Origin of the sequence: Leekyejoonella antrihumi, assembly GCF_007845645.1 — a bacterium.
GTDB lineage: Bacteria > Actinomycetota > Actinomycetes > Actinomycetales > Dermatophilaceae > Leekyejoonella > Leekyejoonella antrihumi.
This window is the reverse complement of the sequence record NZ_VCQV01000012.1, coordinates 1-57,671: the sequence shown is the minus strand read 5'-3', so window position 1 is coordinate 57,671 and position 57,671 is coordinate 1. Positions and strand designations below refer to the sequence as shown.

At 67.9% G+C, this 57,671-nt stretch carries 49 protein-coding genes, 1 tRNA gene, 1 other RNA gene, 1 pseudogene and 2 riboswitches (1 of these 54 running past the window's edge); of the genes and pseudogenes, 29 read left to right on the top strand and 23 right to left on the bottom strand.

The genetic code is table 11. The features are described from left to right. Both FGL98_RS10410 and FGL98_RS10405 read left to right on the top strand, forming a co-directional pair. Positions 1 to 812: the 3' portion of a restriction endonuclease subunit S gene (locus tag FGL98_RS10410; RefSeq protein WP_146316700.1), read on the top strand. It extends 331 nt beyond the left edge of the window; the window shows 812 of its 1,143 coding nt (coding positions 332-1,143); its start codon lies beyond the left edge, outside the window; it ends in the stop codon at positions 810 to 812. A 168-nt stretch (positions 813 to 980) separates the two neighbouring features. After that, positions 981 to 4,199 carry a type I restriction endonuclease subunit R gene (locus FGL98_RS10405; protein WP_146316699.1) on the top strand — a complete coding sequence of 1,073 codons (3,219 nt, stop codon included), beginning with the start codon at positions 981 to 983 and terminating at the stop codon, positions 4,197 to 4,199. 181 nt (positions 4,200 to 4,380) lie between these two features. Here FGL98_RS10405 and FGL98_RS10400 read toward each other — a convergent pair whose 3' ends face one another. Then, complete coding sequence (locus FGL98_RS10400) at positions 4,381 to 5,307, bottom strand: nitrilase-related carbon-nitrogen hydrolase (protein WP_146316698.1); 927 nt, start codon at positions 5,305 to 5,307, stop codon at positions 4,381 to 4,383. 193 nt (positions 5,308 to 5,500) lie between these two features. On the opposite strand from FGL98_RS10400, the gene FGL98_RS10395 reads away from it, so the two are divergent. The 3 genes from FGL98_RS10395 to FGL98_RS10385 all read left to right on the top strand — a co-directional run bounded on the left by FGL98_RS10395 (position 5,501) and on the right by FGL98_RS10385 (position 9,072). Continuing rightward, positions 5,501 to 6,937 carry an HNH endonuclease signature motif containing protein gene (locus tag FGL98_RS10395; protein WP_146316697.1) on the top strand — a complete coding sequence of 479 codons (1,437 nt, stop codon included), beginning with the start codon at positions 5,501 to 5,503 and terminating at the stop codon, positions 6,935 to 6,937. A 142-nt stretch (positions 6,938 to 7,079) separates the two neighbouring features. Continuing rightward, positions 7,080 to 7,778, top strand: coding sequence for a metal-dependent transcriptional regulator (locus FGL98_RS10390; protein ID WP_222432110.1), 699 nt, complete (start codon positions 7,080 to 7,082; stop codon positions 7,776 to 7,778). Between the two features lie 34 nt (positions 7,779 to 7,812). Further along, the gene (locus FGL98_RS10385) at positions 7,813 to 9,072 is read left to right on the top strand and encodes an Nramp family divalent metal transporter (protein ID WP_146316696.1); all 1,260 of its coding nucleotides are present in this window, start codon (positions 7,813 to 7,815) and stop codon (positions 9,070 to 9,072) included. 49 nt (positions 9,073 to 9,121) lie between these two features. Here FGL98_RS10385 and FGL98_RS10380 read toward each other — a convergent pair whose 3' ends face one another. After that, a complete protein-coding gene (locus FGL98_RS10380; protein WP_246136490.1) occupies positions 9,122 to 11,089 on the bottom strand; it encodes a potassium transporter Kup in 1,968 nt (655 codons plus the stop codon). Between the two features lie 422 nt (positions 11,090 to 11,511). Here FGL98_RS10380 and FGL98_RS10375 point away from each other — a divergent pair, with 422 nt between their 5' ends. Continuing rightward, the gene (locus tag FGL98_RS10375) at positions 11,512 to 12,222 is read left to right on the top strand and encodes a sulfite exporter TauE/SafE family protein (RefSeq protein ID WP_246136489.1); all 711 of its coding nucleotides are present in this window, start codon (positions 11,512 to 11,514) and stop codon (positions 12,220 to 12,222) included. Between the two features lie 144 nt (positions 12,223 to 12,366). Here FGL98_RS10375 and FGL98_RS10370 read toward each other — a convergent pair whose 3' ends face one another. Further along, positions 12,367 to 13,017 carry a fasciclin domain-containing protein gene (locus FGL98_RS10370; RefSeq protein ID WP_146316694.1) on the bottom strand — a complete coding sequence of 217 codons (651 nt, stop codon included), beginning with the start codon at positions 13,015 to 13,017 and terminating at the stop codon, positions 12,367 to 12,369. A gap of 98 nt (positions 13,018 to 13,115) precedes the next feature. After that, positions 13,116 to 14,660 carry a molybdopterin-dependent oxidoreductase gene (locus FGL98_RS10365; RefSeq protein ID WP_246136488.1) on the bottom strand — a complete coding sequence of 515 codons (1,545 nt, stop codon included), beginning with the start codon at positions 14,658 to 14,660 and terminating at the stop codon, positions 13,116 to 13,118. A gap of 73 nt (positions 14,661 to 14,733) precedes the next feature. Here FGL98_RS10365 and FGL98_RS10360 point away from each other — a divergent pair, with 73 nt between their 5' ends. Then, a complete protein-coding gene (locus FGL98_RS10360) occupies positions 14,734 to 15,819 on the top strand; it encodes a serine hydrolase domain-containing protein (protein WP_186526093.1) in 1,086 nt (361 codons plus the stop codon). A gap of 141 nt (positions 15,820 to 15,960) precedes the next feature. Here the strand turns inward: FGL98_RS10360 and murQ are convergent, their stop codons facing one another. Next, complete coding sequence (gene murQ, locus FGL98_RS10355; protein ID WP_146316692.1) at positions 15,961 to 16,854, bottom strand: N-acetylmuramic acid 6-phosphate etherase; 894 nt, start codon at positions 16,852 to 16,854, stop codon at positions 15,961 to 15,963. Continuing rightward, positions 16,851 to 17,777, bottom strand: coding sequence for a MurR/RpiR family transcriptional regulator (locus tag FGL98_RS10350; protein ID WP_146316691.1), 927 nt, complete (start codon positions 17,775 to 17,777; stop codon positions 16,851 to 16,853). The genes murQ and FGL98_RS10350 overlap by 4 nt, the downstream gene beginning before the upstream one ends. A gap of 107 nt (positions 17,778 to 17,884) precedes the next feature. Between FGL98_RS10350 and FGL98_RS10345 the strand changes: the two genes are divergently transcribed. From FGL98_RS10345 to FGL98_RS10320, 6 genes are all read left to right on the top strand, one after another. Then, the gene (locus tag FGL98_RS10345; protein WP_146316690.1) at positions 17,885 to 18,805 is read left to right on the top strand and encodes an ATPase; all 921 of its coding nucleotides are present in this window, start codon (positions 17,885 to 17,887) and stop codon (positions 18,803 to 18,805) included. Positions 18,806 to 18,820: 15 nt separating this feature from the next. After that, entirely contained in the window at positions 18,821 to 19,051 is a 231-nt protein-coding gene (locus FGL98_RS10340) for a hypothetical protein (RefSeq protein WP_146316689.1), read from the top strand. Beyond that, positions 19,048 to 20,559, top strand: coding sequence for a glycoside hydrolase family 3 N-terminal domain-containing protein (locus tag FGL98_RS10335; protein ID WP_222432109.1), 1,512 nt, complete (start codon positions 19,048 to 19,050; stop codon positions 20,557 to 20,559). The genes FGL98_RS10340 and FGL98_RS10335 overlap by 4 nt, the downstream gene beginning before the upstream one ends. Before the next feature lie 148 nt (positions 20,560 to 20,707). Further along, complete coding sequence (locus FGL98_RS10330) at positions 20,708 to 22,306, top strand: FMN-binding glutamate synthase family protein (protein WP_146316688.1); 1,599 nt, start codon at positions 20,708 to 20,710, stop codon at positions 22,304 to 22,306. Positions 22,307 to 22,317: 11 nt separating this feature from the next. After that, a complete protein-coding gene (locus tag FGL98_RS10325; RefSeq protein ID WP_146316687.1) occupies positions 22,318 to 24,039 on the top strand; it encodes a thiamine pyrophosphate-dependent enzyme in 1,722 nt (573 codons plus the stop codon). A 44-nt stretch (positions 24,040 to 24,083) separates the two neighbouring features. Next, positions 24,084 to 25,268 (top strand): AGE family epimerase/isomerase, encoded by a 1,185-nt coding sequence (locus FGL98_RS10320; protein ID WP_146316686.1) that lies wholly within the window; start codon positions 24,084 to 24,086, stop codon positions 25,266 to 25,268. Between the two features lie 48 nt (positions 25,269 to 25,316). Here FGL98_RS10320 and FGL98_RS10315 read toward each other — a convergent pair whose 3' ends face one another. From FGL98_RS10315 to thiO, 6 genes are all read right to left on the bottom strand, one after another. Beyond that, positions 25,317 to 25,796, bottom strand: coding sequence for a hypothetical protein (locus tag FGL98_RS10315; RefSeq protein ID WP_146316685.1), 480 nt, complete (start codon positions 25,794 to 25,796; stop codon positions 25,317 to 25,319). A 9-nt stretch (positions 25,797 to 25,805) separates the two neighbouring features. Next, a complete protein-coding gene (gene thiC, locus FGL98_RS10310; RefSeq protein WP_146316684.1) occupies positions 25,806 to 27,536 on the bottom strand; it encodes a phosphomethylpyrimidine synthase ThiC in 1,731 nt (576 codons plus the stop codon). Between the two features lie 37 nt (positions 27,537 to 27,573). Further along, on the bottom strand, positions 27,574 to 28,209 hold the full coding sequence (locus FGL98_RS10305) for a thiamine phosphate synthase (protein WP_146316683.1): 636 nt from the start codon (positions 28,207 to 28,209) through the stop codon (positions 27,574 to 27,576). Then, the gene (locus FGL98_RS10300) at positions 28,206 to 28,988 is read right to left on the bottom strand and encodes a thiazole synthase (RefSeq protein ID WP_146316682.1); all 783 of its coding nucleotides are present in this window, start codon (positions 28,986 to 28,988) and stop codon (positions 28,206 to 28,208) included. The genes FGL98_RS10305 and FGL98_RS10300 overlap by 4 nt, the downstream gene beginning before the upstream one ends. 2 nt (positions 28,989 to 28,990) lie before the next feature. Beyond that, complete coding sequence (gene thiS, locus FGL98_RS10295; RefSeq protein ID WP_146316681.1) at positions 28,991 to 29,197, bottom strand: sulfur carrier protein ThiS; 207 nt, start codon at positions 29,195 to 29,197, stop codon at positions 28,991 to 28,993. Further along, the gene (gene thiO, locus FGL98_RS10290; protein WP_342779962.1) at positions 29,194 to 30,405 is read right to left on the bottom strand and encodes a glycine oxidase ThiO; all 1,212 of its coding nucleotides are present in this window, start codon (positions 30,403 to 30,405) and stop codon (positions 29,194 to 29,196) included. The genes thiS and thiO overlap by 4 nt, the downstream gene beginning before the upstream one ends. Next, positions 30,374 to 30,481, bottom strand: a riboswitch (TPP riboswitch). (Overlaps the previous gene by 32 nt.) Before the next feature lie 230 nt (positions 30,482 to 30,711). On the opposite strand from thiO, the gene FGL98_RS10285 reads away from it, so the two are divergent. Continuing rightward, positions 30,712 to 31,227 carry a DUF3145 domain-containing protein gene (locus tag FGL98_RS10285; RefSeq protein WP_146316679.1) on the top strand — a complete coding sequence of 172 codons (516 nt, stop codon included), beginning with the start codon at positions 30,712 to 30,714 and terminating at the stop codon, positions 31,225 to 31,227. Between the two features lie 30 nt (positions 31,228 to 31,257). On the opposite strand, the gene FGL98_RS10280 is transcribed toward FGL98_RS10285, so the two are convergent. From FGL98_RS10280 to aceE, 7 genes are all read right to left on the bottom strand, one after another. After that, the gene (locus tag FGL98_RS10280; RefSeq protein ID WP_246136487.1) at positions 31,258 to 32,583 is read right to left on the bottom strand and encodes an acyl-CoA carboxylase subunit beta; all 1,326 of its coding nucleotides are present in this window, start codon (positions 32,581 to 32,583) and stop codon (positions 31,258 to 31,260) included. An 80-nt stretch (positions 32,584 to 32,663) separates the two neighbouring features. After that, positions 32,664 to 33,908 (bottom strand): beta-ketoacyl-ACP synthase II, encoded by a 1,245-nt coding sequence (gene fabF / locus FGL98_RS10275; protein ID WP_146316677.1) that lies wholly within the window; start codon positions 33,906 to 33,908, stop codon positions 32,664 to 32,666. Positions 33,909 to 33,980: 72 nt separating this feature from the next. Further along, on the bottom strand, positions 33,981 to 34,229 hold the full coding sequence (locus FGL98_RS10270) for an acyl carrier protein (RefSeq protein WP_146316676.1): 249 nt from the start codon (positions 34,227 to 34,229) through the stop codon (positions 33,981 to 33,983). 144 nt (positions 34,230 to 34,373) lie between these two features. Continuing rightward, positions 34,374 to 35,423, bottom strand: coding sequence for a beta-ketoacyl-ACP synthase III (locus FGL98_RS10265; protein WP_146316675.1), 1,050 nt, complete (start codon positions 35,421 to 35,423; stop codon positions 34,374 to 34,376). Position 35,424: 1 nt separating this feature from the next. Next, on the bottom strand, positions 35,425 to 36,600 hold the full coding sequence (locus FGL98_RS10260; RefSeq protein ID WP_146316674.1) for an acyltransferase domain-containing protein: 1,176 nt from the start codon (positions 36,598 to 36,600) through the stop codon (positions 35,425 to 35,427). Between the two features lie 81 nt (positions 36,601 to 36,681). After that, positions 36,682 to 37,821: a PucR family transcriptional regulator gene (locus tag FGL98_RS10255; RefSeq protein WP_281289169.1), complete on the bottom strand. Its 1,140-nt coding sequence runs from the start codon at positions 37,819 to 37,821 to the stop codon at positions 36,682 to 36,684. Positions 37,822 to 37,966: 145 nt separating this feature from the next. Beyond that, positions 37,967 to 40,732 (bottom strand): pyruvate dehydrogenase (acetyl-transferring), homodimeric type, encoded by a 2,766-nt coding sequence (aceE, locus tag FGL98_RS10250; protein WP_146316673.1) that lies wholly within the window; start codon positions 40,730 to 40,732, stop codon positions 37,967 to 37,969. Between the two features lie 190 nt (positions 40,733 to 40,922). On the opposite strand from aceE, the gene FGL98_RS10245 reads away from it, so the two are divergent. From FGL98_RS10245 to FGL98_RS10190, 12 genes are all read left to right on the top strand, one after another. Then, positions 40,923 to 41,345, top strand: coding sequence for a DUF3052 domain-containing protein (locus FGL98_RS10245; RefSeq protein WP_146316672.1), 423 nt, complete (start codon positions 40,923 to 40,925; stop codon positions 41,343 to 41,345). Between the two features lie 73 nt (positions 41,346 to 41,418). Then, positions 41,419 to 41,892 (top strand): peroxiredoxin, encoded by a 474-nt coding sequence (locus tag FGL98_RS10240; protein WP_186526098.1) that lies wholly within the window; start codon positions 41,419 to 41,421, stop codon positions 41,890 to 41,892. A 155-nt stretch (positions 41,893 to 42,047) separates the two neighbouring features. Beyond that, positions 42,048 to 42,120 (top strand) — tRNA-Val (locus FGL98_RS10235). A gap of 1 nt (position 42,121) precedes the next feature. After that, positions 42,122 to 42,985: a Nif3-like dinuclear metal center hexameric protein gene (locus FGL98_RS10230; RefSeq protein ID WP_146316670.1), complete on the top strand. Its 864-nt coding sequence runs from the start codon at positions 42,122 to 42,124 to the stop codon at positions 42,983 to 42,985. Further along, positions 42,982 to 43,722, top strand: a complete 741-nt coding sequence (locus tag FGL98_RS10225; RefSeq protein ID WP_146316669.1) for a zinc ribbon domain-containing protein — start codon at positions 42,982 to 42,984, stop codon at positions 43,720 to 43,722. The genes FGL98_RS10230 and FGL98_RS10225 overlap by 4 nt, the downstream gene beginning before the upstream one ends. Positions 43,723 to 43,725: 3 nt before the next feature. Continuing rightward, a complete protein-coding gene (locus FGL98_RS10220) occupies positions 43,726 to 44,889 on the top strand; it encodes a bifunctional RNase H/acid phosphatase (RefSeq protein ID WP_146316668.1) in 1,164 nt (387 codons plus the stop codon). Positions 44,890 to 44,902: 13 nt separating this feature from the next. Next, positions 44,903 to 46,087 (top strand): O-succinylhomoserine sulfhydrylase, encoded by a 1,185-nt coding sequence (locus FGL98_RS10215; protein WP_146316667.1) that lies wholly within the window; start codon positions 44,903 to 44,905, stop codon positions 46,085 to 46,087. A gap of 4 nt (positions 46,088 to 46,091) precedes the next feature. After that, a riboswitch (TPP riboswitch) is annotated at positions 46,092 to 46,202 on the top strand. Continuing rightward, positions 46,195 to 47,559 (top strand): purine-cytosine permease family protein, encoded by a 1,365-nt coding sequence (locus tag FGL98_RS10210; RefSeq protein ID WP_222432108.1) that lies wholly within the window; start codon positions 46,195 to 46,197, stop codon positions 47,557 to 47,559. (Overlaps the previous riboswitch by 8 nt.) Next, a complete protein-coding gene (gene thiM, locus FGL98_RS10205; protein ID WP_146316666.1) occupies positions 47,556 to 48,347 on the top strand; it encodes a hydroxyethylthiazole kinase in 792 nt (263 codons plus the stop codon). The genes FGL98_RS10210 and thiM overlap by 4 nt, the downstream gene beginning before the upstream one ends. Continuing rightward, positions 48,344 to 48,985 (top strand): thiamine phosphate synthase, encoded by a 642-nt coding sequence (gene thiE / locus FGL98_RS10200; RefSeq protein ID WP_146316665.1) that lies wholly within the window; start codon positions 48,344 to 48,346, stop codon positions 48,983 to 48,985. The genes thiM and thiE overlap by 4 nt, the downstream gene beginning before the upstream one ends. Further along, positions 48,982 to 49,809, top strand: a complete 828-nt coding sequence (gene thiD / locus FGL98_RS10195; RefSeq protein WP_146316664.1) for a bifunctional hydroxymethylpyrimidine kinase/phosphomethylpyrimidine kinase — start codon at positions 48,982 to 48,984, stop codon at positions 49,807 to 49,809. The genes thiE and thiD overlap by 4 nt, the downstream gene beginning before the upstream one ends. A 34-nt stretch (positions 49,810 to 49,843) precedes the next feature. Further along, on the top strand, positions 49,844 to 51,583 hold the full coding sequence (locus FGL98_RS10190) for an AMP-binding protein (protein ID WP_146316663.1): 1,740 nt from the start codon (positions 49,844 to 49,846) through the stop codon (positions 51,581 to 51,583). A gap of 5 nt (positions 51,584 to 51,588) precedes the next feature. Here FGL98_RS10190 and FGL98_RS10185 read toward each other — a convergent pair whose 3' ends face one another. Continuing rightward, positions 51,589 to 52,590 carry an NADPH:quinone oxidoreductase family protein gene (locus tag FGL98_RS10185; RefSeq protein ID WP_146316662.1) on the bottom strand — a complete coding sequence of 334 codons (1,002 nt, stop codon included), beginning with the start codon at positions 52,588 to 52,590 and terminating at the stop codon, positions 51,589 to 51,591. Positions 52,591 to 52,622: 32 nt separating this feature from the next. Between FGL98_RS10185 and FGL98_RS10180 the strand changes: the two genes are divergently transcribed. Beyond that, on the top strand, positions 52,623 to 53,591 hold the full coding sequence (locus FGL98_RS10180) for a 3-oxoacyl-ACP synthase III family protein (RefSeq protein WP_146316661.1): 969 nt from the start codon (positions 52,623 to 52,625) through the stop codon (positions 53,589 to 53,591). Positions 53,592 to 53,603: 12 nt separating this feature from the next. Here FGL98_RS10180 and FGL98_RS10175 read toward each other — a convergent pair whose 3' ends face one another. Both FGL98_RS10175 and FGL98_RS10170 read right to left on the bottom strand, forming a co-directional pair. Beyond that, positions 53,604 to 54,689: an SLC13 family permease gene (locus tag FGL98_RS10175; protein ID WP_146316660.1), complete on the bottom strand. Its 1,086-nt coding sequence runs from the start codon at positions 54,687 to 54,689 to the stop codon at positions 53,604 to 53,606. After that, positions 54,686 to 55,432 carry a YaaA family protein gene (locus FGL98_RS10170; RefSeq protein ID WP_146316659.1) on the bottom strand — a complete coding sequence of 249 codons (747 nt, stop codon included), beginning with the start codon at positions 55,430 to 55,432 and terminating at the stop codon, positions 54,686 to 54,688. Before FGL98_RS10170 ends, FGL98_RS10175 begins: the two co-directional genes overlap by 4 nt. Positions 55,433 to 55,498: 66 nt before the next feature. Between FGL98_RS10170 and FGL98_RS10165 the strand changes: the two genes are divergently transcribed. Together FGL98_RS10165 and rnpB are read left to right on the top strand one after the other, a co-directional pair. Continuing rightward, a complete protein-coding gene (locus tag FGL98_RS10165; RefSeq protein ID WP_146316658.1) occupies positions 55,499 to 56,938 on the top strand; it encodes an RNB domain-containing ribonuclease in 1,440 nt (479 codons plus the stop codon). Positions 56,939 to 56,973: 35 nt separating this feature from the next. Continuing rightward, positions 56,974 to 57,351, top strand: an RNA gene (gene rnpB / locus FGL98_RS10160) — RNase P RNA component class A. Positions 57,352 to 57,568: 217 nt separating this feature from the next. Here rnpB and FGL98_RS10155 read toward each other — a convergent pair. After that, positions 57,569 to 57,671 (bottom strand): annotated as a pseudogene (locus tag FGL98_RS10155) (IS5/IS1182 family transposase); the annotation flags it as partial.

Here is a 57,671-nt window from a genome sequence, read left to right as displayed (position 1 = left end):
GCTACATCACAGGGTCGGCACAACCCAAGCTGAGTCGGACGGCGCTGGATTCGATCGCAGTTTGCGTTCCGTGTCCTGCGGAGCAGCGGGGGATTGCGGAGGTGCTGGGGGCGCTCGACGACAAGATCGCCGCCAACCGCACCGTCATCGATGCGGCAGATCGCGTGGTCGCCGCCATGTTCCTCGGTACGCCGCACACAGTGAGTGAATCCACCTTCGCAGATCTCGCTGAGATCGGTGGTGGAGGCACGCCGAAGACCAAAGTCGAAGAGTACTGGTGCGGCGGCGTTCAGTGGGCAACACCGACAGACGTGACAGGGTTGCAGGGTCTCTGGCTGAGCCAGACGAGTCGCATGATCACGGACGCCGGACTTGAGTCGTGCTCCTCCCGCTTGTATCCGATGCGGTCGATCCTGATGACGTCCCGAGCAACGATTGGAGCGTTCGCTATCGCGGGTTGTGACATCGCAGTCAACCAGGGCTTCATCGTGGTGAACGCACGCGACGACCGGCTGCACTGGTGGCTCTATGCACAGATGCGCTCACGGGTGCCCGAGTTCCTCAGTTATGCAAACGGTGCAACCTTCATGGAGCTCAGTCGGGGTCGGTTCAAGTCGCTGCCAGTGTGGACTGCCGACGAGGCCACGATGGTTGAATTCGGACATCGCGTGGACCCGTTGCTTCGGCGGGTGCAGGCGACGCAAGCCGAGAATGAGCGATTGGCGGGTACTCGGGATGCTTTGTTGCCTTTGCTGATGTCGGGCAGGGTGCGGGTCAAGGATGTTGCGCGCGAAGTCGAGGAGCTGGTGTGAGATGGGTGCGTCTGTCACCGGGCTTCGACACGGGCTCGCGCTTCGCGCTCGCCCGGCTCAACCAGCTGAGCGGGGCACGCGCTTCGCGCTCGCCCGGCTCAACCAGCTGAGCGGGGCACGCGCTTCGCGCTCGCCCGGCTCAACCAGCCGAGTGGGAGATGACGTGAGATGAGCGAACTGGTCGGGCTGACTGCGGGGTTCAATGAGGCGCAGTGGGAGGAGATGGTGCTCGACACGCTGGGCGAGCTCGGGTGGAGCACGATGCGTGGTCCGTCACTGGCGCCGGGCAGTGGCGAGCGGGAGTCGTGGAGTGACATCGTGCTGCGCGGGCGTGCGCTGCAGGCCATGCGCAATCTCAACCCGCAGGTGCCGGACGAGTATCTGCAGCAGACCCTGGCCGACATCCTGTCACCCAAGTCGAACGACGCGATCGCCGAGAACCAGCGGCTGCACGACTACCTGGTGCGCGGATACCGCGGCACGACCTACATCGATCACGACGGGCGGGAGGTCACCCCGACGATCTGGCTGATGAGCGCGGACCCGGACGCCAACGAGTGGATCGCCGCCAACCAGATCACGATCCGCAACCGCGATGTCGAGCGGCGCTTCGACGTCGTGCTCTATTGCAACGGCCTGCCGGTCAGCATCATCGAGCTCAAGCGCGCCGGGTCGGCGCACGCCACGGTCGAGTCGGCATACCACCAGCTGCAGACCTATCTGCACGAGTTCCCGATGGCGTTCCGCTTCACCGTGATGACCGTGGCCAGTGACGGCATCGGGGCGCGCTATGGCACGCCGTTCACACCGCTGAACCACTTCGCGACCTGGAACGTCGACGACGACGGGCACTCGATGCAGCTGGACGAGCAGGACGCCGAGGGCAACACGATCACCGCGCTCGACCTCGCGCTGCACGGGCTCTTCAACCTCGACCGGTTCGGTCAGCTGCAGCGCGACTTCGTTGCCTTCGCCAAGAGCGAGGACGGGCTGCGCAAGCGGATTGCCAAGCCGCACCAATACTTCGCAGTCAGCAAGGCGATCGCCACGACGATCCGTGCTGTCGAGTCCGACGGGCGGGCCGGAGTCGTCTGGCACACACAAGGATCCGGCAAGTCGATGGAGATGGAGCTCTACGTCGCCAAGGCCGCCCGCACGCCTGCGCTGCTCAACCCGACCTTCGTCGTGGTCACCGACCGCACCGAGCTCGACGGGCAGCTCTTCGACACCTTCGCGGGGAGCATGCTGCTGGCCGAGGATCCGCATCGGGTGGGCAGCCGTGACGAGCTGCGCACCGAGCTCGCCGAGCGGGGGACCGGTGGCATCTACTTCACCACGCTGCAGAAGTTCGGTCGCACCGACGCCGAGCGCAAGTCCGGCGCGGAGCATCCGCGACTGTCCGACCGGCACAACATCATCGTGATCGTCGACGAGGCACACCGCAGCCACTACGCCAAGGACGGCTTCGCCCGCTCCCTGCGCGATGCGCTGCCGCACGCGACCCACATCGCCTTCACCGGCACGCCGATCGCCCAGGGAGACAGGGACACTCGCCGCGTCTTCGGCGACGACATCGACGTCTACGACCTCAACCGCGCCGTCGAGGACGGCGCGACGGTGCCGGTCATCTTCGAGCCGCGGCTGATCGAGGTCGTCCGCGTCGACGGCGTCGACGACGACAGCCTCGACGATGCCGCGGACGAGGTGACCGCCGGCCTCGACGAGGCCGAACGCATCCGCATCGAGCAGAGCGTCACCGTGCTCAACCAGGTGTATGGCGCTCCCTCCCGTCTCGAGGCCCTGGCCGGCGACCTGGTGCAGCACTGGGAGGCACGCCGGGAGCGGATGCTCCCCTTCATCGACGCGCACGGGAAGGCGCTGCTGGTGTGCGCGACCCGGGAGATCTGTGCGCGCGTCTATGAGCAGATCATCGCGCTGCGGCCCGACTGGCACTCCGACGAGCTCGACAAGGGAGCCATCAAAGTCGTCTACTCCGGCACCGCGTCCGACACCGGCATCATCGCGAAGCACGTGCGTCGTCCGTCCGAGAACGCCGCCGTCAAAAAGCGGCTCAAGGACGTGGACGACGAGCTGGAGATCGTGATCGTCAAGGATATGATGCTCACCGGCTACGACTCGCCGCCACTGCACACGCTCTATCTCGACCGGCCGCTGAAGGGTGCGCTGCTGATGCAGACGCTGGCCCGGGTCAACCGCACCTTCCGCGGCAAGGAGGATGGCCTGCTCGTGGCCTACGCGCCGCTGGCCGACAACCTGTCGAAGGCACTGGCCGAGTTCACCGTCAGCAGTGGACGCCCGCAGGACAAGGCGGTTGGTCGCTCCATCGACGAGGCCGTCGAGATCGTGCTGGACCAGGTGCACGCGCTGCGCGAGCTGCTCGCCCCCGTCGACTGGCGGGTGACCTGGAGCAAGGACCCGAAGTCCGGCTTCGTCAAGGCTGCGAAGCAGATGTGCGACTATCTGCGGTCGCCGACGAGCCCGGGGAACCAGGGTGAGGAGGGGGACCGGCCGCTGGCCCGGGAGTTCCGGCGGATGGCGGGTCACCTGTCCCGTGCCTGGGCGCTGTGTGTGCAGGCGAGCGAGATCGAGGCGCTGCGCCCCGAGCTGAAGTTCTACGAAGAGGTCCGCGTCTACATGGCGAAGTTCGACGCGGAGGAGCGTCTGGCGCGCGGCGAGCCGGTGCCCGAGGACATCGCCCGGCTGCTGAGCAAGCTGGTCGTCGAGTCGACCGCGACCGGAGGCCTGCTCGACATCTATGCCGCCGCAGGCCTACCCAAGCCGTCGCTGGGCGACCTGACACCCGAGTTCCTCCATCAGGCACAGACCAGCAGCACGCCGCACCTGGCGATCGAGGCCCTGCGTGCGAGCATCCTGAAGGAGGCCGGGGCGGTCACCCAGGGCAACGTCGTTCGGCAGCAGCTGTTTTCGCAGCGGTTGAGTGAGCTGATGACCAAATACACCAACCAGCAGCTCACTTCCGCCGAGGTGATTGCGGAGCTGGTGGAGCTCGCAAAGGAGATCCACCACGAACCGGACCGGCGGCAGGCGTTCTCGCCGGCGCTGACCCAGGACGAGCTGACCTACTACGACACGATCGCCACCAACGAGTCGGCCGTCAACGTCCTGGGCGATGACGTGCTCGCCCAGATCGCAAGGGATCTCGTGGCGACGATGCGGCGTGACACTCGCACCGACTGGACCGTGCGCGAGGATGTGCGCGCCAAGCTGCGCACGTCGATCAAGCGGCTGCTGAAGAAGAACGGCTATCCGCCGGACCAGCAGCCCGGTGCGATCAGGCTGGTGATGCAGCAGATGGAGGCCATGGCCCCGCGCATTGCCGAGGAGCGCCGCGCCAGCCACCCCTGACCCACCGGAGAGGTGACTTCTCGACACCCGAGACGCGACTTATCGCCCCTTGAGAAGTGAGTTCTGTACACCGAGAAGCGTCTGCCGTGGGCGGGCCTCCTGCGAATGCATCGGGAGGCTTCTGCCGGCTGACGGTAGCTTCGGCCGTGGTGCCCTGCTCGGGCCCACTCGGGCGTGTCGATCAGGGGTCAAACTCGACTGAGACCGAGGACTGCTCGTGGGTATCGACGCTCAGGTGGAAGATGTCCGGTCGCGCGTAATGACCGACCACGTCGAAGTCGTACTTGCCGCGAACGATGTCGTCGAGGTCGATTTCGGCGACCAGCACGGCCTCCTCATCGTAGGCCGGTCCGGCGAGGATCTCGCCGAGCGGTGAGACGATGACCGACCCGCCTCTTGAGCCGGCAGCGTCATTCGCAGGGTCCTCGCCGGCGCGGGCCGGGAACGCTCCCGGTGTGAACTGGTTGGCGCCGAAGACGAAACAGCGGCCCTCGCATGCGATGTGTTGCATGGTCGAAGTCCAGGTCTCGCGGCAGTCGGCGGTCGGCGCGCAATACAGTTGCACGCATTGGGCATACATGGCCGCACGCAGCAGCGGCATGTAGTTCTCCCAGCAGATGACCGCGCCGATCCGCCCGATGTCCGTGTCGAACACGCTCAGCGTCGAGCCGTCACCGAAGCCCCACACGAGACGTTCGGAACCGGTGGGCATCAGTTTGCGATGCTTGCCGAGATATCGACCGTCGCCGTCGAATACGAGCACCGTGCAGTAGAGCGTGCCGCCGTCGCGCTCGATGACTCCGATGACCAGGTGCGTGCGGAACTCTGCCGCCATCTCACCAAGCCGGGTGACGACCGGACCAGGGACATCGATGGCCGACTGCCAGTACTCCCGGAACTGCTCTCGTCCCTCCGGCGTGCGGTTGCCGACCGTGGCGCCGAACGTCAGGCCCCGCGGATAGCCGGTGAGGAAGGCCTCGGGGAAGACAACCAACTGGGCTCCCTTGCCAGCGGCCCGGGAGAGCAATTCATGGGCCTTGACGAGAGTCGCCTCAACGTCATACGGCACCGGCGCCGCTTGGACCACGGCTGCCATTAGCGCCTTCATCACCGCCTCCTTCGAGGTCGACCAAGCCACCTCCTACGAACGCTAGCACCTTGGTCACGCCGTGCCAGATCCGAAGCGGCTCACGGTAAGCGGAGCGCCTGTGCGGTGGAGAGTCATTGCTACCTCGATGCATTCGACGGAATTGACGGGCCCATGTCCTTGCATTTGAGTTCGAACAAAGTTACGATAGAGTATGAACTTCAACCAGGACGATCAGCGGATCTCGGGTCACGCGCCCGGGTCGGATGGTCCGGGTTTTGGGGGTCTGCCGGAGCCGGTGGACCTATTGGGGTACGTCGTGCCGGAGGGTTCGGGAGGTCTCGCCGGAGTGCCGGCGGGGGCCGGGTCAGATGTCTCGCCGGGTGCGGGTGTGGCGGCGCTGTCTGTTGTGCGAGAGGCGCCGGTCGCGATGCGCGGGGTGGGGGATGCGTGTGGACAGTTGTGCGACACGGACCTGGATAACGCGGCCCGGGCGCTGCTGAGCGCGCGGGAGGAAGCGGAGCGGTCTCTGGTGCTGGCGTTGGCCGACGGGCTGAACCGTGGGGTGGTGGCTGGGTCTGACAGTGGTGGTCCGCGGCAGTGGCTGCTGGATCGTGCCGTGTTTCTGGAGCCGGGGGAGGCGAGCCGGATCACGGCGGCTGCGGAGGCGGTCAATCGGCCGGAGAATGCGCGGTTGCGGGCGGTGCTTGTGGCGGGGGAGCTGAGCGCGTCGATGCTGGTGACGGTCATCCGGGAGGTCCCCAAGGCGATGGTGGCGTTGCCGGACGCGGCCCGGGATGAGGTGTTGGGTTATTACCTGCAGGTGATCGAGCCGGGGTTCACGCGGGGGGATCTGCGGGGTTTGACCAAGCGGATCATCGCCGAGTTCGGTGAGGATCAGGCCCCGGCCGATGAGGAGAAGGCGCAGAAGGCGGAGTCGTTGTCGTGGACGGAGCTGGCCAGCGGTCTCTTCGAGTTGGTCGCGGTGCTGTCTCCTGGTCATGCCGCGGAGATCATCGAGGCGATCACGGCGCTGTCCGCGCCGCAGCCGACCGAGGATCCGGCCACGGGGGAGAAGGTCCGTGATCCGCGGACGCCGGGTAAGCGGCGTGCGGACGCCTTGCTCGAGATCGTCGGAGCGGCGGCCCGGTGCACGGATGCGGATGCGATGCGGTCGACGGCCAAGGTGATCGTCACGATGGGCCTGGACGCCCTGTTGCGGCGCCTCGGGAACGGGGGTTTCGGGGTGACGGCCACCGGTGAGGTGCTGGACGCGACGACCGCCCGTCGGTTGGCTTGCAGCGCGGACCTCATCCCGGTGGTGCTTGGCGGTGACGGGCAGCCACTGGATGTGGGCCGGGAGGTGCGTACCTTCACCGGGGGTGTGCGGACGGCGATCATCGTTCGAGACAAGCACTGTTCCTTTCCTGGCTGCGACAGGCCACCGGGTTGGTGCGAGGCCCACCATGTCATCCCGTGGTGGGCCGGTGGTCAGACTCGCAAGGACAACGGAACACTCCTGTGCAGCCGACATCATCACATCGTGCACGCCCGCGGATATCTCGCGAAGGTCACCGACACCGGGGTGGTCTGGGACCTGACCCCGGACCGGATGAGCAACCTGCCGCCGCAACGGCGCGACGCCGCTTAGCCGGATGCGGGGAGACTGAATGCGGCACCCGGGAATTCACGGGGAGACCGGGTCCGCGGGGGCGACCCGTCGAGCGCCCACCTTGGCACCTTATCTCAAATTGAGACGCGGCTAAACCTGCGGTCAGTCCTACCGTAGAAATGTGCAGGAGCGAGCGAAGGAATCGGGCGGCCGACCACCGCAGGCCGTCGAGGACTACGTCAAAGCCATCTACGGCATGAGCGAACGTGGTCTGTCGGTTACGACGACGACCCTGGCCGCCGAGTTGCGGGTGACGCCATCCTCTGCATCGGCCATGCTGACGCGGCTACGGGATGCGGAGCTGATCGTGCATCGGCCGTACTCGCAGGCAACCCTCACGGATACGGGGGTTCGGTTGGCGTTGCGGGTGATTCGCCGTCGCCGGTTGATCGAGTCGTTCCTGATCGAGACGCTCGCCTACGGATGGGACGAGGTCGAGCGCGAGGCCGAGCTGCTCAGCCGTGCCGCCTCCGAGCTGTTCGTGGAGCGCATCTGCGAGCGGCTGGGCAACCCGGTCCGTGACCCGCACGGCGACCCGATCCCGAGCTCCGACGGTGAGCTGCCGGCACCCGGTAGCCACCTCTTGGGCACGCTTGAGGCGGGTGCCATCGGGCGACTGGTCCGAGTCTGGAACGGAGACCCGGAGGTGTTGCAGTACCTCGACGAACGCGGGATCGGGCTGGGCGACCGGATCGAGGTGCTGAGCCGGGAACCGTTCGGTGGCCCGTTGATGGTCCGCGTGGGTGAGCCGAAAGAGGGCCGCGTGCACGGCGTCGGTCCCGAGCTCGCTGCGGTCCTCTCGTTGGAGCTCGAGCAGTGAGGCAGCTACCTCCTTCCCGGCGCATGGAGGCGTCATGACGTCGGTCCAGGCACGGCCTGCTACCACCTTGCAGGCCGTGCTGGCTCGGGGCCGGACCCGCACCGCGCTGGCGCTGTTCGGGCCCGCGTTCGTGGCGTCGGTGGCCTACGTGGACCCAGGCAACTTTGCGACCAACTTCGCCGCCGGCGCCGAGCACGGCTACGAGCTGGTCTGGGTGGTCCTGATGGCCAACCTGATGGCCGTGCTCGTGCAGTACCTCACCTCCAAGGCCGGTCTGGCCACCGGACGGAGCCTGCCCGAGCTGTGCCGGGACCGGTTCGGCCGACGCGCCAACGTCGTCCTGTGGCTGCAGGCGGAAGTCGTGGCGATGTCGACCGACCTGGCCGAGTTCGTCGGCGCAGCGCTCGGCCTGAACCTCGTGTTCGGCATGCCGCTGTTCCCGGCGGGGCTGCTCACCGCAGTGGTGGCCTTCGCGATCCTCGTCCTGCAGCAGCACGGCCACCGTCGATTCGAGCTGGCCATCGTCGCCCTGCTCACCCTGGTGGGAGCCGGCTTCCTCTACGTGTTCTTCGCGGTCGGCCACCAGCACTACGGACAGCTCGCCGCCGGCGTCATCCCGCACCTCAGCGGCGGCGACACGCTGAGCCTGAGCGTCGGCATCATCGGCGCCACGGTCATGCCGCACGTCGTCTATCTGCACTCGGCCCTGCACAAGGGCCGGATAAGTGCGACCTGCGCGAGCGAGCGGCGCACGCTGCTCCGCTACAACCGGTGGGACTGCTTCCTCGGGCTCGGCCTAGCCGGAGCCGTCAATCTGGCCATGCTCTGCATTGCCGCGGCGCTGTTCCACAAGCCGGGCCTCACCGGTATCAGCGATCTGGGCCCCATCCACGCCCACCTGGCGACCATGGTCGGCGGCGGCGCGGCCTTGGCCTTCGGTATCGCACTGATGGCCTCCGGCTTCTCGTCCTCCAGCGTCGGCACCTACGCCGGGCAGGTCGTCATGGCCGGCTTCATGAACTGGCGCATCCCGTTGATGCTGCGCCGGGGGCTGACGATGCTGCCCTCACTGGTCGTGCTCGCGCTGGCGGTCAACACCACGCAGGCGCTGGTCTACTCCCAGATCGTGCTCTCCTTCGGCATACCCTTTGCGCTGATCCCACTGCTGCTGATCAGCCGGGACTCCCGCGTGATGAAGGACATGACCAACCGGCGTATCACCACGACGCTGATGCTCGCCAGCACGCTGACCATCTGCGCGTTGAACATCTGGTTGATCTACGGGGCCCTGTGACCTGACGTGGGTCAGCTGCCGCGGGTCAGGTGCGCACAGACCGTGATGCCTACAGGTCGATGGGGAAGCCCATGGTGACGGTACGCTCGACCGGCAGGTTGAAATAGCGGGCCGGGTCCGCCGCATTGTGCGCGAGCACCATGAAGATCGCCTTGCGCCAGCCCGGCATACCCGGAGCGTTGGTGCGCTGCAGGGATGCGCGGGACAGGAAGTAGGTCGCCGCATCCGGGTCGACCACCACGCCACATCCCGGCAGCAGGTCCTCGCCGGCGAGGCGCAGCGCCGAGGGGATGTCGGGACGGTCGGAGAATCCCGTGTGCACGGTCAGATGCACGATGCCGTCGTCGCCATAGCCCAGGTCGTCGATCTCGAGCCGGTCGGCGGCGTCGATGTGCGGCACCTTGTGTCGGATCATCGAGACGATGACGACCTGCTCCTGCAGGATGCCGTTGTGCTCGACGTTGGCGCGCATCGCGAGCGGCGTCGTCTCCTTGGACGGGTGCGGGAAGATCGCGGTGCCGGGCACGCGGGGCAACCCCTTGGCGTGAATCGCCTCGACGAAGTCGTGCAGCTGCCCCTCCTTCATGTTCCGTTTCGCCGTGACCCGGTCTCGCCCACGCTGCCAGGTGGTCATGGTCACGAAGAGCGCGGCCGCGATGGCCAGCGGCAGCCAGCCGCCGTGGATCACCTTGGTCATATTGCCGAAGAGGAAGATCGCCTCGACCCCGCCGAAGACGACCGCGGCCAGCACCAGCTTCCACGTCGGCCAGCGCCATAGCGCCCGAGCCACGATCAGCATGAGAGCAGTGTCGATGGCGAGGGCCCCGGTGACGGCGATGCCGTATGCCGTAGCCAGACGCTGTGATGAGCCGAAACTGACGACCAGCACCAGCACCCCGATGAACATGGCCGCGTTGACCACCGGCAGATACACCTGGCCGGCGGCCTTGTCGGAGGTCTGTCGCACCGTCAGCGGAGGCAGCAGACCGAGGCTACTCGCCTGACGAGAGATGGAGAATGCACCGGAGATCACCGCCTGCGAGGCGATGACGGTGGCGGCCGTCGCCAGGATGACCACCGGAAAGCGCGCCCACTGCGGCACCTGGAGGAAGAACGGGTTGGCCGCGGTGTGCGGGTTGGCCAGGATGAGGGCGGCCTGGCCGAGATAGTTCAGCGTCAGTGCGGGCAGCACGACGAAGAACCAGGCGCGAGCAATGGCCGACCGGCCGAAGTGGCCCATGTCCGCATACAGCGCCTCGGCTCCGGTGATGCACAGCACGACCGCGCCCATGGCGACGAACGCGAGGTAGGGGTGCTCGCCGACGAACAGCACGGCATACGTCGGGGAGAGCCCGCGGATGACGTCCGGATGCTTGAGCACCGTGGACAGGCCGATCAGGCCGATGACGGCAAACCAGAGCACCATGATCGGGCCGAAGGCCGAACCCACCTTGCCGGTGCCCCAGCGTTGCACGGCAAACAGCGCGGTGAGGATGACCAGCGCGATCGGCAGCACCAGGTGCGACAGACTCGGCTGCGCCACCTGGAGGCCCTCCACCGAGGAGAGCACCGAGATCGCGGGGGTGATGACAGAGTCGCCGAAGAAGAGGCTGGCGCCGAGCATGGCCAGCAGCACCGCGGCGGCGACCCGCTTCGGCGACCGTTGGGTCATCACCCGCTGCGACAGCGCCGCGAGCGCCATCACACCGCCCTCGCCCTCGTTGTCCGCGCGCATGAGGACGGCGATGTACTTGATCGACACGACGAGCGTGATCGACCAGAAGACCATGGAGACTACGCCGTAGACGTCGGTCTCGGTGGGGCTCACCAGTCCGTTGTCGATCGAGAAGACGGTCTGCATCGAGTAGAGCGGGCTCGTGCCGATGTCACCGAACACGACGCCGAGTGCGGCAAGGGTGACCGTGAGCGCGGGACCGCTGTGGCGACGGCGTCGACCGTCGACCGGGGGGTGCGGTGGCACTGCTGGTGGCTCGGATCCGGAGGGTTCGGCGGGCACCGGGCCATGAGAGTCATCGAGAGGAGCCGACGGGCGATCGTCGACGGAGCGAGAGTCTCGCTTCGTTCCGTTGCTCTGGGCAGCCCCGTCAGGGCCGATCATGCGATTCGCAGCACGATCATCGCGTTGAGGTGGCACAGTGCACGGACTATAGCCCCGTTTGGTGGTCGCTGCTGCTACGCCATCGGTCCTGAGACCGGCGGCGCCGCATCGACCGTCGGCGCACGCCCTGCTGGTCGACCCTTGAACCCGCCGGTAGCCCCGAGATTCGGCCGATGTCGCACGTCGACGATCCTGCGGCGCAGGCGTCTCGAGCGGACCCGTGCTGTGCCGGGCATCACATCGGGTTGGGGCGGAGGCCCCGCGCATCGAGCGTCCTGCGTACGCTGCTCGCAGCCCGTAGCCGATGCAGGAGGTCATGCGTGACGACAGGGTTGGCGATGATGGGGCTCACCCTCTTGGTGGCAGGATTCGTGCAGGGGTCCACCGGGTTCGGGTTCGCCCTGATCTCGGGACCGGTCATCGGCCTGGTGCAGCCGCTGCTGCTTCCGGTCATCCTGCTGATCGAGGCGATCCCGCTGAACTCCTACGTCGCGTGGCGCGAGCGGCACCATCTGGACCGCACCGGTGCGAAGTGGACCAGTGCGGGGCGCCTCGTGGGGACGTTCGGCGGCCTGTGGGTGCTGCTGGCGGTCACCGAGAGACAGCTGAGCGTGCTCATCGGGGTCTGCACGGTCCTGGCAGTCCTGGCGACCCTTTGTGTGCCGGCCTTCGCACCCGGCAGACGCGCGTTCGTGATCGCGGGTCTGATCACCGGTGTGACCGAGACCTCGACCGGTATCGGCGGCCCGCCGCTTGCCGTGGTCTACCAGCACCGGGCGGCACCTGTGGTGCGTTCGACGGTGTCCGTCATCTTCGTGATCGGCGAGCTGATCTCACTGGTGATTCTCGCGGTGTCGGGCAAGGTCAGCGAGCATCAGGTGAGCACAGCGATCCTGCTGTTGCCCGCCGCGCTGGTCGGTGCCTATGCGAGCCGATTCGCCCACCATCGTCTCGAGGGACCCGCGATGCGTTACACCGTGCTCGGCTTCGCGCTCGTGTCGGGTGTCGTTGTCGCGGCGCAGGCGCTGTGATGCCCGCGCGGCCGTCGGCCGAGGCGAGAACCAGTCGAGCAGCAGGTGGTGTGGCCACCTGCTGCTCGACTGCGCGAGCGTCCTCGCGAGGGGAGGGCCGGGCCGGTCATCCCTCCACGAGAGCGACCCGGCCCCGATCGGGGGTCAGTTGCTGGGCAGGACCGAGTCGATGATGTAGACGGTGGCGTTCGCCGTCTGTACGTTGCCGCAGATGACCGATGCGGTGCCGTCGACCTTGAAGCTGCTGCCCGAGCCGGTCACCTTGATGGTGTTGCCGGCAAGGCTCTTGTGCGAGCCGGCCAGCTGCATGGGGGTCAGGCGGCCGCTGACGACGTGCCCGGTCAGGATCTTGGTCAGCATCGCCTTGTCACCCAGCGCCTTGTCGAGCGTGGCCTTGGGCAGCTTGGCGAATGCGGAGTTGGTGGGTGCAAACACGGTCAGCGACTTGCTGGAGTTCAGGGTGTCCACCAGACCCGCCTTCTTGACGGCGGTGACAAGGGTCGACAGGAGCGGGTTGTTGCTGGCCGCGGTCGCGACCGGGTCCGCTGCCATACCGTTGAATGAGCCCTTGCCGTCCTTCGGCACCGAAGCGCATCCGGGACCGAACGGCTTGCTGGCGTTCATTGCCGAGCCGGACGACATGCTGGAGCTTGACGACGACATCGCTGACGGCGCACTGCTTGCGGCTGACCCGCTCGATGAGTTGCCGCTGGAGCCTGAGGAACCGCAGGCTGCCAGGCCGAGGGGAATCGTGAGGGCGAGTGCTGCGGTGGTGGCGATGCGCTTGGCGTTCATGAGGAATCTCCTTGGAGGGTTGTTTGATGTCAGTGGTTCGGAGTGGGTGGTTGGTCGGATTGCTCGATCGGGCAATCGTTTTGCGAGTCGAGCCGTTGTTACTTGACTGTGACCACAAGGTTTTGGATGCCGCTGGAGCCGTCGGGAAAGACGGGGACTCGCTCGGCGGTCTGCACCGTGCCGTCTCCGTAGACCACCCGTGACTGAAGCGTGTGCTCGCCCGACTTACTGGCGTGCCAGACGAAGTACCACTGGCGCCAGTAGTCGACATTGACATCAGGGCCGAGTGCTGCGCCCTGCCAAGCCTCGTCGTCAATCTTCACCTGGACGCGGACTACGCCCTCCTGTTGTGCCCAGGCGACTCCGCCGACGATGACGGATCCCTTGTCCAGCTGGGCCAGGGGGCTCGGAGTGTCGATGCGTGCAGACGGCTTGATCTTGGCGTCGGTCGCCCATCCCCGGTTGGTCCAGTAGGCCTTCGCCTCGGGGTAGGTCGTCACGTGCAGCCGGGTGACCCACTTGGTCGAGCCGACCATGCCATACAGGCCGGGTGTCACCAGGCGGGCGGGAAATCCGTGCTTACGAGGCAGGGCCTCGCCGTTCATGCCGATGGCGAGCAGAGCATCGCGGTTGTCGGTGAGCGCCCCGAGCGGGGTGCTGATCGTGAAGCCGTCGACCGAGGTGCTCAGCACCTGTCGACCCGGGCGGTCGGGCTCTTGGACGCCCGCCCGCTTCAGCAGGTCGGAGACCCGCACTCCCAGCCAGCGCGCGGCCCCGACATAGCTGCCACCGACGGCATTGCTGACACAGGTCATGGTGATGTCGCGCTCGACCAGCGGCATGCGGAGCAGATCCTCGTACGTGAGAGTGAACGGGTGATCCACATCACCATCGACGCGTAGAGACCAGGTGTCCTGTCGCACGTTGGGCACCGTCAGGTTCGTGTCAACCCGGTAGAAGGATGAATTCGGCGTGCGCAGAGGGGAGATGCCTCGGTACTTCCGCTCCAGTCCGGCGGGAAGGGTCGGCAGCGGATCGGCGGCGGTGGGCAACGCGATCTTTGAGGTGTCGGGCGCCTGACCGAGTCGGTTGCCGAGGACTGCGGAACCGGCAGCCACGACAGCGACGCCACCCGCGCCGGCCAGAAAGGCCCGTCGGGTATTGCCGGCATTGCTCACCGCGGAGTCCGGGGCCGAGAACCGACGACCCACGGCGCCTGCGCGCGGCAGGCCGACCAGCACGGCTGCGGCGACGATCTCGGTCACCACGGTCGGGCCGAGGTTCCGCACGCCCAGGGTGGGCAGCGTCAGCAGGGCGAGTCCGGCGACAACAACCAGCACGAGCTGCGCCAGCAGGCCGCCGATACGGGTGCGGCGATAGATCAAGCCGGTCGCACCGGCGAGAACGAGCGTGGCGACACTCACCGAGCTGAGCAGGATGAGCTTGTCGTGCGTGCCGAAGTGCGAGATCGCCCAGTCCTTGAGCGGAGTGGGCGTGCGGTTGATGACGGCCGATCCCACCGCGAGCACCGGCGAGGCGGCCGGATCGGTCACGGCCGCGACCAGGTGCCCGATCGCCATACCGGCGCCGGCCGACAGGACGCCGCAGGTGATGGCTCGCGAACGGCTCAGTGGTGTGCTCACAGGGGTGCTTCGGTGTGGCGGCACCTTTGGATGGCACCGTGGGCTGGGGTTGAATGACGGAGTGGATGCGTCGGTGCTGTCTGAGGTGGAGGTGCTGCTGCGCAACGGGGTGGCGGCTCGGCCTCGTGCGCTGTTTGCGGGGGCCGTGGCGCAGGTTGCGATCCGCGGTCGGGTCATGCCGCCCGTGGTCATCGGTGATGCGGTGCGCTGGGCCGACTCCGAGCATGAGCTCGCGCCTGGTCGGCGAGTGCCGATGAGCGCGGACACGGTCTTCGATATCGCGTCTCTGACCAAGGTCTTCACGGCGCTCGTGGCGCTGCGAGTGCTGCCCAGGCACGGCATACGACTCGATGACTCGATCGCCGACGTGCTGGCAGAGTATGCGGTGGCACCTCGGCGGGCCGTCACCTGGCGGCACCTGCTCACCCACACCTCGGGGCTGCCTCCGACGGATGAGGTGTGGCGACTCGACCTGTCGGCCCCAGCGCGTCGGGCCCGGGTCCTCGCCGCGGAGCTGCAGGATGCACCCGGTGCCCGGCAGGCATACTCCTGCGTCGGCTACATCACGGCGGGCATCGCCTTGGAGGCACTGACCGGGTTGTCCCTGGGCACACTGGTGGCACAGGAGGTGACCACTCCACTGGCACTGCACAGCACGCGGTATCGACCGCCGGCAGAGTGGGCATCGCGTATTGCGGCGACGGAGTTCGCCGACCACGCGGGGCGAGGGATGATTCGTGGTGAGGTGCACGACGAGACGGCCCGGTCGATCGGTGGGGTGAGCGGCAATGCCGGCATCTTCTCGACCGTGGGTGACCTGCTCACCCTCGGCCTCGAGCTGTCCGGGCCACGAGGGACGGGGTGGCTTGATCCGAAGCAGTGGCAGCTCGCCACCACCGACCAGCGCCCGGCCGGTGCACGCGGTGATTACGGTCAGGCGATCGGGATGCGGGTAGGCGATCCCGGCCTGCTGCCGGGTCTGGACCGGTGGTGCGGGCACACCGGTTTCACCGGCACCTCGCTGGTGGTGGAGCCGGGCACGGGCACGGCGGCCGTGCTGCTGACAAACCGGGTGCATCCGCGACGGGACTGGTCGGATCTCGGGGAGACCAGGCGAGCCTTCACCACGATCGTCGCCAGGGCGTCGGCATCGGCGTGAGCGAAAGTTGTGCGGAAGTCTTGGTATAGCGCGACTTTCTGCAAAAACCGAATGTCGGCCGTCGGGGGAGTTGGCTGAAAGACCCGCTATAACAAGGCTTTCAGCAAACACCGGCGGGGCCGGCAACCATCGGAGACGGAGTCAGTGCGCGACCGCATTCGACACGACACCGGCGGCATTGTCGAGCAGCCGCGCCGCGGTCGGTGCATCTGCCGCCGCGAGAAGCATGACAATGGCGACCTTCGCCCGTCCATCCGCGGTCGTGAGGGCCCGAGCCGCGGTGGCCTCATCCACGTCGGCCGCGGCGGCGACGATCCGTCGTGCTCTGTCCACCAGCTTCGCGTTCGTGGGGCGGAGGTCGACCATGAGGTTGCCGTAGGTCTTGCCGATCCGCACCATGGCAGCGGTCGAGATCATGTTGCAGACCATCTTTTGTGCGGTGCCCGCCTTGAGCCGAGTCGAGCCGGTGAGGACCTCGGGTCCGGTGAGCACCTCGATCGCCACATCGGCCTCCTGGCTGATCAGTGCCGCCGCATTGCACGCGAGGGCGACCGTGCTGGCACCGAGCTGGTGAGCGCGTCGAAGTCCGCCCACGACATACGGGGTGCGCCCGCTCGCCGCAATGCCGACAACGGTGTCGCGTGCGCCGATTCGGTGGGCATCCACCTGTCGCGCCGCGGCTTCGGGGTCATCCTCGGCACCCTCGACGGCCCGCACGAAGGCCATGTCACCCCCGGCGAGCATGGCGACCACCTGGCCGGGATCGGTGCTGAACGTGGGCGGACACTCGACGGCGTCGAGGAGCCCGAGACGACCGCTGGTGCCGGCGCCGAGATAGATGAGGCGACCGCCCGCGTGAAGGGAGGCGGCGACGAGCTCGACGGCCTGCGCGACCTGGTCGAGCACCAGGGCGATCGCATCCGAGACGAGACGGTCCTCGTCATTCATCAGCGCGAGCACCTCGGCGGTGCTCATGGTGTCGAGTCGCTCGCTGCGCGGATTGCGTGACTCCGTGTCGAGCTCGGCAAGGTTCATCCTCGGGTGCTCCTTCGGACGGGATGACGGGCGCTTCGGCGTCCCGCCAGTGCCTCATAGGTGCGGGCCAGTGCTTCGGTGCTCTCCTCCAGTGACGATCGGGCAACTCCGACGAAGAGGAAGTCGACGATGGCCAGCTGCGCGGTGCGGCTCGCGGAGGCACCGGAGCGGAAGGCGGTCTCACGCGCGGCCGTCGTCAGCACGATGTCGGCCTGTCGGGCCAGGGGAGAATGGGTGTCGCCCGTGACGGCAATGGTGATGGCCCCCAGGTCATGGGCCAGGGCCAATGGCTCGACCGTGTCGATGGTCTGCCCGGTGTGCGAGATGCCGATGGCCACCCGCCCCGTGCCCATCAACGCGGCGGCCGTCATCGAGCTGTGGAACTCGTTCCAGGCGTATGCATTACGGCCAATGCGATGCAGCTTCTGTTGGAGGTCCAGACCGACACTTCCACTGGCGCCGATGCCGAAAATGTCGGTGCGCTCGGACTGATCGACCGCGTCGATTGCACGCTGCAGCGCGTCCAGGTCGACATGCTCGGCGGTGTCCTGCAGCGCACGCACCTCGTGATGGGTGATGGAGGCGACTACGTCGGCAAGTGTGGCGTTCTCGTCGAGGTCGGTTGGCGGCTGGTGCATTGAGGCGCCGAGCACGCGTTCCCGAGCGGCCGCCCCAGCGAGAGCAAGACGCAGCTGCGGATAGCCGGCGAAGCCGGCCCGCCGGCTGAATCGGGTGACCGTGGCGACCGAGGTCGACGCGCCCGACGCAAGATCCGTGATGGACAGCTGCGCCGCGGCGTCGGGATCCTTGATGACGAGCTCGGCAACGCGACGCTCCGCAGGTTGCAGGCTCGACAGCAGGGAACGCAGCCGGACGAGCACGTCCGCCCCCAGCGCAGCGTTGTGCGGCGGCTGGTCCGACATGTGACCTCCTGGTGGCGGCTGGTGGCTGGCGACGCGAGCGCCACGTATCTGGAAACTACCAACATGAACGGTCGTATGCGAGTAAAAGATTGTCATAGCCTGTCGTGGTGAGCGAACGGACGCTGGTCGACCTCGGCAAGACGAACTGTCTCGTCAGGGGCGACGGCAGGGGCGGTGCCCGCCGGGCAGCGGCGTCAGGCGCTCCCGGACTGGCGACGGGCGGCGGCGTGGACGCTGCACTCGATCGAATCCGCCGAGCAACCGACGGTTTCGGTCGGCCCGGCACGGTGAGTCGGCGGGGCACGGTGATCGGTGTCGGGGCGGCCGGTGCGATCGCGGCGCCGGATGCTGCGGGGGAGCTCGCCCGCCGACTCGTGGCAGAGCAGGGGTATGCGGAGGCGATCGTCACCAGCGATGTCATCATCGCTCATCTGGGCGCCTTGTCGGGCCGGCCCGGGGTGGTTGTCATAGCCGGCACGGGCGCGGTGGCGCTGGCCGTGAACGCAGCCGGTGTCATCTCCATCGTCGATGGCGCCGGCCCCGGCGCAGGGGATGTCGGCGGCGGGGGCTGGATCGGTGCGGAGGCCCTCCGCCTGGCGCTGGCAGGGAGCGGCTCGATGGCTACGGTTGCCGGCGAGATGCTGGGCGCGGACTGGCGGCGCATCGCAACCGGGGATGACGCCGAGCCGGCACACGTGCTGGGCGGTCTCGTGCCACGCATCGGGGCGCTTGCGCGCTCCGGCGATCAGACCGCATACGGACTGCTGGTGCGATCGGCACGGGCCATCGCCTCGAGCGCCCTCCAGGCTGCGCAGGCGACGCGCGATCAAGATGTCGTCGACATCTGCGTGGTCGGTGGCGTGCAGCGACTGGGTGCGCCGTGGACCACTGTGCTCACCGACCGGCTGGACGCGGCCGACGGGGTGCGGCTGTGCGATCCTGCCGGTGATGCGCTGGACGGTGCCGCGATGCTGGTCGAGCGCACGGATCTGCCGCACGAACGGCAGGTGCATCGCCATGCGGGCTGAACCGGGAGGCAGGTGATGATCGTCATCGGATCGATCTCCGGGACCTCGATGGATGGGATCGATGTGGCGGCAGTGGAGTTCGTCGGAGGGACCTGCAGGGCTTCGTCGGCGCCGTCCCCCCGAGAGCTGGAGGACCTGACGGAGCCGGGCCTGATTGCCACGAGCGCATTCTCGTTCGTGACGGCCTGGAAGGAGTTCATCCTTCGCGATGACCTTCCTGACCGAGAATCGGGCGCAGTGAAGTGAGCGTCCCCAGCCCCGAGATCGTTCGGCTCGCGCACGGGGTGCTCAAGCCGGGCTTTGCCGGACGGCGTATGCCGGACTGGCTGGCCGAGGCGATCGACCAGGGTCTGCGCGCGGTCTGCTACTTCGGGCACAACGTCGGGACCTCCGACGAGACGGCCGCACTGTCAGCGCAACTGCACGCGCGTGGGCTCGGACTCATCGCGGTCGATGAGGAGGGTGGCATCGTCAGCCGGCTCGGGGTCCACGGCGGCTCCCGCCACGTCGGTGCGGCGATGCTCGGCCGCGCAGATGACCTCGAGCTGACGCGTGCGGTGGCTGCGGCGATCGCCGCTGACCTTCGGGCTGTCGGCATCGACGTGGACCTCGCGCCGGTCGTCGATGTGAACAGCAACCCCGACAACCCGGTGATCGGGGTCCGATCCTTCGGGTCGGATCCAGGGCTGGTGGCCAGACCCGCGGCAGCCTACGTCCGCGGCCTGCACGAACAGGGCGTCATTGCTTGTGCCAAGCACTTTCCCGGGCACGGAGGCACCGCGGTCGACTCACACGTGGGGCTACCGCGGGTCGACGTGTCGCCCGACGTGTTTGAGAGCCGGGAGCTGGTGCCCTTCCGGGCGGCGGTCGATGCCGGGGCCGAGATGGTGATGACGGCGCACATTCTCGTGCCGTCGATCGATCCCGACCGTCCGGCTACCCTGAGCCCGGCGGCGATGTCCTTGCTACGCCGAGACATCGGGTTCGACGGTGTGATCGCCACCGACGCGCTCGACATGGGAGCCATCACGGGGACTGTCGGCCTCAGGCAGGGCTGTGTCGATGCGCTGCTCGCCGGAGCCGACCTGCTCGGCCTGGGCAACCCGGTCCTGAACTGTCCCGGTGGGACGGATGCCGAGGTCTTCGCGGAGGCGCTCACAGCCATTGTGCGAGCCGCCGGGTCCGGTGAGCTTCCGATCGCGCGACTGGAGCAGGCCCATGCACGGGTCGAGCGGCTCGCGTCCTTGCAGCGCGGGCAGCCGGTCGAGCTCGCCCGGAGCGGTCCGAGTGCTGACGACCGCGTCGCGGCGGCGTCGATACTCGCCCGCGGTGACCTGCACGGCATACTGCGTGGCCGACGCCTTCGACTCCTCGATGTGCGTCGCGTACGCAAATCGGCGGCCGGAGTCCTGGCCAACTGTGTTGTTGCAGAGTTGATTCGACGTGCACCCGGGAGTGTGTTGAGGCGAGCTTTCGACGTCGGCGGCGCAACCGAAGGACGCTCGTCCCAGCCGCCGCCGGCGGCGGTTGGTGGCAATGACGACATCCCCGACGTCATCGTCACGGGGGCCCCATGGTCCGACCCGGCCGAGATGAAGCAGCTGCAGAAGGCGTTGCAGGGCAACCCCGATGCTGTGGTGGTGTGCGTGGGGTATGCCATCGACGGATCGGTGATCCCGCAGGCGCGCCATCTGGTCCTCACCTGGGGAGACAGCCTGCCGACCGGACGTGCCGTGGCGAAGCTGCTGCAGTAGCTGTTGTCGGCCTGGGCTCTGACGTCAGGGGCACCGACGTCTCGTCGCGAAACCCGGTCCTCGCGGACCTGCGAAACCCCAGGTAGATGTGCAAGTATCGCGAGCGTGCCCAAGCGGACACGAAGTCCCCGACACGGAGGTGTAGCAGGTGGGAAAGTTCCTCTCGATCAGCGTGCTGGTCGTCCTCATCGTGATCATCGGTGGCGTTGCTGCCATCGGTTCGTGGGCGTGGTGGATCGTCGTCGCGGTGCTGGTTGCGTTGCTGCTGCTGGGAATCTATGACCTTTTGCAGAAGCGGCACTCGGTGCTACGGAACTATCCGGTGGTCGGACATCTGCGTTACCTCCTGGAGGATCTGCGCCCAGAGCTGCAGCAGTACTTCATCGAGCGCAACTGGGACGGTAGGCCCTACGACCGCGACATTCGCTCGCTCATCTATGAGCGCGCCAAGGGGATCGCCGGCGAGCAGGCATTCGGCACCGAGCGGGATGTCAACCAGCCGGGCTACGAGTATCTCGTGCATTCGACAGCGCCGTTGAATGAGCCGGACGAGCCACCACGGGTGACGGTGGGCGGACCGGACTGTTCGCAGCCCTACAGCATGGCGTTGCTGAACGTCTCTGCCATGAGTTTCGGTTCGCTGTCGGCCAACGCGATCCGCGCACTCAACAAGGGCGCCAAGCTGGGTGGATTCGCGCACGACACCGGCGAGGGCGGCCTGTCGCCCTACCATCTCGAGAACGGTGGAGACCTGGTCTGGGAGATCGGCTCCGGCTATTTCAGCACCCGCACGAAGGACGGCGACTTCGACCCGGACCAGTTCAAGGACCATGCCGCACGCGATCAGGTCAAGTGTGTCTCCTTGAAGCTGAGCCAGGGCGCGAAGCCCGGCATCGGTGGCGTGCTCCCTGCGGCCAAGGTCAACGCGGAGATCGCCAAGACACGTGGCGTGCCGCAGGGGCAGAAGTGTGTCAGCCCACCGGCGCACAAGGTCTTCTCCACACCGACCGAGATGATCGAATTCATCGCGAGGATGCGGGAGCTCGCGGGTGGCAAGCCGGCGGGCTTCAAGCTGTGCGTGGGCTCGCGCACCGATGTCCTGGCGATGTGCAAGGCCATGATCGAGGTCGGCACCACGCCCGACTTCATCATCGTCGACGGCTCGGAGGGCGGCACCGGCGCCGCGCCGCTGGAGTACGAGGACCACATGGGTATGCCGCTGACGGATGGTCTGATGGTGGTGCACAATGCGCTTGTGGGCACCGGCTTGCGGGACCGTATACGGCTGGGTGCCAGCGGCAAGGTTGCCGCCGGCAACGACATCGTCAAGCGGCTCATCCAGGGCGCCGACTACACCAACGCCGCACGAGCCATGATGATGGCGGTCGGTTGCATTCAGGCCCAGATGTGTCACACCGACAAGTGCCCCGTGGGCGTCGCGACCCAGGACACCCGCCGCCAGCGTGCACTCGACGTCGGTGACAAGAGCGTCCGGGTCCAGCAGTACCAGCAGGCCACGGTGAAGGAGGCCGCGAAGATGATGGCGTCGATGGGCGTGCGACAACCACGCGATCTCGACCCCCACATGCTTCGGCTCAATGTCTCACCTACGGAGAACCGCTCGTATGCCGAGCTGTACGAGTGGCTTGCGCCGGGCCAGCTGCTCGACGAACCGCCGCAGACCTGGGCGTCGGACTGGTCGCGGGCCAGTGTCGACACCTTCCGCCCACAGATCGCACACCACTGAGGAGCCAGGGCATGAGCACCGTTGCAGAGATGACCGTCGACGCGTTGGCAACGTATGGAGTGACCTCGGCGTGGGGTGTGGTCGGTGATGCGCTCAACCCCATCACCGACGCGATCCGTCGAGACGAGCGGATCGAGTGGATCGGCGTGCGGCACGAGGAGGTTGCCGCCTTCGCAGCGGGTGCGCAGGCACAGCTGACGGGCCGCCTCGGACTGTGCATGGGAACGGTTGGCCCCGGTTCCATCCACCTGCTCAACGGCCTGTATGACGCGAAGAAGTCCCACGCCCCGGTGCTGGCGATCTGTGGGCAGGTGCCGACCGAGGAGATCGGCAGCAGCTTCTTCCAGGAGGTCAACAACGACGTTCTCTTCAGCGACGTCGCTGTGTTCGCGCAGACCGTGACGTCGGCGAACCAGATGCCGCAGCTGCTCGAGCAGGCAGTGAACGCCGCAATGGCTCACCAGGGGGTGGCGGTGCTCACCATTCCCGGTGACGTGGGTGGACTGGAGCTGGGAAAGGACGCTCGCGCACCCCAGTTCGCTCCGGCACCCGCCGAGTCGGCGGCACCGCAGACACAGCTGGCGGGCGCTGCGAAGGTGCTCAACGAGGCCGAGACCGTGACCCTGCTGGTGGGTCAGGGTGCACGTGAAGCGCGCGCGGAGGTCCTGCAGCTGGCAGACCGGCTCCAGGCGCCGATGGTCCTGACGCTGAAGGCCAAGGAGGGGCTGGAAGAAGACAACCAGTTCCAGGTCGGGCAGACGGGACTGATCGGCAACCCGGGCGCTGCCAAGGCCCTGGACGATGCGGACGTCATCTTTCTGGTCGGCACCGACTTCCCCTATCGCGACTGGTATCCCGAAGGCAAGACCGTCATCCAGCTCGACATGCGTGCAGAGCACATCGGGCGACGGACCCAGGTCCAGCACGCACTGGTCGGCCACGTATGCCCGACGTTGCAGGCGCTGTTGCCCGAACTCACCGGTGGCCGCTCGGACAAGCACCTGCACAAGGCGCTCAAGTCCTACTCGTCGTGGGTGGATCGCCAGCATCGACTGACCGATCCGGACCACGACCGAAGCCTACTGGGCAAGATCCGCAGCATTGCGGACAACCCCGACGAGCGCATCCGCCCCGAGGCAGTTGCGGCCGCGCTCAATCGGCACGCCGCCTCCGATGCGATCTTCACCAGTGACACCGGTATGTCGACCGTGTGGCTCTCGCGCTTCATCACCCTGAGCGGGCGGCGCCGACTGCTCGGTTCCTACAACCTCGGCTCGATGGCCAATGCGATGCCGCAGTCCTTGGGTGCGCAGGCCCTTGACCGGGACCGCCAGGTCATTGCCTGTTGTGGCGACGGCGGCCTGATGATGCTTCTCGGGGACCTGCGCACCGCCGTCACCTACGATCTGCCGGCAACCTTCGTGGTCTTCAACAATGGGCGACTGGGCATGGTCAAGCTGGAGCAGGAGCAGGGCGGGCTGCCCGAGTTCGGTACGCAGCTGGACAACCCGGTCATTGCCGCCGTCGCGACGGCGATGGGTCTCAAGGGCCTGCGGGTCACGTCGCCGGATGATCTCGATGAGGCGGTCAAGGAGGCTCTGGCCACCCGTGCCCCCGTCCTGCTCGAGGTGGTGACCAACCCTGACGAGGTGTCACTGCCGCCCAAGCCCACTGTCGGCGAGGCCTGGGGATTTGCGATCGCCAAGTCCAAGGAGATCATCGAGAGCCGGTAGCATCGCTGTCGCCCCAGTCTTCAGTCGCACAGGAGCGGACGGTCATGCCCACACAGACGTCCTGGACCGCGCTGGAGTCCCACCGAGCCTGGTTGGACCGCGGCTTCACGAACGTGCTGTGGTTTGTCCGCGGATCCATCGTTCCGGCAGGTGGTTTCGCCTATCTTGACCGCAATCGGCGGCCGATGGCAGGACGGACCCCGGAGCTGTTCCTCACTGCGCGGATGGTGCACACCGCTGCTCTCGGTCATGCGCGAGGACTGCCCGGGTGCGGCGGGCTGCTGGATCATGGGCTGGAGTCGCTTCTCGGACTCTTCGCGGATACTGCCCATGGAGGCTGGTTCAGCAGGCCCGAAGAGCGGACGGCCCGCAAGTCGACCTACGACCACGTGCACGTCGGACTTGCGGCCTCGAGCGCCGTAGCCCTTGGGCATCCACTGGCCGACCGGCTGATGGCACGCGTCGTCGAGGTCGTCGACACGCGTCTGTGGGACGAGTCGGCCATGGCTCTGCGGGAGTCCTTCGCGTCGGACTGGAGCGACTCGGAGGCCTACCGCGGCGCCAACGCGAATATGCATGGGTTGGAAGCATTCTTGGCCATGGGACGCGCGACAGGGGATGCCGTGTGGCACGAGCGTGGGCTGGCGATCGCGGACCGGATCATCAACCGGAATGCACGGGAGCAGGGCTGGTTGGTGCCCGAGCACTACGACCACGACTGGCACTTGCTTCCGGACTACAACAAGGACCGGCCGGACGACCCGTTTCGCCCGTATGGTGCGACGCCCGGTCACTCGGTGGAGTGGGCCAGGCTCCTGATCGAGCTGCACGACTCCCAGCTGGTCCACGGGCCCGGCTGGTTGGTGGAGGCGGCCGAGGAGCTGGCCGCGCGGGCCCTGGACGACCTGTGGGAGGCCGACGGGCGGCCGGGCCTGGTCTACACCGTCGACTGGGACGGCCGCCCGGTGTCGACGACCCGCTTGCACTGGCCGGTGTGTGAGGCGATCCAGGCTTCGGCATCGCTCTACCGGACTACCGGCAACTGGCACTGGGAACGGTGGTATCGCGCGCTATGGGATCACGCAGCAGCCTTTTTCATCGATGCTGAAGGCACCTGGATCAACGAGCTCGATGACGATATGCACGAGGGTGGCACAGTGTGGCCGGGGCGGCCAGATGTCTACCACTGTGGCGGGGCCCTGACCGGCCCCGTGCTCCCGCGCACCTGACCGCGGCGTGCCGGCAAAGGTACGCAGGCGGAGCGCGGCCGGGGTCTCTCAGTCGCCCTTGACCTGCTGGACGATCAGGCCGATCGGCACACTCACGAGAATGACCGCCACCAGCAGGCGGTAGATCTGCAGCAGCCAGGTGGATCGCGCACCGCGGCTGTTCGTCAGGAACAGTGCCAAGGCGACGACCAGAAGCGCTCCGCCGAGCGCGGTGCCCCAGCCGGCATCGCCCACTGTGCCGGCGATGACCGCGGCATTGCCGACATTCCAGGTGAGCAGCTGTGCGGTCAGCATCCGGTCGGTGGGCACCCGGTCGGCCAGCAGTGCCTGACAGGTGCCGAGCGCCACTTGAGCGACGCCCGGCACCAGCACAAGGTAGGCCACGGCCCAGACCTCGTGCTGGGTCGGACTGTGTGCCACCACGGCGGCCACGAGGCCTCCCGCGATCACGCACGCCACGCCGATCAGCGCGAACGGGAGCACCGTTCGGGAACGGTGGCACAGCCTCTCAACCCAGTCCGGCGCCATACTCAGATCTTAGGATCCAGCATCCTTCGCCCCGGCGGCGGCGTCCTGGGCGTCCAGGTAGACACTCGACCCCATTTCCACGAAGGTCTCGCTCATCTTCTTCATGCCGTCCTTGGCGAACCGGTCACGCACATCGGCCGAGATGCGCATCGAGCAGAACTTCGGTCCACACATCGAGCAGAAGTGTGCCGTCTTCGCCGCATCGGCCGGCAGCGACTCGTCATGGAACGCGCGGGCGGTGTCGGGATCGAGCGACAGGTTGAACTGGTCCTCCCACCGGAACTCGAACCGGGCCTTCGACAGGGTGTCGTCCCACGCGCGCGCACCAGGGTGGCCCTTGGCCACGTCTGCCGAGTGCGCCGCGAGCTTGTAGGTGATCACGCCGGTCTTCACGTCGTCCCGGTTGGGCAGGCCGAGGTGCTCCTTCGGCGTGACGTAGCAGAGCATCGCCGTGCCGTGCATCGCGATCGTCGCGGCGCCGATGGCCGAGGTGATGTGGTCGTAGCCCGGCGCAATGTCGGTCACCAGCGGCCCGAGCGTGTAGAACGGCGCGCCATGGCACCAGTCCTGCTCGAGGCGAATGTTCTCCTCGACCAGGTTCAGCGGCACGTGGCCCGGTCCCTCGACCATCACCTGCACGTCGTGCGCCCAGGCCCGTTCGGTGAGCTCGGCGAGCGTCTGCAGCTCTGCCAGCTGGGCCTCGTCGTTCGCATCGGCCAGGCAACCCGGGCGCAGGCCGTCGCCGAGGCTGAACGCCACGTCATACTGCGCGAAGATCTCGCACAGCTCGTCGAAGTGGGTGTAGAGGAAGTTCTCCTCATGGTGGGCAAGGCACCAGCCGGCCAGGATTGATCCGCCGCGGCTGACGATGCCGGTGACCCGCTCGGCGGTGAGCGGGACATATCGCAGCAGCACCCCGGCATGCACGGTCATGTAGTCGACGCCCTGCTCGCACTGCTCGATGACGGTGTCACGGTAGATCTCCCAGGTGAGCTCGTCGGCGGCGCCATTGACCTTCTCCAGTGCCTGATAGATCGGCACGGTCCCGATCGGCACGGGGGAGTTGCGCACGATCCATTCGCGCGTGGTGTGGATGTCGTCGCCCGTCGACAGGTCCATGACCGTGTCGGCGCCCCAGGTCGTCGCCCACGTCATCTTCTCGACCTCGTCGGCGACGGAGCTGGTCACCGCGGAGTTGCCGATGTTGGCATTGACCTTCACCAGGAATGCCCTGCCGATGATCATCGGCTCGGTCTCGGGGTGGTTGACGTTGACCGGGATGATGGCGCGACCGGAGGCAACCTCGGCGCGCACGAGCTCGACGTCGCACCCTTCCCGTGCCGCGACGAACTGCATCTCGGGAGTGACGATGCCACGGCGCGCATAGTGCATCTGCGTTACCGGCCGGCCATCCGTGGACCGCACGGGCTCTCGTCGCTCACCCTTCCACTCCAGGCTGGAGGCGCCGCGGCGCACCGCCGATCGACCGTCGTCGGCCAGGTCCCGCCCGCGACCGGAGTAGGCCTGCACGTCGTTTCGCCCATGGATCCATTGGCTGCGGAGCGCCGGAAGCCCACGGTCGGGTTCGGATCCGGGCCCGGACGTGTCGTAGAGGTCGATCGGCGGGTTCGGCTCGTTGGTGCTCGGTGACGGTTCGAGAGTCACCCTGGTCATCGGCACTCGAAGGTCGCCCGGTCCGTCCCGGTAGATCTTCGTGCGGCCATGGTCATCGGTCGGCATAGGTTTTTCCTTCGGTTGGTGGTAGTGCGGGTAGGGGTCAAGCCGGTGCGAGTTCGGCGAAGGCCGAGGTGAGCGCGACGAGCAGGCGCGCGGTCGTCGTCGCCGGGTCGGGGGATCGCATGATGCCGCCCATGACTGCCACCCCGTGGGCTCCAGCCGCGCAGACGTCGAAGACGTCCGAGGGCTCGACTCCACCGAGCGCCAGGATCGGTGGGCAGCCGGTGACGAGTCTGCGGACCCGTGCGATACCGGCAGCTCCGAGCGGCGGTCCATAACCGGGTTTGGAGGCTGTGGCGCGCACCGGTGAGAGCGTGACGTAGTCACACCGTTCCGATGCCGCCGCTCGCGCTTCGGCGAGGCTGTGCACCGAGCGGCCCAGCATCGTCGGCCGGACTCCGGGCAGGGGGTCGGACGCTCGCAGGTGCAGTCCGACGCCGGCGCAGGGCATTAGGGGTGCTGCCACGGCCAGGGTGCCTCCGACCGGTGTCAGTAGCCGCAGCAGCCGGCGCACGATCGACCTGTGCTCGTCATCCGGCAGGTCACGCTCACGCAGAAGCACGTGTCGTGCACCGGCCGAGAGGCACTCCGCGAGAGTGGATTCCAGTGATCGGCCGGCGGGAAGCTGGCTACGGTCCGTGATGACCAGCAGCCGTGGTGCGCGCACCCTCGTCATACGGTCGGGCTGAGCGGCGAGGAGGCCTGCGCCAGGTGCCGTCGTGGGACTCGGCCCGCACGATAGGCGTCACGACCGGCGATCACCGCATGGCGCATCGCACCGGCCATGAGGGCGGGGCGTTCGGCGCGGGTCACCGCGGTCGCGAGCAGGACCGCGTCACAGCCCAGCTCCATGGCCAAGGCAGCGTCCGAAGCGGTCCCTACGCCGGCATCGAGAATCACCGGCACGTCGACGGTTTCGCGGATCAGCGTGATCGCGTGAGGATTGCGGATGCCGAGACCGCTGCCGATCGGTGCGCCGAGCGGCATCACCGCAGAGCAGCCGACCTCCTCCAGGCGCTGGGCGATCACCACATCGTCGGTGGTGTAGGGGAGGACGTGGAATCCCTTGGCCACCAACGTCTCCGCGGCCTCGACGAGCTCGATCACGTCGGGCAGCAGCGTCCGGTCGTCAGACACCACTTCGAGCTTCACCCAGTCCGTGCCCAGCGCCTCGCGCGCCAGCTCAGCGACGAGCACGGCCTCCCGAGCGGTCCGGCAGCCGGAGGTGTTGGGCAGCACCCTCACCTCGAGGTCCTTGAGTGCGTGCATCAGGCCGTTGTCGACCCCACTGTGGGTCCGGCGCATCGACACCGTGACGACCTGTGCGCCGGACGCGATCACGGCATCCCGCAGCACGCCACTGCTGCTCGCGCCGCCGGAGCCGAGGAGCAGCCGCGAGCTCAAGATCGTGTCCGCCACTGCGAAGGGATCGTCGTTCGTGCAGGTGGTCGACATGCTCAGCCTCCCTGCATCGGCGAGAGGGTGATGATGTCGGAGCCGTCGGCGATCTCGGCGTGCTGCCATCGGCTCTTTGGCACGAGCGCGCCGTCGACCGCCACGGCGACGGCCTGCTCCCGCCAGCCGTGCTCCTCGACCAGCGCTGCGACCGTGGTGCCTGGTTCGTAGGTCTGGGGTGTCCCGTTCAACGTCGCGGTGATCGTCATGCGTGGGCGCCTTCCTTCTCGAGTCGTCGGGATGTGCAGAACGGCAAGGAGCTGGCCGGCGGCGGCTCGTGCAGGACGGTCGCGCGGACCACCTCCGCGGTGATCGGCGCCAGCAGGAAGCCGTGCCGGTAGTGGCCGGTGGCGAGCGTCAGCCCAGGCACCTGGCTGAGTCCGAGGTAGGGGCCGTTGTCGTCGGTGGCCGGCCGAAGACCGACCGAGTGCTCGACCAGCTCACTGTCCCGCAGCTCGGGCACGATTGCGCATGCGGCGCTCAGCAGGTCGATGACGGCCCGGGGTGTCCGGCGCAGGTCATGGCCCACGTCCTCGCTCGTCCCGCCTACGACGACGGTGCGGTCTGCCCGCGGCACCAGGTAGACATCGACCTCGTCGACGCGTGCGCGGACCGTGCGAGTGAGGATCTCGACCGGAGAGTGCAGTCGCAGCTGCTGGCCCTTCACCGGCCGGATCGCCGGGTCGAGGCCGGCCTCGCGTGCCAGTCGGCCGCTCCAGACGCCCGCCGCCAGGACGAGGTGATCGACCCGCTGGACGCCATCGCCGGAGCGAACCGCCGTAACGGAGCCGTCGGCGAGCAGCGGGTACGCCAGGTCCTCGACGATGCGTACGCCGCCGGCGGCGACCGAGAGGCGCAGTGCGTCCAGGACGCGTCGGTTGTCGACCGACCAGTCCGAGTCGACCCGAAGACCGGCCAGGACACGACGCGACAGAGCAGGTTCGTGTCGACGGCACTCCCGCCCGGTCAGCCACTCGTACCTCAGCGCGTGCTGGTCCCAGAGCTGCGCGCGCCGCTCCAGCCGGAGTCGGTCATCTGGGTCGGTGGCGAGCTGGAGCGTCCCGTTCGTGCGTAGCTCTACGTCCACGCCGGACTCGGCGTGCAACGATCTCGCCAGTTCCGGCCATCGGGCCAGGGAGTCGACCGAGAGGGCGTGCAATGCGCTCTCGCCGTAGTCGAGCTCACAAGTGGGAGCGAGCATCCCGGCCGCGACGTCGGAAGGGCGCCCCCGCTGCGGCCGGTCATAGAGCGTGACCTGTGCACCGGATTTTGCGAGCTGCCGCGCGCAGGTCAGGCCGATCACGCCGCCGCCGACCACCGCGACGACGGGTCCGGAGCTCACAGTGGGGAGTGCGCGTCGAACCCGGCAGATGGTGGGGTGGGTGGCAAACTCATCATCTTCTCCTTGCGCCGGCATGATCCGGATCAAGTGGAAGCGGTCGGGGCTGCAGCCCCCTCTCAGCCCGGTGCACCGGACTCCCGCGAAGGACAGGCATACGCTAACACGCGGCCGCGCCGTCCGATGGTGCGGGCCAAGTGCTGCGCGAGAAAATCGGCCTCGCGCTGGATCGACCCGTCGATCGTGACACGAGATACGCTTGGTGTTGATGGTGTCAATGGTGCAAGATAGGAGCACTGAGAAAGTCGCAGTTCGCGTATGACGCAGCCGGCACTACGGCGAGGCCGTTGGGGAAGACGTCCCTCACACCCGTAGGAGGACCGGATGTCTGTCGCGAGTTCGCGCCCTGTCACACGCGGGGTGGTGTTCATACACTCCACCCCGACTGCACTATGCCCTCATATCGGCTGGGCCCTGGAGAACGTGCTGGGCTCCGCCGTGCGACTGGAGTGGACCAAGCAGCCGGTGACCGCCGGCCTCGTGCGCACCGAGCTCTCCTGGATGGGCGCGCCCGGGACCGGCGCGCACCTGGCCAGTGCGCTGCGGGACGCCGATCGGGTGCGGTTCGAGGTCACCGAGGAGCCCAGCCCGGGTGCGGACGGGTCACGGTGGTCGCATACGCCCGGCCTCGGCATCCATCACACCTGGACCTCCGCATCGGGAGACGCCGTCGTCAACGAGGACCGGCTGCGCTCGGCGCTGGTGGCCAGCAAGGGCGACCCCGAGCTGTTCCGCGCCGAGATGGCCGAGCTGCTCGGAACCGCCTGGGATCAGGAGCTCGAGGCGTTCCGGTATGCCGGTGACGGCGCCACGGTGCGGTGGCTGCACCGGGTCTCCTAGGCCCCCACGAAGTGTTCGCTCGTCCCTCGCTCAAAGGGGGATGTTGCCGTGACTGCCGCGTTTTTGCGGAGCCTGCGCGATGGCGCGAGCGATGGCCGAACACGTGGCGGTCGGAGCGACGACCTCGTCGATGACACCGATCTCGACCGCCCGCTGTAGACCACCGGCCAGTACGGCGTGCTCGGCCGCAAGCTCCGCCTCCACCTGTGCCCGCTCGGCCTCGTCGACCTCGGCCAGGCGTCGGCGATGCAGGATCCGCACGGCCGCCACATGCCCCATGACCGCAATCTCCGCAGACGGCCAGGCGAAGACCTTGGTCGCCCCGAGCGACCGGGAGTTCATCGCGATGTAGGCGCCGCCATAGGTCTTGCGGGTGACCAGGGTGACCCGGGGCACCGTTGCCTCCGCGAAGGCGTGCAGCAGCTTCGCGCCGCGACGCACGACACCGTCCCACTCCTGTCCCACCCCGGGCAGATAGCCGGGCACGTCGACGAGCACGATCAGCGGGACGCCGAACGAGTCGCACATGCGCACGAACCGTGCTGCCTTCTCGGCGGATGTCGAGTCGAGGCAGCCGCCGAGCCGCATCGGGTTGTTGGCGATCACGCCGACCGTGCGACCTCCGAAACGGCTGAGGGTCGTGATGATGTTCGGCGCCCAGCGGGGGTGCAGCTCGATCGACGCCTGCGGGTCGTCCACCAGGTTGTCGATCAGCGGGTGCACGTCGTAGGCACGCTTGGCCGACTCCGGGAAGGTCTCGGCAAGGTCGAGGTCGGCAACTGTGGAGACATCGAGCTCACCCTGGTCGGCAAGCAGGGACGCCAGCGCGCGACCCCGCTCATACGCCTCCTGGGTGGTTTCCGTCACGACGTGCACGACGCCAGAGCGCCGGCCGTGCGGCTCCGGTCCGCCCAGCCGAAGGGCATCGACGTTCTCGCCGGTCACCGATCGCACCACGTCCGGGCCGGTCACAAAGATGCGGCCGTGCGGCCCCAGGACAACAATGTCCGTCAGCGCCGGCCCATAGGCGGCGCCGCCGGCGGCGGGCCCGATCACGACCGAGATCTGCGGGATGACCCCGGAGGCCCGGGTCATGATCGCAAAGACCTCACCCACGGCATGCAACGACACCACGCCCTCGGCCAGACGGGCGCCACCGGAGTGCCAGAGCCCCAGCACGGGCACTCCGTCGGCGAGCGCGCGCTCATACGCGTGAACGACGACCTGGCACCCCTTGACGCCCATCGCACCGCCCTGGATGGCGGCGTCCGAGGCGAACACGACCACGTCGGTCCCGAGCACCGTGCCGGTGGCCGCAAGCATGCCGCTCGCGTCCTCCGGGCTGATCAGCTTCATCGATCCGGCGTCGAGAAACTCCGCGAGACGAGTGCGGGGACTGCGAGGGTCTTCGTCCCCGTCAGCCCGCGCTGCCGCCATCAGACACTCTTGACCACGAGGGCGATGTTGTGTCCGCCGAAGCCGAACGAGTTGTTGAGGGCCGCGATGTCGCCGCCCGGCAGCTTCCGATGCTCACCGTGCACCACGTCGAGCTTGATGGCCGGATCCTGGTTGTCCAGGTTGATGGTGGCCGGTATCAGGCGGTGGTGAACGGTCAAGATCGTGATGACGTTCTCCAGTGCGCCGGCGGCGCCGAGCAGGTGGCCGGTCATGGACTTGGTGGCCGTCACGGCCATGTCCTCTGTGGCGTCGCCGAAGGCCCGACGGATCGCGTTGTACTCGGCGATGTCACCCACCGGGGTGGAGGTGGCATGCGCATTGATGTGGCTGATGTCCTTGGGCTCGAGGCCCGCGCGGGTGACCGCCTCGAGCATCGCGCGAGAGGCACCGGCACCCTCCGGCTCCGGGGCCGTGATGTGGTGGGCATCCGAGGACATGCCGATGCTGGCCAGCTCCGCGTAGATCCGCGCGCCGCGAGCCTTCGCGTGCTCGTAGGACTCGAGCACGATCACTGCCGCGCCCTCGCCGAGGACGAAGCCATCGCGTTCCGTGTCGTAGGGGCGCGACGCGGCGGTCGGGTCGTCGTTGCGCTTGGACAACGCCTGCATCGAGGCGAAACCCGCTATGGGCAGCGGATGAATCGCGGCCTCGGTGCCGCCGGCAACCACGACGTCGGCTCGCCCGGACCGAATCATGTCCGCGGCATAGCCCATCGACTCCGCGCCGGAAGCGCACGCCGAAACGGTCGTGTGCGCGCCCGCGCGGGCTCCCAGGTCGAGGGAGACATTGCCGGACGCGGTGTTGGGCATGAGCATGGGCACGGTCAGGGGGTAGACCCGCCGTGGTCCCTTCTCCTTCAGCACGTCGTACTGCGCCAGCAGGGTCTGCACGCCGCCGATGCCGGTGCCGATGGCGACCGCCAGGCGCTCCGGTTCGACTCCGGGCTCGCCGGCATCCGCCCAGGCCTCGCGCGCCGCGATGATGGCGTACTGGCTGGTGGGATCCATCCGACGGATCTCCACGCGCTTGAGGACCTCGCCGGGGTCCTGCTTGATGCTCGCGGCGAACGTGATGGGAAGGTCGTACTCCTGCACCCAGTCCTGCTCGAGTGGCCGCGCTCCGGACTCACCGGCGAGCAGCGCGTCCCAGGTCTGGGCGGCGGTGCCGCCGAGGGGGGTCGTCGCGCCGACACCGGTGACGACGATGCGCTGGTCTGTGCTCATGTTCTTTAGGCTCCGATCGTGGTGGCCCGAGGTCGGGGCCCGCCTCGCTCCGCGTGGCGGGCCCCGATCGGGTCAGCCCTGGGCGTTCTGGATGTACTTGACGGCGTCGCCGACAGTGGACAGGTTCTTCACGTCGTCGTCGGGGATCCGCACGCCGAACTTCTCCTCGGCGTTGACCACGATGGTCATCATCGACAGGGAGTCGATGTCGAGGTCCTCGGTGAAGGACTTCTCGGGCTGCACGTCCTTCGCGTCGACGCCGGTCTCCTCGTTGACGATCTCGGCGAGGCCCTCCAAGATCTCCTGCTCGCTCTGAGCCATGGTGCGTAACTCCTTGTTTCGTCGCCTGGTCGGGCGAATCTTCATTGGGCTGACTCGGATTCCCGCCGAGCCTCGGGTGTCTTGGTCGGGGTCCTCACGAAGTATCGGAAGGAGCCCGCGACTGGAGAACTTCGTGAGGTAGCACTATGGCAGCTCGATGACCTGCGCGGCGTACACCAGTCCTGCGCCAAAACCGATCTGCAGGGCCAGGCCGCCGTGTGGTGCCTCACCTTCGCGCAACATGCGCTCGGTGGCAAGGGGGATCGACGCCGCCGAGGTATTGCCGGTCTGTGCGATGTCGCGCGCGACCGGGATGTCGGCCGGCATACCCAGCTGTTTGATCAGCTGGTCGATGATCCGCATGTTCGCCTGGTGCGGGATGAAGGCATCCAGATCGTCGACCGTGATGCCGGCCTTGTCCAGGGCCTGCTGCGCGACCGGAGCCATGCCCCAGACCGCCCAGCGGAAGACCGACTGGCCCTTCATCCCGATCGTGGAGTCCTGGCCGGACTGCTGCCGGTCCTCCCACGCGTTGAGGATGTGGGTCCACGACTCGCGCTGCCGGATGGTGTCCCAGGCCTCGCCGTCCGAGCCCCAGACGGTCGGTCCGATGGCCGGATGATCGGACGGGCCGACAATGGCGGCGCCGGCACCGTCACCGAAGATGAACGCCGTGCCGCGGTCGTGCTTGTCGGTGAACGCGGACAGCTTCTCGACTCCGACGACCAGGACGTACTCGGCGCTGCCGCCCCGGACCATGTCGGAGGCCAGGGAGATGCCGTAGCAGTAGCCGGCGCAGGCGGCAGAGATGTCGAAGGCGGGTGCGCCGTTCGCGCCCAGCCGGGTGGCGAGCAGCGGTGCGGCCGCGGGCGTCTGGTAGGGGTGGGTGACCGTGGAGACGAGCACCGCTCCCAGTTGAGCGGGCCGGATGCCGCTGCGGGTCAGGACATCCCGAGCTGCCTTCTCGGCCATGTCGATGACGGTCTCGTCCGGTGCCGCCCAGCGCCGAGTCTCGATCCCGGACCGCTCGCGGATCCACTGGTCCGACGAATCGATCCAGGTGCAGACCTCGTCGTTGGTGATGACCCGCTCGGGTCGGTACCCGCCCACTGCATGGATGCGGGCATACTGCGCGCCCGTCGTCGCGGACAGACGGCCGGTGCCCTTGGGGGCAATGGTCGAGTCACTGGGCATGTCAGACCTCCTGAGGATGCAGACGAAGCAGCGGCTGTCCGGGCGACACGGGGTCGCCGTCCTCGACCAGCCACTCGATGACACGGCCGCCATGGGTTGCGGTGACCTCGAAGGTGTCGCGAAGGGTCGAAATCGTGGCGACGACCGCGCCGGGCTCCACGGTGCTGCCGGTCTCGGCGCGCTCGAAGGAGACCAGGCCCTTGCCCGGTGCGACCACGAGGCGCCAGGTCGGATCGATGGCGCCGCCGGGGAAGCCGTGCTCATGCACCATCTCGTGGGCTTTGGCCAAGTCGTCGGGAGTCTTGAGGGCGAGCGTCTCGACACCCGGCATCCCCCGTTTTGCGAGGCCGACCAGGGTGCCGGCCGGCGGGATCTCGATCAGGCCGGTGACGCCCATCGACACCATGGTCTCCATCGTCGTGTCCCAGCGCACCGGACTGGCGACCTGACCGACCAGGCGGCGCAGCACCTCGCCGCCGGCGTGCACGACCTGGCCGTCCTTGTTACTGATCAGCGGCGCCCGTGTGTCGTGGACGGAGATGGCGCGGGCGTAGCCGCTCAGGACCTCGACGGCGGAGGCCATGTGCTCGGTGTGGAACGCACCGGCGACCTTCAGCGGGATCACCCGGGCCCTGCCGGGCGGCTCGGCGCGCAGCTGCGCCAGCTGGTCCATGGTGCCGGCCGCGACGACCTGTCCGCCACCGTTCATGTTGGCGGGGGTCAGCCCATGCTTCTCGAGGGTGGTCAGGACCTCCGCCTGGTCACCACCGATGACGGCACTCATCCCGGTGGGCTGCCTGGCGCTGGCCTGCGCCATCGCCCGGCCACGCTCTCGCACGAAGACCATGGCCTGCTCGGCGCTCATCACACCGGCCGCGGCCGCCGCGGTGATCTCGCCGACGGAGTGGCCGGCACCGGCACCGACGAGGCGGAATCCGTCCGCCGGGTGCTCGAAGAGGGCGAGCAGCGACAGCAGCCCGGCCCCTACGATCAGCGGTTGCGCGACCGCGGTGTCCTTGATCGTGTCCGCGTCGGACGTGGTGCCGTGGGTCACCAGGTCCAGGCCGGCGACCGCCGACAGCCACTGGAGCCGGTCCTGGAAACCGGGGAGCTCGAGCCAGGGGGCGAGGAACCCGGGGGACTGAGAGCCCTGTCCAGGGCAGACGATTGCGAGCACGTGTCCAGCCTCCCGGTAGTACCTCAGGTATCCCGTGACCGAATCCGACGAAGAATGGCCAAAGATCTTTGGAGGATACCTCTAAATTGCCAGGTGCGAGTAGGCGAGCGCCAGCCGGACGCAGAACGCGTCCCGAGAGTGGCCCAGGTCGTAGCCCGTGAGCGCCGCGACGCGTCCGAGGCGGTACCTCACGGTGTTGGGGTGCACGAACATCAGCCGCGCGGTCGCCTCCAGGCTGCGTTCGCTCAGGTAGGTCTGGACCGTTTCGCGCAGCGTGTCGGCCGACCGTAGGGGACGGGCGACGCGGTCGACCAGCAGCCGGCGCGCGTGCACGTCACCCGCGAGCGCGCGCTCCGGGAGCAGCTCCTCGGCCAGGCACGGGCGCGGTGCCTCGGACCAGGCGGGGGCAGCGGTGTGCCCGGAGAGCGCGGCCCGGGCACTGCGCCCCGCGGCATACAGGTGCGGCACCAACGGTCCGATCACCAACGGGCCGTCAGCCCACTGACCCTGCAGCCGTTCGACCGTCTGGATGGGTTCGTCGACGTTGCCCAGCACCCCGACCAGGCGGCGGCCTTGCACCGAGACAAGGGCATCGACCTCTTGCCTCGCAGCGGCGCGACGCAGCGCATCGACCACTTCGGCACTCGGGCCGGCAGGCGACTTCCCAGCGACCACAATGACATTGCGCACCTCGTCCCAGCCGAGGGCGGAGACCCGTGACCGGAGGGCCTCGTCGGCCTCGCCACGGAGCACCGCGTCGATCACGAGTGCCTCGAGCCGGGCGTCCCAGGCGCCACGGGACTCCGCCGCCTGGGCGTACACCTCGGCCGCCGAGAACGCGACCTCGCGGGAGTAGATGAGCACGGCCTCGCGCAGTTGCTGCTCCTGGCCCGGTGCGGCCACCTGGGGAACCTCGTGCTCGACGACATCGATCACCGTGCGGACCAGGTCGAGGGTCTGACGCAGCGTGATCGATCGGGTGAGCTCCCGTGGCGCCGTCCCGAAGACGTCGGAGGTGATCGGCGGTGCGGTGCTGCGGTCGCGATACCAGGCGATGAAGGCACCGATGCCCGCCTGGGCGACCAGGCCTACCCAGGAGCGATCCTCCGCGGACAGCGAGCGATACCAGTCGTGCGCCTCCTCCATCCGCTGCGTTGCCGCAGTGGAGAGCGCGCCGGCGTGTCGTTCGAGACGTTCGCGGGTGCTGAGGGTCGGAGTCACCCGGACAGCGTATTTGTCGGACCCCGACAGTGACCAGCAGTTCTTGGTCATCGTCGGGCAACGGCAGATCGGGTGTTGGCGACAAGTCCCGCTAGTGCGTTACTTCTCGCCAGCACCCCTTCGGGTGCTGTGCCCAGGGCGTCGGTCAGGCGTCGCCGCCCGCATTGCCGCTCGTCCCGGCGCGCACGTCCAGCAGCTGGTACTTGTCGGCCGCCGCCTTGGCCAGCTCCGGGTCGATCTCTCCGCGCCGAGCCAGCACCTGGAGGGTGCGAACGGCGAGCGACGGTCCGTCGATGTGGAAGTAGCGCCGTGCCGCAGCGCGGGTGTCGGCGAAACCGAAGCCGTCGGCACCGAGCGAGACATATTCGCCGGGGACCCACTGCGCGATCTGATCCTGGACGGCGCGCATCCAGTCAGACGTTGCGAGCACCGGGCCGGGCGCGTCCTTCAGCTTCTGCGTGATGTACGGCGTGCGGCTGGGCTGCTCGGGGTGCAGGAACTCCTGCTTGTCGCACTCCAGGGCATCTCGGCGCAGCTCGTTCCAGGACGTCACCGACCAGACGTCCGTGACCACCCCGAAGTCGTCCTTGAGCAGCTGTTGGGCCTCCAGCGCCCACGGCACACCCACGCCCGAGGCCAGCAGCTGGGCACGGGGAGCATCGTCGCCGACGCCCTCGGTGCTGCCGGGCGCAATGCGGTGGATGCCGCGCAGGATCCCTTCGACGTCGACGTTCTCCGGCTCGGGCGGCTGGACCATCGGCTCGTTGTAGACCGCCATGTAGTACATGACGTTCTCGGGACGGTCGCCAAACATACGGCGCAGCCCGTCCCGGACGATGTGCGCGATCTCATAACCGTAGGCGGGGTCGTAGGAGACGACGCCGGGGTTGGTCGACGCGAGCAGCATGCTGTGTCCGTCGGCGTGCTGCAAACCCTCACCGGTCAAGGTGGTGCGTCCCGCAGTGGCTCCGACGAGGAAGCCGCGAGTCATCTGGTCGCCGGCGGCCCAGATGAAGTCACCGGTGCGCTGGAACCCGAACATCGAGTAGAACATGTATACGGGGATCATCGGCAGGTCGTGGGTCGAGTAGGAGGTGCCGACCGCGGTGAACGCGGCCGTACAACCGGCCTCGTTGATCCCCAGGTGCAGGATCTGGCCGTCCTTGGCCTCCTTGTAGGCGAGCATCAGCTCGTGGTCCACGGAGGTGTAGGTCTGACCATGCGGGTTGTAGATCTTGGCCGACGGGAAGAACGAGTCGAGCCCGAACGTGCGCGCCTCGTCGGGGATCATCGGCACGAAGTGCTTGCCGAACTCCTTGTCGCGCATCAGCTCCTTGAGGATGCGTACGAAGGCCATCGTCGTGGCGATCTCCTGCTTGCCCGAGCCCTTCTTCGCGATGGCGTAGGTCTTGTCGCCCGGCAGGGTGAGCGTGGTCGAGCTCTTGGTGCGGCGGCTTGGTACGGAGCCACCGAGCTTCTTGCGCCGTTCCAGCATGTACTGGATCGCCGGGTCGTCGTTGCCGGGGTGGTAGTACGGCGGCAGCTTGGGGTTGTCCTCCAAGACCTTGTCGCTGATCGGGATCCGGAGCGAGTCCCGGAAGCCCTTCAGGTCATCCAGGGTCATCTTCTTCATCTGGTGGGTGGCGTTCCGGCCGGCGAAGTGGCTGCCGAGGCTGTAGCCCTTGATGGTCTTGACCAGGATGACCGTCGGCTGCCCGTGGTGGTGGGTGGCGGCCTTGTACGCGGCGTACACCTTGCGGTAGTCGTGCCCTCCGCGCTTGAGTTTCCACCAGATGTCTTCGTCCGACCAGTCCTTGACCATGGCCTTGGTGCGCGGGTCGCGACCGAAGAAATGGTCGCGCACGTAGGCGCCGTCATTGGCCCGGAACGTCTGGTAGTCGCCGTCCGGGGTCTCGTTCATCAGGTTGACCAGGGCGCCGTCGCGGTCCGCCGCGAGCAGCGGGTCCCAGCCTCGGCCCCATACGACCTTGATGACGTTCCAGCCGGCACCTCGGAAGTAGGACTCCAGCTCCTGGATGATCTTGCCGTTGCCGCGGACGGGTCCGTCCAGCTGCTGCAGGTTGCAGTTGACGACGAAGGTGAGGTTGTCCAGCTCCTCCACTGCGGCTGTCTGCAGCGCGCCGCGGGACTCCGGCTCGCCGAACTCGCCGTCGCCGAGGAACGCCCAGACGTGCTGCTGACTGGTGTCCTTGAGCCCGCGGTTCTGCAGATACTTGTTGAACTGCGCCTGATAGATGGCGTTCATCGGGCCGATCCCCATGGAGACCGTCGGGAACTGCCAGAAGTCGGGCATGTTGTGCGGGTGCGGGTACGACGGCAGGCCGCGTTCCGTGCCATCCACGATGTGGGAGTGCATCTGGCGGAACCCGTTCAGGTCATCCTCGTCCAGCCTGCCCTCGAGGAATGCCCGCGAGTAGACCCCCGGTGAGGCGTGCCCCTGGAAGAAGATCTGGTCGCCGCCGCCGGGGTGGTCGTTGCCGCGGAAGAAGTGGTTGAAGCCGACCTCGTACAACGTGGCGGCCGAGGCGTAGGTCGAGATGTGTCCACCGACGCCGATGCCCGGACGCTGCGCGCGGTGCACCATCATTGCGGCGTTCCAGCGCAGCCAGGCACGGTACTTGCGCTCGAGATCCTCGTCGCCGGGGAACCACGGCTCGTCCTCGGGCCCGATGGTGTTGATGTAGTCGGTCGCGGTCAGCGACGGCACACCGATCTGACGCTGCCGAGCACGCTCGAGCAGCTTGAGCATGACGTACCGTGCGCGGGCCTGACCGCCGGCGTCGATCACGCCGTCGAGCGAGTCCAACCACTCCTGGGTCTCATCCGGGTCGATATCCGGCAACTGACTGGGTAGGCCATTCAGGATGGGTCCGGCGTTCTCACGTGCCACGAGTGGCTCCTCTCATGCGGCGCTGCAAGTCTGGCTCCCATCTTGCACCGTTTGAGGGGCGTTCTCGTCCCCGGCCTGGGTTACCGTCCGGTATGTGGTTTTTGTCTCTTCGGTTGCAAAGCGCGCCGGTTCCTAGTGGACTGTCGCCTATGTGTATCTCCACCGACAGCAGACGACGAGGGAAAGGTCAATGGTGAACCGCATCGCAGGGGCGACATTCGCAGAGCGCCTCGGTTTTGAGAACGGCCAGATCGTGCAGGAGTTCGGCTGGGACGACGACGTCGACGAGGCGCTCCGTGAGGACGTCGAGGGGGCCGTCGGGTCGGGTCTCGAGGACGTCGACTACGACGGTGTCGTGGACGCCGTCGTGCTCTGGTGGCGGGAGGGCGACGGCGACCTGACCGACGACTGCGTCGATGCGTTGACCAACCTCGGCGACAAGGGCTTCATCCTGGTCCTGGTCCCCAAGTCGGGGCATCCGGATCACGTGGATGCCAGCGATATCGCCGAGGCCGCTCAGACTGCCGGCCTCAAGGCGTCCTCGTCGACCAAGGCAGGCAAGGACTGGATCGCGACCAAGCTCGTCCAGGGCGGCATTCAGAAGCAGCGATGAAAGAATCCCCACGAAGTTCTACGCTCGCACGCTCGCTCCGATACTTCGCGGGGGCCCCGGGGAAAAGATCCCTGTGAACGCGACTGCGGTTCGAGTCGGGGATGCGGCGCCCGACCTGGTGCTCAAGGACCAGTTCGGCCAGGACACCTCCTTGCGTGAGACCAGCGGCGCCCGAGCGGCGCTGCTGGTCTTCTACCCGTTTGCGTTCTCGAGGATCTGCACCGAGGAGTTGACCCAGATCAACGAGCACCTGGACGCCTTCCAGAATGACTCGGTGCAGGTGCTGTGCGTCTCGTGTGACCCGATGTTCACCCTGCGCGCGTGGTCGCAGGCGCAGGGCTTCGGGTTTCCGCTGCTGTCGGACTTCTGGCCGCACGGTCGGGTGAGTCGTGCCTACGGGGTCTTTGACGACCGCTCCGGGATGGCGGCCCGCGGCACCTTTTTGGTCGACCGTGCCGGCGCGGTGCGCTGGCGGTTGGTGAACGGGCCGGGCGAGGCCCGAGACTTCGCCGTGATCCGCGACGAAGTCTCCCGCCGAGTGGAGTAGCTACCTGTCGAGTGGAGTAGTTGTCGAGTGGAGTAGTTGTTTGTACTCCACTCGGGCTGTTTGTGCTCCACTCGACGGGTAGACATGCGCAGCACCAGGAGGCCTGACACAATGAGCCGCCGAGCAGGTCCGTCGACTGACGGGGCTGCTCGTCGGGGCCTGTAGCTCAGTTGGTAGAGCACCGCGTTTACACCGCGGTTGTCGTCGGTTCGAGCCCGGCCGGGCCCACATGAATGACCTGAACCCGGTGACGCTCGGCGAGGTCCTTGCCGTGCTCGAGCGCCTCTACCCGCCGTGGAGCGCCGCGTCCTGGGATCGGGTCGGTCTGGTCACCGGCGACTCGCAGCAACCGGTCAGCCGTGTCCATTTTGCGGTGGACCCCACGCAGGCCGTCATCGAGGAGGCTCGTGAGGCTGGTGCGGACCTGCTGGTCACCCATCACCCGCTGCTGCTGCGCGGCGTCAGCTCGGTGGCGACCTCCACGGCCAAGGGACGCGCGGTCACCACCTTGGTCGTGGCCGACCTTGCGCTTTACTGCGCACACACGAACGCCGACGTCGCGCAGCCCGGAGTCAACGACGCGCTCGCGGAGGCCGCCGGTCTGCCACCCGGCTGTGCGGCACTCGGTGAGGAGGACGGCCAACCGATCGGGCGAGTCGGGGATCTGCCCGAACCCCTGACGCTGCGCACCTTCGCCGAGGGACTCGCGCGCGCCCTGCCACGGACCCCCGTGGGACTGCGGGTCGCCGGCCCCCCGGACGCCACAGTCCAGCGGGTGGCGGTGATGGGCGGCGCGGGGGACGATCGGTTCGACGCGGTCCGAGCGGCGCAGGCCGACGTCTATGTGACCGCCGACCTGCGACACCACCCCGCGCTCGAGGCGCGGGAAGAGGCGTCCGGTGACACGCCATACCTGGTCGACGCGGGGCACTTCGCCACCGAGTCGCTGTGGCTTGCGCTGGCCGCGGAGCGGATGGTGGCGGGACTGGGCGTTCGAGGCGTTAGCGTGGACACCTACATCAGTTCGCTGCGTACCGACCCCTGGGATTTCCTGGTCGGCCAGCACCCCGAAGCGGAAAGCGAGCCCTCGTGAAGGCTGACATTAGGCGACAGTGGCGACTGCTCGACCTGCAGAAGCTCGACAGTCGCCTGGCGCAGGTTGCGCACCGGACGCGGACCCTGCCGGTGCTTGCCGAGCTGGAGAAGGCGTCCTCCCAGCGCTCGGTGCGTGAAGAGGAGTGTGTGCTCGCGCAGACCGCTGTGGGCGATGTCGAGCGCGAGATCCGCAAGGCCGATGCCGATGTGCAGCTGGTGCGCGACCGGGCCGACCGGGATCAGAGCCGCCTGGACGCGGGCCGGGGCAGCGCTAAGGAGTTGCAGGGCCTGCAGCACGAGCTGGAGACTCTCGCACGGCGTCAGTCGGAGCTGGAGGACGTGGAGCTGGAGGTCATGGAGCGTGCCGAGTCATTGCGCGCCGGTATGGAGCAGAGCGACCAGGTGCTTCGCGACCTGACGGTGCGGATCGAGGAGCTGACCGCACAGCGGGACAGCGAGCTGCAGGATCTCGAGAAGGAACGCGAGGAGATTCTGCAGGAGCGCGCAAATGTGGCCCCCGGGGTCGGGGCGGACCTGCTCGAGCTCTACGAGAAGGTGCGCGAGCGGCAGGGCGGGCTCGGAGCGGCGCCCCTGCAGGGACGACGTTGTGGCGGATGCGGACTGGAGCTCAACCAGTCCGACCTGGCCCGCATCCGGGCTGCGGACGACGATGAGGTGCTGCGGTGCGAGGAGTGCCGACGCATCCTCATCCGCGCCGCCGACTCCGGTCTCTGAGCCGTGGGCCGATCCCTGGTTGTCGAGGCCGACGGCGGCTCTCGAGGCAACCCCGGGGTTGCCGGTTACGGCGCGTTGGTGCGTGACGCCGGCACCGGTGCGCTCCTTGCCGAGCGGGCCGAACCGCTTGGAAAGCAGAGCAATAACGTCGCCGAGTACCGCGGTCTCATAGCGGGTCTGCGCGCGGCGGTGCGGATCGACCCGGCCGCCGACGTTGCGGTGCGGATGGACTCCAAGCTCGTCATCGAGCAGATGGCCGGCCGGTGGAAGATCAAGCATCCCGACATGCGCGTCCTCGCGGGTGAGGCGCAGGAGATCATCCGCGGCCTGATCGACGCCGGTGGATCGGTGACCTGGACCTGGATTCCCCGTGCGGAGAACAAGGACGCCGACAGGCTGTCCAACGACGGGATGGACGGCCGGACCGTCGAGCACGACCTGTGGCAGGACGCGTTGCCGTCAGACGGCGCCGCCGGTCCGGTCGCCGGCAGCGCGACCGCCCGGGAGCCCGAGGTCGCCTCGGCGGACATCGGAGCACCCGCGCGGGTCCTGCTGGTGCGGCATGGTGTCACCGACTTCACCGTCCAGAGTCGTCTGGACGGGCGGGGCGGCGCTGATCCTTCCCTCAACCCAGAGGGCAAGGCTCAGGCCGAGCAGGTCGCGGAGGCGCTCGCCAAGCGGGTGACCGGTCGAGCCGTGGTGGTGACCTCATCGTTGGCGCGCGCCGGGCAGACCGGTGCGGCGATCGCGGCCGCTCTCGGCCTCAACACGCAGGTTGACGAAGGATGGGATGAACAGTCCTTCGGCGCGTGGGACGGGCTGACCTTCAAGCAGATTCACAGCGACTCTCCCGACGGTCTCGCTCGCCTGCGCAGCGACGAGACGTATGCAGTCGATGGCGGGGAGTCCCATCGCGACCTCGCGGTCCGGGTCGAGCAGGCATTCCGGCGGGCGGTCGATCTGGCGGGACCCGGCGGGACCGTCGTCGTGGTGACCCATCGCAAGCCGATCATGGTGGTGCTGTCCGGCCTGCTCGGCATCTCGATGGACCGCTCGTGGATGCTCGAGGCCGATCCGGCATCGGTCAGCGGGATCAAGATGTGGCAGGACCAGCACGCGAGCATCTCGTTCCTCAACGACACCACGCACCTGCGCAGCCACGTGTGAGATCTTTGGCGTTATGACAGAGCGCAATGCATGGGGTGCCGACACGATCGGGGTACGCGGTGGACTGGTCCGCAGCAGCTTCGAGGAGACCGCTGAGGGCCTGTTCCTGACATCGGGTTTCGTGTATGACCGGGCGGAGGACGCCGAGGCCGCATTCGCCGGTGACAGCGACCGGTTCATCTACAGTCGATATGGCAACCCGACGGTTTCGGCCTTCGAGGAACGGCTCCGGCTGCTCGAGGGCACGGAGGCCTGTTTTGCGACAGCATCCGGGATGAGCGCGGTCTTCACCTCGCTCGCGGCGATCCTGTCCAGCGGTGACCGCGTCGTCGCGTCCCGTGGTCTCTTCGGTGCCTGTTTCGCGATCCTCGACGAGATCCTGCCCCGGTGGGGAATCCAGACCGAGTTCGTCGACGGTCCCGATCTCGACCAGTGGCGGGCGGCCCTCGCCGAGCCGGCAGCAGCCGTCTTCTTCGAGACTCCGAGCAATCCGATGCAGGAGCTCGTCGACATGCAAGCGGTATGCGACCTCGCCCACAGTGCGGGCGCGAAAGTCCTGGTGGACAATGTTTTCGGCACGCCCGTCTTTTCCAAGCCGCTGCAGCATGGCGCTGACATCGTTGTCTACTCCGCCACCAAACACATCGACGGCCAGGGGCGGGTGCTCGGCGGTGCGATTCTCGGGCCGGAGGACTACATCAACGGCCCGGTGCGCACCCTGGTTCGTCAGACCGGCCCGTCGATGTCGGCATTCAACGCCTGGGTGCTGGTGAAGGGCCTGGAGACCCTGCGCCTGCGCGTGGAGCAGCAGGGCCGCTCCGCTCTTCAGATGGCGCAGTTCCTCGAGGGTCACACCGGGGTTCGGCAGGTGCGCTACCCCTTCCTCGCGTCGCACCCACAGCACGAGCTGGCTCGACGCCAGATGAGCGGGGGAGGCACGGTGGTGACGTTCGACATCGACGGTGGCAAGGATGCGGCCTTCGCGATGATGAACGCCCTGGAGATCGTCGACATCTCCAATAACCTCGGCGATGCCAAGTCGATGATCACCCACCCTTCGACCACGACCCACCACCGGATGAGTGAGGACGCCCGCCGGGCCGTCGGCATCACCGACGGCACGCTGCGACTGTCCATCGGGCTGGAAGATGTCGCCGACCTGGTGCACGACGTCGAGCAGGCATTGCGGCGTTGTTAGGGTAGGTCGCTGACGCGGGAGCTCGGAGATGCCGGGCTGAGAGGGCAGCAGGTGCTGCCGACCGCTTGAACCTGGTCCGGGTAATGCCGGCGTAGGAAGGACGAAGCATGGGCATGTCGCTCAGCACGCGGAGCAGTGACGAGAAGCTTTGGCAACCGACGGCCGAGGTGCCTCGCACCCTGGACGAGGAGGCTCCCCGGACCCTGACGGTCCGCGATCAGATCGGCCTATGGGCCAATCTCGGGATCAGCCTGATGGGGTTCGCCGGGGCGATCGTGGTGCTCCAGCCGCACGGGCCCGGCACGGCCCAGCTCGGCATACCTCAGGCCATGCTGGCGATTGTCGTGGGCACCATCATCGGCACCGCCGCCATCGCCGTCGCCGGCCTGCCGGGAGCCCGCACCGGCCAGCCGGCGATGGTGCTGCTCCGCGGGCTGTTCGGCGGACGCCTTTCCTACCTGCCGACCGGCCTCAACATCGTGCAGCTGATCGGCTGGGGCGTCTTCGAGATCGTCATCATCGCCACGGCCGTCACCACACTGACCGACGTGCCGCGCTGGCCGGTGATCGTAGTCGCTGGCCTGCTGTCGATCGCGCTGTCGATCTACCCGCTGAAGTGGGTCAAGGTGCTGCGCCGCTATGTCACGGCCGCCGTGGTGATTGCGATGATCTACCTGGGTATCCGGTTGCTCGCCGACGGGCTGCCGCATCACTCCGGCGGCGGCTGGTCCGGCTTCGCGATCAGCGTCGACGCCTGCATCGCGGTGTCCGTGTCGTGGGTGCCCGTGGTCGCGGACTACTCGCGGCACTCGACGAGCCCGCGAGCCAGCGTGATCGGAACCTTCACCGGCTATGCCGTCACCCAGATCTGCTGCTACGGACTGGGGCTCGCGTTCTTGATCCAGGTGGCGGGGGACACGAACAAGGTCTTCGCCGCGTTTCTGGCAGTTCCGCTGGGCGCGCTGTGCTTCACCATCATCTCGGTGCGTGAGGTCGACCAGTCCTTCGTAGACCTCTACTCGGCGACCATGTCGATCCAGAACATTCGCCCGCGCTGGGATCGGCGGATCATCTCGGTAGTCCTCGGCGTGCTCATCACGGTCCTTGCACTGTCGATCAACATCTATGGGTTCGCGGGATTCCTGACACTGATCGGGTCAGTGTTCGTCCCGCTCCTGGCCGTCATGGTCGTCGACTACTTCGGCGCAGGCGGTCGCCGGACCTGGGACCTGACCGAGCAGGCCAGGCATCGACCGTTGATGCTCTTGCCGTGGGTAGTCGGTTTCGTCGCCTACCAGATGACCTCACCCGGCGAAGTCGACCGCTGGTCGTCGCTGTGGGTGCACCTCGACGATGCGGTGGGCTTCGTGCCGCAGGAGTGGATGAGTGCCTCGGTGTGCTCGTTCATCGTCGCGGCAGTCGCAACCGCCGCGGTGCACCTCGCCGCACGAGCACTAGGGAGACGAGCATGACTGACACCCACGAGATCGCCGAGGTGCTTGCCAGAGTGCGACAGCGCGGGCCGCTGGTGCACTGCATGACGAACATTGTCGTCGCCGGATTCACCGCAAACGTGCTGCTGGCGCTGGATGCCTCGCCCGCCATGGTCGAGAACACCCGTGAGTCAGCGCAGTTCGCTGCGATCGCCGATGGCTTGCTGGTGAACCTGGGCACTCTGACGAGCGAGCGGGCGGAGGCAATGCGGGCCGCGGCGGGGTCGGCGCACGACGCCGGCACACCCTGGGTGCTCGACCCGGTGGCGGTCGGTGGTCTGGACTACCGCACCGGCCTGGCCAAGGAGCTCCTGGAGGCCGGTCCACACATCATTCGGGGGAATGCATCGGAGGTGATCAGCCTCGCCGGTGGAGCCGGGGCCGGCCGTGGAGTGGACAGCTCCGATGGCCCCGAGGCCGCCGCGCCCGCGGCCGAGTCGCTCGTGTCCAGGCCCGTTGGGGCGGTCGCGGTCAGTGGTCCGATCGACTACGTGACCGACGGCACGCAGCGGGTGCGCGTCCACAACGGAGACCCGGTGATGACGCGGGTCACCGGCGTCGGATGCGCGCTCGGCGCCGTCGTCGCGGCCTGCGCGGCAGTGGTCGAGTCGCCGTTGACGGCGGCCGTTGCCGGCACGGCGATCATGACAATCGCAGCCGAGCACGCCGCGTCAACGTCCGCCGGACCGGGCAGCTTCGCGGTGCACCTGATCGATGCCCTGTCGCTGCTCGAACCGTCCGACATCGAGAAGGAGCTGCGGCTGTGAACCCGATCGACCTGCGGGTCTATCTTGTGACCGACACCGCACTGTGTGGTGCCCGGGGAGTGTCCGACACGGTGCGGGCGGCAGTCGCGGGTGGCGTCACCGTCGTGCAGCTGCGCGACCACGCGGAATCCACCCGAGCGTTGTGCCGGCTGGCAGAGTCGCTCCGGGAAGTGCTGGCCGGGACCGGGGTCCCACTGATCATCGACGACCGGCTCGATGTCGCGCTGGCTGTCGGAGCCGATGGTGTGCACGTGGGGCAGTCGGACATGGACCCTCGGACGGTCCGACGGCTCGTCGGTCCCGACCTGGTGATCGGACACTCCGTGTCGACGCCGCAGGAGGCGCGCGCGGTAGCCGACCTGCCGGAGGGCTCGGTGGACTACCTGGGGATCGGGCCGTTTCGCGCCACACCGACCAAGCCGAACGCTGCGGCTCCCCTCGGGGCGTCCGGGATCGCGGACGTCGTTGCGACGACCAGCCTCCCGACCGTCGCCATCGGCGGCATCAAGCAGGTAGACGTGCGGCACGTGCTGGCGACCGGTGTCGGGGGAGTTGCCGTGGTCTCTGCGATCTGCGCCGCAGACGACCCACAGCGGGCGGCGGCCGAGCTACGGGCGTCCGTGGAGGGACCCGCATGATTCCGACAGTCCTGACCATCGCGGGCACCGATCCGAGTGGCGGCGCCGGTATCAGCGCGGACCTGAAGACCTTCTCGGCGCTCGGTGCGTTCGGCACCGTCGTCGTCACCGCGGTCGTCAGTCAAAACACTCGTGGGGTCGCTGCAGTGCACCAGCTGACCGGGCGGCAGGTGCGCGGGCAGCTGGATAACCTCCTCGAGGACGTGCAGGTCGATGCCATCAAGATCGGCATGCTCGGCACCGCGGACGTGATCGAGCAGGTGGCAGAGGTGCTTGCCTGCCGCCCTGCGCGGGCGGTCGTGCTGGACCCGGTCATGGTCGCCTCCAGTGGGGACCGGTTGCTGGAGCCGGATGCCGTTGTCGCACTGCGCGAACGGTTGATCCCGCTCTGCGACCTGATCACCCCCAACCTGCCGGAGGCGGGTGACCTGCTCGGGGTGAGCCCGGCGTCCAGTCTCACCGCGATGGCGGCCCAGCTGGGGGAACTGCACTCGATGGCACCCAACGTGCTCCTCAAGGGTGGCCACCTCACCGGTGAGGAGAGCACCGACCTGCTGTATGCCGACGGACGCACCTATGAGCTGACCGCACCCCGGGTGCACACGACGAGCACGCACGGCACGGGATGCACGCTGTCCGCCGCGATAGCGGCGCTCCGACCGGTCCGGCCCTCCTGGGAGCAGGCCGTGCGCGAGGCCAAGGACTACCTGACCGGTGCCCTCCGGGCCGCCGACCAGCTGCACATCGGTTCCGGACACGGTCCGGTGCACCACTTCCACGCAGTCTGGCCGAACACCCCTGGCGGCCGCGCGGTCCGGGAGTAGAATCCGTGCACCCGCCCTTTTTTCAGGAGAATTCATGGGCAGTTCGACTGTTGTGCCATTGCTGAAGAATGTCGATCAGCGGCGGCGTGACCTTGACGCGCGCCATCGGCCGTGGCCACAGATCACGTTGTCCGAGCTGCTGGACCGCGTTGCGGCGGAGCATCCGGAGCGGCCGTTCGTCATCGATGACCAGAACACGTGCACGTATGCCGAGATGCAGGAGTGGAGTCGGCGGCTCGCCCGTGGCCTGGTCGGTCGAGGTATCGAGTCCGGTGACCACGTGGCGATGGTTCTGCCCAACAGCGTGGAGACGGTGGCCGTCAGGTTCGCCATCGCTCGTACCGGCGCGGTGGCGGTGCCCATCAACTTCCAGCTTCGCGCTGAGGAGCTGGCCTACGTGCTCACCCAGTCGCGGGCGAGCGCGGTCATCACCATGGAGGAGTTCCGTGGGATCGATGCGCTGGATGCGCTCGACCGGATCACGCCCGGCTGGGAGCGCGGGCAGCGAGGCGGAAGCCTGCCCGAGCTGCGCCTGGTGGTCACCGTGCCCCATGCCAGTGCGAGACCGGCGCGTTCGACTGCGTTGACACTGGGCTGCATCGAGCGCGACCCCGACCCGGCGATCGACGACGAGTTGGCTGCCCGGGCCGCTCGGATGGACCCCCGCGACACCACCACGATCTTTTACACGTCGGGCACGACCGGGCAGGCAAAGGGCGTGCTGTCGAGCCACGACATGGAGCTGCGCAGCGCCTACGGCTCCGCCTACACGCGGGCCTTCGAGGATGGCCGGCGGATCCTGTTCGCCTTGCCGCTGCATCACGTCTTCGCCTACATCGAGGGGCTTCTCGCGTCGATGTTCGTCGGCGGATGTGCGGTCCTCCAGCCGGCATTCGACCCCCGGGAGTCGCTGCTGGCCATCGAGCGCCACGACGTGGGCGAGGCGCTCTTCGTGCCGATGATGAGCCTGGCGATCATCGATGCCGTTCGCGCCGGCAGTTACGACCTGTCCTCGCTTCACTCGGTCATGTCGGCGGCTCAGTCCGCACCCGCACGGGTGTGGAAGGAGTTGTCGGAGCTGCTGGATCTCGAGCAGCTCGTGACGGCGTACGGCATGACCGAGACCTCCGCGGCGACGACGTTCACGATGCCCGGTGACACGCTCGACAACCTGGTGGACACGGTGGGGCGGCCGAAGCTGGGTGGTTCGGCCGGTGATCCCGAGCTCGGCGGTCGCCTGGCCGAATACAAGGCGGTCGACCTGTCCGGACGCGACCTGCAGCCGGGGGAGGAGGGCGAGCTGGCCGCCCGCGGCCCGATCGTCGCGCCCGGCTACTACGGCAAGGCACAGGAGACCGCCGAGGTCATGCTGCCCGGCGGGTGGTTGCGGTCGGGAGACCTCGGGCGGGTGCGTGTGGACGGGTATCTGGAGCTGACCGGCCGGAGCAAGGACCTCTACAAGCGCGGCGCCGAGATGGTGATGCCCGCGGAGATCGAGGCTCGGCTGGACCGGCGCCCGGACGTCGCACAGGCCCACGTGGTCGGCGTGCCGGACGAGCGTATGGGGGAGGTCGGCTGTGCCTGGGTCGTCCCGAACGAGGACGCGAAGCCGACCGCCGAAGAGCTGATCGACTACTGCAGATCCGAGCTCGCCCGGTTCAAGGTGCCCGTTTACGTCCTCTTCACGACGGCCGACCAGCTGCCCCTGACGGCGTCCGGAAAGGTGCAGAAGTTCAAGCTGGCCGAGCGGGCAGCTCGGCAGCTCGGCCTGTAGCCGGCTCAGCAGCGCAGCACGACCCGGCCGACGACCTCACGCCGCGCGAGGAGGTCCAGGCCGGCCGGTGCCTCGTCGAAAGGCAGCGACGCGTGGATGGTCGGTGCAATCCGCCCGTCCTCGGCCAGCCGTACCAGTTCGGCGTGGATCTCGCGCAGCACAGTGGGATTCGCCCGCCGGTAGGCGGCCAGGTGCAGCCCGACCAGTGAGTAGTTGCGGAGCAGCACATGGTTGACGGGCGCCTGGGGCACCGTGCCACTGGTGAATCCCACGGTGACCACCCGCCCCTCGAACGCGATACAGCGGCGCGCTCGGTCGAAGAGGTCACCACCGACGACATCCAGCACGATGTCGGCGCCGTGACCGTCGGTCAGGTCACGCACCGTGGTGACCAGGTCATCGGTCAGCGACAGGTCGATCGCCTCCGCACCGGCCTGCTCGCAGGCGCGCGCCTTTGCTTCGCCGGTCGCGACGGCGAGCACCCGTGCGCCGGCCGCCACGCCCAGCTGGACCGCGGCCGACCCGACGCCTCCGGCGGCCCCGTCGACCAGGAGCGTCTCGCCGGGCCGGATCGAGGCGCGACGGTGCAGAGCCGCATGGGCGGTGGCGTAGGCGATGTGCAAGGTGGCCGCGGTCGTGGCCGGTAGTCGTGCCGGCACCCCGTAGAGCTGGTTGTCGGGCACGGTGAGCGACTCCTGCATGGCGCCGTTCGGCAGCTCCGGCACCACAATCACGTGATCGCCGTCCTGCCAGATCGAGCCTGGGCCCGCGTCGACCACGACTCCGGCGGCCTCGTAGCCGGGGCAGAACGGGAGGTCGGGCCGCTCCTGGTATCGGCCGGAGCAGAGCAGCAGGTCGGGATGGTTCAGGCCGATCGCCGTGACCTGCACCCGGGCCTGTCCTCTCGTTGGGCGGGCGACCGGGACGTCATCAAGCTGCAGCGCAACTGCCGGCGCACCGAGCCGGTGCACTCTCCAGGCGCGCGAATGACCAGGAGTTCTCACCATGCGACGAGCCTACGGGCGAGTAGAGTCGAGGTGTGGCTGGATCGGGTAGAACGCTTGGCGCCGCGCTCGTCGGCGTGGGTATGGCAGTGCCGCAACACGTCGTCAGCAACGCCGAAATTGCCGAGCGACTCGGTGTCGACGAGGAGTGGATCAGCAGACGGACGGGCACCAAGGTGCGACACGTCGCGTCGCCGGGGGAGCGCCTTGAGCACCTTGCCGCCGGTGCGGCGAGGTCGGCGCTCGAGGACGCCGGGCTGGATCCGGTCGAGGTGGACCTGGTCCTGGTCGGGACGACCAGCGCCGAGGAGATGAGTCCGCACGCGGCTCCGCTCGTGGCGGCCGACATCGGCACCAAGGGTGCCGGCGCGATCGATGTGAGTGCGGCCTGCCCCGGCTTCCTGTCCTGTCTGGCCCTCGGGGCCTCGATGATCGAGGCCGGCCGGGCGCGGACGGTTGTCGCGATCGGCGCCGACATGCTGAGCCGGTATCTGGACCCGGATGACCGAGGCTCGGCGATGCTCTTCGGCGACGGGGCCGGCGCCGTGGTGCTGACAGGGGTCGACGGCCCGACGCAGGTGGAGTCGGTGTGTCTGCACTCCGACGGAGATGGCCGCGCGCTGATCCGGCTGGATCGTGACGAGCGGCTGATCCGGATGGATGGCCCCACCGTGTTCCGCTATGCGGTGCGGTGCATGACCGACGTGACCCGAGAGGTGCTCGACGAGGTCGGCGCGACGACGCAGGACGTGGACCTGTTCGTCTACCACCAGGCAAACACGCGCATCATCGACGCGGTCGGCAAGCGACTTCACTTGGATCCGGCCAAGGTCGTCAACGTGATCGAGGAGTATGCCAACACCTCGGCCGCTTCGTTGCCCATCGCTCTGGCCGCGGCCCGGGCTCGCGGTCGGCTGCCCGACGGCAGCCGCGTCCTCCTGTCGGCCTTCGGTGCGGGAATGGTCTGGGGCGGCGCCATCCTCCGCTGGGGCCGGCCGGCGTAGGTCGGGCTCCGCCTACGCGACGGCGAGGGCAAGTGACGCGGCGACGACCGCGCAGACCGCGACCAGTGCACTCTCTGCGGTGAACCGCGCCAGCGGGACGCTCACTCCGGCACGGCGGCACCGGTCCCGCCACAGCAGCGTCGCCATCGACCCCCATACGGTCACCAGCGGGCCGGCATTGGTGCCGATCAGCAGCGCCATCAGGCGGGTTGCGCCAAACCCTGTCGCGGGCTCGATCGCGAGGTAGGCGGGCAGGTTGTTCACCAGGTTCGCGCCGACGGCGCCGGTCGCGCTGAGGCGAAGGAGGTCGAGGGAGCCGCCACCCGTGCCCGCAACATCCTGCAGACCGTGCGTCAGACCGTGGTGGCCGAGGACATCGATCACGACGAACACCACACAGACGGCGACGATCATCCGCCAGGGGATCTGGATGCCGCGCACCGCGTCCCGCTGGCGAACCCATAGCACGACCAGCAGCATTGCGGCGGCGATGGTTGCGGGGATCGCCGGTGTGACGCCGGTGAGAAAGACTGGCCCGATGACAAGGCATACGCCGCCGCTGACCCAGAGCAGCACCCGGTCGTGCGGTTCGTCCGGCGAATCGATCGTGAATCGTCCGCGCAGCTGACGCCTGTGCAGAGCGGCGATGACGGCGATGGTCACCGCGATGGCGACCAGCGCCGGCAGCCACGCAACGCGAAGATAGGTCGGGTAGCCACCGATCTGCGAGAAGTGGTGCAAGGCGAGCAGGTTGGTCAGGTTGGACACCGGCAGGAGCAGCGAGGCCGTGTTCGCCAGCCATACCGTGGTCAACGCGAACGGGAGGGGCGACACCCGAATCTGCTGGGCGATCGCGAGGACAACGGGTGTTAGGAGCACCGCCGTGGTGTCGAGGCTGAGGACGATGGTCGCCAGGCAGGAGATCGCCACGATCAACAGCCAGAGCAGCACGGTGCGGTGATGGGCGTGACGCGCGGCCCAGTGCCCTGCGATGTCGAAAACGCCCGCAACTTGGGAGATCTCGGCCACCACCGTGATGCTCGCCAGGAAGAGCATCACGGGAAGGATCCGTGCCGCCAGATCCCCGATATTGGTCATGGTGCCTGCACGTTGAGCACCCATGGTTGGCCGGTGCGGACCGGGGCGGCCAAGGAGGTCTGGAAGCCGGCGGAGACCTCCGCCTCGAGGTGTGCTGGTGTGCGCGCGCGGGACCCGTGCTCGGCCAGATGACGGGTCACCAGGCCGCGGGTGTGCTTGGCCATGTGCGTGGCGCCGGGGACCTTGACCAGGACCCAGCGATCGGCGAGCTTGCCCGATGGAGTCCAGGCTGCGGCATACGTGCTGGAGCGGCAGTCCACAATCACACCGTCACCGGCTTCGGCGGCCATGACTGAGGCGAGCGGTGCCCGCCAGACGCCGGCAAGTGGGCCGAGCCCGGGCAGGTTCACCGCCATGGACAGGCGGTAGGGCGGCACCTTGTCGTGAAGGTGGAGAGCACCGAACAGCGCCGACTGCACCACGATCCAGCGGGCAGCGCGGCGCTTGGCCGCAGCATCGAGAGTTGCGAGGCCGAGAGCGTCATAGAGAACACCGGTGTAGAGCTGGCTGACCGGCACCGCCGGCGCGGTCTCGAGCGCGACGTTGCGGGCGATCTCCGCGGTCAGGTTCGGGCTGACTCCGAGCGTGCTCGCCGCGTCCGGGCGGGCGCTGGCCCGGGCGAGTGCTGTCATCACGGCGGCCCGCACCGGCGTGAGCTCGGGCCATTGCAGGGAGTCCAGGTCAAGGCGTCGACCGCGCGTGCGGCCGGACTTGGTCTCCGAGGGAGGAAGCAGAATCAGCACCAGGCGAGAGTACGACGTATGCGGGAACTCCCGTCGGACGGTGTCGCGGGTGCGTAGGGTGATTGCATGCTGAAGCGATCGATCCGTGCTGCTGCGGCCGATGCCAGCACGGTCGACGGCGGATCGCTGGAGCACGCGTTCGCAGCCATCCGCAAGGAGATGGAGCTGTCGACCGACTACCCGGGCGTCGCCCTTGCGGAGGCGGAGCGCGCGGCAGCCGAGGTCGGGCTGCCCGCTCGCGACGAGACGAGCGTGCCGTTCTTGACCATCGACCCGGCGGGGTCGATGGATCTGGATCAGGCGATGTGCCTGGAGCGCAAGGGGAGCGGCTATCGGGTGCGGTACGCGATCGCGGACGTGCCCGCATACGTCCGGCCCGGCGGGGCACTTGATGCGGAGACCTGGCGACGCGGGCAGACGGTGTATCTGCCGGACACCCGGCTGCCACTGCACCCGGCGGTGCTCAGCGATCATGCCGCCAGCCTGCTGCCGGACCAGGTGCGCTCGGCCTTCGTCTGGGACATTGCCCTCGACCGTGACGGGCAGCATGTGGGCGCCGACGTCTACCGCGCGGCCATGAGAAGTCGACGGCGGCTGGACTACGAGCAGGTGCAGGAGACGATCGACTCGGGCAGGGCCGACGAGGCCATCGTGCTCTTGAGGGAGATCGGTGAGCTGCGCATCCGGCTGGAGCAGGAGCGCGGCGGTGCCAGCCTGCCGATGCCCGAGCAGGAGGTGCACAAGAACGGTGACGGCACCTACGAGCTGGGGTTCCGGCCGCCGGTCGCCTCGGAGGAGTGGAATGCGCAGATCTCGTTGATGACCGGGATGTGCGCCGCGGAGATGATGCTGCACGCTCAGGTCGGCATCCTGCGCACGATGCCGCCGCCGGACCATCAGGCCGTTGCGCGTTTCCACCGGCAGGCGGCCGCGCTGGGCGTGCCGTGGCCGGCAGAGCAGGAGTACGGCGACTTCATCCGGGGCCTGAATCGCGGTGACCCCAAGCACCTGGCTCTGATCCACGAGGCCACCGCACTGTTCCGGGGGGCCGGCTACACACCGTTCGACGGCGACGTGCCCGAGCAGGTCGAGCAGTCCGCGGTCGCAGCACCGTATGCGCATGTGACGGCCCCACTGCGCCGACTCGTCGACCGTTATGGGTTGGCGATCTGTGAGGCGGTATGCCGTGACGCCGAGATACCGGTCTGGGTGCGTCAGGCGCTGCCGCGGCTACCGGAGGTCATGCAGCGCACCGACCAGGGTGCGGCACGGGTCGAGCACGCGTGCACCGACGCTGTGGAGGCCGCCGTCCTGCAGCACCGGGTCGGCCAGATCTTTGACGCCTCCGTGGTGGACAGGCGGGAGAAGGGCGGGCTGGTTGTGCAGCTGGTGGACCTTGCGGTGACGGCCGAGTGCGAGGGGGTTGCGCAGCTCGGCGAGCGGGTGCGCGCGCGGCTGGTGTCCTGCGATGTCGAAGGGCGCAGGGTGATCTTCGAGCTGGCGTGACCGAGTGCCGCGGTGCACTACGCTGCTGTGGTGGATGAGCTGGCCAGGCGGCCGCGTCGAGGGGTGACTCTCGCCGAGGAACGTCCGGGCTCCACAGGACAAGGTGGTGGCTAACGACCACCCGGGGCGACCCGCGGGACAGTGCCACAGAAAACAGACCGCCAGACGTCTCCGACGGCTGGTAAGGGTGAAACGGTGGTGTAAGAGACCACCAGCGCCCCAGGTGACTGGGGCGGCTAGGTAAACCCCACCTGGAGCAAGGTCAGACAGCATGCGTTCGAGGGCGGTCCGCTCGAGCATGCGGGTAGACCGCTGGAGGCGGCTGGCAACAGTCGTCGTAGATGGATGGTCGCCACGGCGTCGCCGGCAACAGCGGCGCCGGACAGAACCCGGCGTATCGGCCAGCTCATCCACTCGACCTTCCAATCGACATTGGCTAGGTCGGTGAAGGTCACCGGCACTTGTCGATGGACTCTGACGTCACTGATGGTTCGATAGGAGCGCCGTTCGCGGCTGCATGATGATGCGTCGACCTGAGTGTGTATCCCGGCGAGGGCAGGCTGAGCCTTCCAGGCACCGCCTCCCGGCCGCCGCGCCCCCACGATCGCTGTTAGAGGTTCCGCGGATAGGTCATGGTCGGCGGGTTGGTCGAGTGTCCCAGCGGTGGGTGGTCCAGGCGGTCCGGATCAGGCGCCGGGTGATGATGATGGCGTTGGCCAAGGCGATCAGAGAG

Bases quoted from the DNA above. Each gene is read 5' to 3' on its own strand.
- FGL98_RS10405 (WP_146316699.1), top strand. From the start codon at position 981: ATGAGCGAACTGGTCGGGCTGACTGCGGGGTTCAATGAGGCGCAGTGG.
- FGL98_RS10400 (WP_146316698.1), bottom strand. From the start codon at position 5,307: ATGAAGGCGCTAATGGCAGCCGTGGTCCAAGCGGCGCCGGTGCCGTAT.
- FGL98_RS10395 (WP_146316697.1), top strand. From the start codon at position 5,501: ATGAACTTCAACCAGGACGATCAGCGGATCTCGGGTCACGCGCCCGGG.
- FGL98_RS10385 (WP_146316696.1), top strand. From the start codon at position 7,813: ATGACGTCGGTCCAGGCACGGCCTGCTACCACCTTGCAGGCCGTGCTG.
- FGL98_RS10370 (WP_146316694.1), bottom strand. From the start codon at position 13,017: ATGAACGCCAAGCGCATCGCCACCACCGCAGCACTCGCCCTCACGATT.
- murQ (WP_146316692.1), bottom strand. From the start codon at position 16,854: ATGAACCTTGCCGAGCTCGACACGGAGTCACGCAATCCGCGCAGCGAG.
- FGL98_RS10350 (WP_146316691.1), bottom strand. From the start codon at position 17,777: ATGTCGGACCAGCCGCCGCACAACGCTGCGCTGGGGGCGGACGTGCTC.
- FGL98_RS10340 (WP_146316689.1), top strand. From the start codon at position 18,821: ATGATCGTCATCGGATCGATCTCCGGGACCTCGATGGATGGGATCGAT.
- FGL98_RS10325 (WP_146316687.1), top strand. From the start codon at position 22,318: ATGAGCACCGTTGCAGAGATGACCGTCGACGCGTTGGCAACGTATGGA.
- FGL98_RS10320 (WP_146316686.1), top strand. From the start codon at position 24,084: ATGCCCACACAGACGTCCTGGACCGCGCTGGAGTCCCACCGAGCCTGG.
- FGL98_RS10315 (WP_146316685.1), bottom strand. From the start codon at position 25,796: ATGGCGCCGGACTGGGTTGAGAGGCTGTGCCACCGTTCCCGAACGGTG.
- thiC (WP_146316684.1), bottom strand. From the start codon at position 27,536: ATGCCGACCGATGACCATGGCCGCACGAAGATCTACCGGGACGGACCG.
- FGL98_RS10305 (WP_146316683.1), bottom strand. From the start codon at position 28,209: ATGACGAGGGTGCGCGCACCACGGCTGCTGGTCATCACGGACCGTAGC.
- FGL98_RS10300 (WP_146316682.1), bottom strand. From the start codon at position 28,988: ATGTCGACCACCTGCACGAACGACGATCCCTTCGCAGTGGCGGACACG.
- thiS (WP_146316681.1), bottom strand. From the start codon at position 29,197: ATGACGATCACCGCGACGTTGAACGGGACACCCCAGACCTACGAACCA.
- thiO (WP_342779962.1), bottom strand. From the start codon at position 30,405: ATGCCGGCGCAAGGAGAAGATGATGAGTTTGCCACCCACCCCACCATC.
- FGL98_RS10285 (WP_146316679.1), top strand. From the start codon at position 30,712: ATGTCTGTCGCGAGTTCGCGCCCTGTCACACGCGGGGTGGTGTTCATA.
- FGL98_RS10280 (WP_246136487.1), bottom strand. From the start codon at position 32,583: ATGAAGCTGATCAGCCCGGAGGACGCGAGCGGCATGCTTGCGGCCACC.
- fabF (WP_146316677.1), bottom strand. From the start codon at position 33,908: ATGAGCACAGACCAGCGCATCGTCGTCACCGGTGTCGGCGCGACGACC.
- FGL98_RS10270 (WP_146316676.1), bottom strand. From the start codon at position 34,229: ATGGCTCAGAGCGAGCAGGAGATCTTGGAGGGCCTCGCCGAGATCGTC.
- FGL98_RS10265 (WP_146316675.1), bottom strand. From the start codon at position 35,423: ATGCCCAGTGACTCGACCATTGCCCCCAAGGGCACCGGCCGTCTGTCC.
- FGL98_RS10245 (WP_146316672.1), top strand. From the start codon at position 40,923: ATGGTGAACCGCATCGCAGGGGCGACATTCGCAGAGCGCCTCGGTTTT.
- FGL98_RS10230 (WP_146316670.1), top strand. From the start codon at position 42,122: ATGAATGACCTGAACCCGGTGACGCTCGGCGAGGTCCTTGCCGTGCTC.
- FGL98_RS10215 (WP_146316667.1), top strand. From the start codon at position 44,903: ATGACAGAGCGCAATGCATGGGGTGCCGACACGATCGGGGTACGCGGT.
- FGL98_RS10210 (WP_222432108.1), top strand. From the start codon at position 46,195: ATGGGCATGTCGCTCAGCACGCGGAGCAGTGACGAGAAGCTTTGGCAA.
- thiM (WP_146316666.1), top strand. From the start codon at position 47,556: ATGACTGACACCCACGAGATCGCCGAGGTGCTTGCCAGAGTGCGACAG.
- thiD (WP_146316664.1), top strand. From the start codon at position 48,982: ATGATTCCGACAGTCCTGACCATCGCGGGCACCGATCCGAGTGGCGGC.
- FGL98_RS10190 (WP_146316663.1), top strand. From the start codon at position 49,844: ATGGGCAGTTCGACTGTTGTGCCATTGCTGAAGAATGTCGATCAGCGG.
- FGL98_RS10185 (WP_146316662.1), bottom strand. From the start codon at position 52,590: ATGGTGAGAACTCCTGGTCATTCGCGCGCCTGGAGAGTGCACCGGCTC.
- FGL98_RS10175 (WP_146316660.1), bottom strand. From the start codon at position 54,689: ATGACCAATATCGGGGATCTGGCGGCACGGATCCTTCCCGTGATGCTC.
- FGL98_RS10165 (WP_146316658.1), top strand. From the start codon at position 55,499: ATGCTGAAGCGATCGATCCGTGCTGCTGCGGCCGATGCCAGCACGGTC.